The sequence below is a fragment of the Trabulsiella guamensis ATCC 49490 genome, assembly GCF_000734965.1.
In the GTDB taxonomy this organism is placed as follows: domain Bacteria; phylum Pseudomonadota; class Gammaproteobacteria; order Enterobacterales; family Enterobacteriaceae; genus Trabulsiella; species Trabulsiella guamensis.
The window spans coordinates 1-57671 of the sequence record NZ_JMTB01000099.1 but is presented as its reverse complement, the minus strand read 5'-3'; the positions used below and the strand labels follow the sequence as shown (position 1 = coordinate 57671).

52 protein-coding genes (1 of these 52 running past the window's edge) are annotated in these 57671 nt (G+C 57.1%); 37 read left to right on the top strand and 15 right to left on the bottom strand.

Translation table 11 applies throughout. The annotated features are described in order from the left end of the window. Positions 1-626, bottom strand: partial view of an enterobactin transporter EntS gene (entS, locus tag GTGU_RS16425; RefSeq protein WP_038159405.1) — the 5' portion only. The gene continues 607 nt to the left of window position 1, outside the view; only the first 626 of its 1233 coding nucleotides appear in the window; it begins with the start codon at positions 624-626; its stop codon lies beyond the left edge, outside the window. Positions 627-736: 110 nt separating this feature from the next. Here entS and fepD point away from each other — a divergent pair, with 110 nt between their 5' ends. Genes fepD through fepC form a run of 3 tightly spaced genes read left to right on the top strand, consistent with a single transcriptional unit; the run spans position 737 to position 3530 of the window. Then, on the top strand, positions 737-1744 hold the full coding sequence (gene fepD / locus GTGU_RS16420) for a Fe(3+)-siderophore ABC transporter permease (RefSeq protein WP_038159399.1): 1008 nt from the start codon (positions 737-739) through the stop codon (positions 1742-1744). After that, positions 1741-2733 (top strand): iron-enterobactin ABC transporter permease, encoded by a 993-nt coding sequence (gene fepG, locus GTGU_RS16415; RefSeq protein ID WP_038159397.1) that lies wholly within the window; start codon positions 1741-1743, stop codon positions 2731-2733. Before fepD ends, fepG begins: the two co-directional genes overlap by 4 nt. Further along, positions 2730-3530 carry an iron-enterobactin ABC transporter ATP-binding protein gene (gene fepC, locus GTGU_RS16410; RefSeq protein WP_038159395.1) on the top strand — a complete coding sequence of 267 codons (801 nt, stop codon included), beginning with the start codon at positions 2730-2732 and terminating at the stop codon, positions 3528-3530. The genes fepG and fepC overlap by 4 nt, the downstream gene beginning before the upstream one ends. 12 nt (positions 3531-3542) lie before the next feature. Here fepC and entF read toward each other — a convergent pair whose 3' ends face one another. From entF to fes, 3 genes are read right to left on the bottom strand one after another with little or no spacing between them, the layout of a single operon-like run. Further along, complete coding sequence (entF, locus tag GTGU_RS16405; protein WP_038159394.1) at positions 3543-7412, bottom strand: enterobactin non-ribosomal peptide synthetase EntF; 3870 nt, start codon at positions 7410-7412, stop codon at positions 3543-3545. Next, positions 7405-7626: an MbtH family protein gene (locus GTGU_RS16400; RefSeq protein WP_038159392.1), complete on the bottom strand. Its 222-nt coding sequence runs from the start codon at positions 7624-7626 to the stop codon at positions 7405-7407. Before GTGU_RS16400 ends, entF begins: the two co-directional genes overlap by 8 nt. 18 nt (positions 7627-7644) lie before the next feature. Then, positions 7645-8859 (bottom strand): enterochelin esterase, encoded by a 1215-nt coding sequence (fes, locus tag GTGU_RS16395; RefSeq protein ID WP_038159390.1) that lies wholly within the window; start codon positions 8857-8859, stop codon positions 7645-7647. A 135-nt stretch (positions 8860-8994) separates the two neighbouring features. Here fes and GTGU_RS16390 point away from each other — a divergent pair, with 135 nt between their 5' ends. Together GTGU_RS16390 and entD are read left to right on the top strand one after the other, a co-directional pair. After that, positions 8995-11235 (top strand): TonB-dependent siderophore receptor, encoded by a 2241-nt coding sequence (locus GTGU_RS16390; RefSeq protein ID WP_038159386.1) that lies wholly within the window; start codon positions 8995-8997, stop codon positions 11233-11235. Between the two features lie 47 nt (positions 11236-11282). Beyond that, complete coding sequence (gene entD / locus GTGU_RS16385) at positions 11283-11939, top strand: enterobactin synthase subunit EntD (protein ID WP_038159383.1); 657 nt, start codon at positions 11283-11285, stop codon at positions 11937-11939. On the opposite strand, the gene GTGU_RS16380 is transcribed toward entD, so the two are convergent. Beyond that, the gene (locus tag GTGU_RS16380) at positions 11917-12864 is read right to left on the bottom strand and encodes a transketolase family protein (protein ID WP_038159381.1); all 948 of its coding nucleotides are present in this window, start codon (positions 12862-12864) and stop codon (positions 11917-11919) included. The two genes, entD and GTGU_RS16380, sit on opposite strands and share 23 nt — an antisense overlap. Further along, positions 12857-13687, bottom strand: a complete 831-nt coding sequence (locus tag GTGU_RS16375) for a transketolase (protein ID WP_038159378.1) — start codon at positions 13685-13687, stop codon at positions 12857-12859. Before GTGU_RS16375 ends, GTGU_RS16380 begins: the two co-directional genes overlap by 8 nt. 364 nt (positions 13688-14051) lie before the next feature. Here GTGU_RS16375 and GTGU_RS16370 point away from each other — a divergent pair, with 364 nt between their 5' ends. The 8 genes from GTGU_RS16370 to GTGU_RS16335 all read left to right on the top strand — a co-directional run bounded on the left by GTGU_RS16370 (position 14052) and on the right by GTGU_RS16335 (position 22822). Then, positions 14052-15002 carry a sugar-binding transcriptional regulator gene (locus tag GTGU_RS16370; RefSeq protein WP_038159376.1) on the top strand — a complete coding sequence of 317 codons (951 nt, stop codon included), beginning with the start codon at positions 14052-14054 and terminating at the stop codon, positions 15000-15002. Between the two features lie 341 nt (positions 15003-15343). Continuing rightward, positions 15344-16858 (top strand): FGGY family carbohydrate kinase, encoded by a 1515-nt coding sequence (locus tag GTGU_RS16365; protein ID WP_038159373.1) that lies wholly within the window; start codon positions 15344-15346, stop codon positions 16856-16858. Between the two features lie 83 nt (positions 16859-16941). Beyond that, positions 16942-17877 (top strand): D-ribose ABC transporter substrate-binding protein, encoded by a 936-nt coding sequence (locus tag GTGU_RS16360; RefSeq protein WP_038159370.1) that lies wholly within the window; start codon positions 16942-16944, stop codon positions 17875-17877. Between the two features lie 46 nt (positions 17878-17923). After that, a complete protein-coding gene (locus GTGU_RS16355; RefSeq protein WP_038159368.1) occupies positions 17924-18544 on the top strand; it encodes a DUF2291 family protein in 621 nt (206 codons plus the stop codon). 1 nt (position 18545) lies between these two features. Continuing rightward, on the top strand, positions 18546-20090 hold the full coding sequence (locus tag GTGU_RS16350) for a sugar ABC transporter ATP-binding protein (RefSeq protein WP_038159365.1): 1545 nt from the start codon (positions 18546-18548) through the stop codon (positions 20088-20090). Positions 20091-20107: 17 nt separating this feature from the next. Continuing rightward, on the top strand, positions 20108-21175 hold the full coding sequence (locus GTGU_RS16345; RefSeq protein WP_038159363.1) for an ABC transporter permease: 1068 nt from the start codon (positions 20108-20110) through the stop codon (positions 21173-21175). 50 nt (positions 21176-21225) lie between these two features. Further along, the gene (locus tag GTGU_RS16340; RefSeq protein WP_038159361.1) at positions 21226-22023 is read left to right on the top strand and encodes a glucose 1-dehydrogenase; all 798 of its coding nucleotides are present in this window, start codon (positions 21226-21228) and stop codon (positions 22021-22023) included. Positions 22024-22036: 13 nt separating this feature from the next. Further along, positions 22037-22822 (top strand): SDR family oxidoreductase, encoded by a 786-nt coding sequence (locus tag GTGU_RS16335; protein WP_038159358.1) that lies wholly within the window; start codon positions 22037-22039, stop codon positions 22820-22822. A 63-nt stretch (positions 22823-22885) separates the two neighbouring features. Here GTGU_RS16335 and nadS read toward each other — a convergent pair whose 3' ends face one another. Next, entirely contained in the window at positions 22886-23170 is a 285-nt protein-coding gene (gene nadS, locus GTGU_RS16330) for a NadS family protein (RefSeq protein WP_038159353.1), read from the bottom strand. A gap of 132 nt (positions 23171-23302) precedes the next feature. Next, on the bottom strand, positions 23303-25336 hold the full coding sequence (locus GTGU_RS16325) for a choline transporter (protein ID WP_038159350.1): 2034 nt from the start codon (positions 25334-25336) through the stop codon (positions 23303-23305). 128 nt (positions 25337-25464) lie between these two features. Here GTGU_RS16325 and betI point away from each other — a divergent pair, with 128 nt between their 5' ends. The 10 genes from betI (at position 25465) to GTGU_RS16275 (ending at position 35894) form a co-directional block, all read left to right on the top strand. Continuing rightward, on the top strand, positions 25465-26058 hold the full coding sequence (betI, locus tag GTGU_RS16320) for a transcriptional regulator BetI (RefSeq protein WP_038159348.1): 594 nt from the start codon (positions 25465-25467) through the stop codon (positions 26056-26058). Between the two features lie 10 nt (positions 26059-26068). Then, positions 26069-27541 (top strand): betaine-aldehyde dehydrogenase, encoded by a 1473-nt coding sequence (gene betB / locus GTGU_RS16315; RefSeq protein WP_038159347.1) that lies wholly within the window; start codon positions 26069-26071, stop codon positions 27539-27541. A 12-nt stretch (positions 27542-27553) separates the two neighbouring features. Continuing rightward, positions 27554-29218, top strand: a complete 1665-nt coding sequence (gene betA / locus GTGU_RS16310) for a choline dehydrogenase (protein WP_038159344.1) — start codon at positions 27554-27556, stop codon at positions 29216-29218. A gap of 166 nt (positions 29219-29384) precedes the next feature. Further along, entirely contained in the window at positions 29385-30953 is a 1569-nt protein-coding gene (locus GTGU_RS16305) for an ABC transporter substrate-binding protein (protein ID WP_038159342.1), read from the top strand. A gap of 74 nt (positions 30954-31027) precedes the next feature. Beyond that, positions 31028-32050, top strand: coding sequence for an ABC transporter permease (locus tag GTGU_RS16300; RefSeq protein WP_038159339.1), 1023 nt, complete (start codon positions 31028-31030; stop codon positions 32048-32050). After that, entirely contained in the window at positions 32050-32883 is an 834-nt protein-coding gene (locus GTGU_RS16295; RefSeq protein ID WP_038159336.1) for an ABC transporter permease, read from the top strand. The genes GTGU_RS16300 and GTGU_RS16295 overlap by 1 nt, the downstream gene beginning before the upstream one ends. After that, positions 32876-33712: an ABC transporter ATP-binding protein gene (locus GTGU_RS16290; protein WP_038159333.1), complete on the top strand. Its 837-nt coding sequence runs from the start codon at positions 32876-32878 to the stop codon at positions 33710-33712. The genes GTGU_RS16295 and GTGU_RS16290 overlap by 8 nt, the downstream gene beginning before the upstream one ends. Continuing rightward, positions 33699-34403, top strand: a complete 705-nt coding sequence (locus GTGU_RS16285; RefSeq protein WP_038159328.1) for an ABC transporter ATP-binding protein — start codon at positions 33699-33701, stop codon at positions 34401-34403. Before GTGU_RS16290 ends, GTGU_RS16285 begins: the two co-directional genes overlap by 14 nt. 48 nt (positions 34404-34451) lie before the next feature. Further along, positions 34452-35573 (top strand): YbdK family carboxylate-amine ligase, encoded by a 1122-nt coding sequence (locus tag GTGU_RS16280; RefSeq protein WP_038159325.1) that lies wholly within the window; start codon positions 34452-34454, stop codon positions 35571-35573. A 69-nt stretch (positions 35574-35642) separates the two neighbouring features. Next, the gene (locus tag GTGU_RS16275) at positions 35643-35894 is read left to right on the top strand and encodes a DUF1158 domain-containing protein (protein WP_038159323.1); all 252 of its coding nucleotides are present in this window, start codon (positions 35643-35645) and stop codon (positions 35892-35894) included. A gap of 42 nt (positions 35895-35936) precedes the next feature. On the opposite strand, the gene GTGU_RS16270 is transcribed toward GTGU_RS16275, so the two are convergent. Further along, positions 35937-36278, bottom strand: a complete 342-nt coding sequence (locus tag GTGU_RS16270) for a RamA family antibiotic efflux transcriptional regulator (protein WP_038159321.1) — start codon at positions 36276-36278, stop codon at positions 35937-35939. A 31-nt stretch (positions 36279-36309) separates the two neighbouring features. Next, positions 36310-37410, bottom strand: a complete 1101-nt coding sequence (locus GTGU_RS16265; protein ID WP_038159318.1) for an MBL fold metallo-hydrolase — start codon at positions 37408-37410, stop codon at positions 36310-36312. A 193-nt stretch (positions 37411-37603) separates the two neighbouring features. On the opposite strand from GTGU_RS16265, the gene GTGU_RS16260 reads away from it, so the two are divergent. From GTGU_RS16260 to nfsB, 3 genes are all read left to right on the top strand, one after another. Then, positions 37604-38185 (top strand): TetR/AcrR family transcriptional regulator, encoded by a 582-nt coding sequence (locus tag GTGU_RS16260; RefSeq protein ID WP_038159315.1) that lies wholly within the window; start codon positions 37604-37606, stop codon positions 38183-38185. Continuing rightward, positions 38185-38553, top strand: coding sequence for an MmcQ/YjbR family DNA-binding protein (locus GTGU_RS16255; RefSeq protein WP_038159313.1), 369 nt, complete (start codon positions 38185-38187; stop codon positions 38551-38553). The genes GTGU_RS16260 and GTGU_RS16255 overlap by 1 nt, the downstream gene beginning before the upstream one ends. A 94-nt stretch (positions 38554-38647) precedes the next feature. Then, positions 38648-39301 carry an oxygen-insensitive NAD(P)H nitroreductase gene (gene nfsB / locus GTGU_RS16250; protein ID WP_038159310.1) on the top strand — a complete coding sequence of 218 codons (654 nt, stop codon included), beginning with the start codon at positions 38648-38650 and terminating at the stop codon, positions 39299-39301. Positions 39302-39333: 32 nt separating this feature from the next. On the opposite strand, the gene GTGU_RS16245 is transcribed toward nfsB, so the two are convergent. From GTGU_RS16245 to GTGU_RS16225, 5 genes are all read right to left on the bottom strand, one after another. Then, positions 39334-39621: a helix-turn-helix domain-containing protein gene (locus GTGU_RS16245; RefSeq protein ID WP_038159307.1), complete on the bottom strand. Its 288-nt coding sequence runs from the start codon at positions 39619-39621 to the stop codon at positions 39334-39336. Beyond that, positions 39602-39931, bottom strand: a complete 330-nt coding sequence (locus GTGU_RS16240) for a type II toxin-antitoxin system RelE/ParE family toxin (protein WP_038159305.1) — start codon at positions 39929-39931, stop codon at positions 39602-39604. Before GTGU_RS16240 ends, GTGU_RS16245 begins: the two co-directional genes overlap by 20 nt. Before the next feature lie 141 nt (positions 39932-40072). After that, on the bottom strand, positions 40073-41464 hold the full coding sequence (gene pheP, locus GTGU_RS16235; protein WP_038159303.1) for a phenylalanine transporter: 1392 nt from the start codon (positions 41462-41464) through the stop codon (positions 40073-40075). A gap of 121 nt (positions 41465-41585) precedes the next feature. Continuing rightward, positions 41586-43799, bottom strand: a complete 2214-nt coding sequence (locus GTGU_RS16230) for a TonB-dependent receptor (protein ID WP_038159300.1) — start codon at positions 43797-43799, stop codon at positions 41586-41588. Between the two features lie 59 nt (positions 43800-43858). After that, a complete protein-coding gene (locus tag GTGU_RS16225) occupies positions 43859-44941 on the bottom strand; it encodes a YncE family protein (protein WP_038159298.1) in 1083 nt (360 codons plus the stop codon). A 315-nt stretch (positions 44942-45256) separates the two neighbouring features. Here GTGU_RS16225 and dcuR point away from each other — a divergent pair, with 315 nt between their 5' ends. The 11 genes from dcuR to GTGU_RS16170 all read left to right on the top strand — a co-directional run. Further along, on the top strand, positions 45257-45976 hold the full coding sequence (gene dcuR, locus GTGU_RS16220) for a two-component system response regulator DcuR (protein ID WP_038159296.1): 720 nt from the start codon (positions 45257-45259) through the stop codon (positions 45974-45976). 135 nt (positions 45977-46111) lie between these two features. Next, on the top strand, positions 46112-46561 hold the full coding sequence (lysM, locus tag GTGU_RS16215) for a peptidoglycan-binding protein LysM (protein ID WP_038159294.1): 450 nt from the start codon (positions 46112-46114) through the stop codon (positions 46559-46561). Positions 46562-46835: 274 nt separating this feature from the next. Continuing rightward, positions 46836-48101, top strand: a complete 1266-nt coding sequence (gene otnK, locus GTGU_RS16210; protein WP_038159292.1) for a 3-oxo-tetronate kinase — start codon at positions 46836-46838, stop codon at positions 48099-48101. Then, entirely contained in the window at positions 48098-48742 is a 645-nt protein-coding gene (otnC, locus tag GTGU_RS16205; RefSeq protein WP_038159289.1) for a 3-oxo-tetronate 4-phosphate decarboxylase, read from the top strand. The genes otnK and otnC overlap by 4 nt, the downstream gene beginning before the upstream one ends. A 10-nt stretch (positions 48743-48752) precedes the next feature. Beyond that, complete coding sequence (locus GTGU_RS16200; RefSeq protein WP_038159286.1) at positions 48753-49559, top strand: DeoR/GlpR family DNA-binding transcription regulator; 807 nt, start codon at positions 48753-48755, stop codon at positions 49557-49559. Next, positions 49540-50307: a hydroxypyruvate isomerase family protein gene (locus tag GTGU_RS16195; protein ID WP_038159283.1), complete on the top strand. Its 768-nt coding sequence runs from the start codon at positions 49540-49542 to the stop codon at positions 50305-50307. The genes GTGU_RS16200 and GTGU_RS16195 overlap by 20 nt, the downstream gene beginning before the upstream one ends. Before the next feature lie 29 nt (positions 50308-50336). Beyond that, positions 50337-51152 carry a beta-keto acid cleavage family enzyme gene (locus tag GTGU_RS16190; protein WP_038159281.1) on the top strand — a complete coding sequence of 272 codons (816 nt, stop codon included), beginning with the start codon at positions 50337-50339 and terminating at the stop codon, positions 51150-51152. 20 nt (positions 51153-51172) lie between these two features. Continuing rightward, positions 51173-52522 (top strand): bile acid:sodium symporter family protein, encoded by a 1350-nt coding sequence (locus tag GTGU_RS16185; RefSeq protein WP_038159280.1) that lies wholly within the window; start codon positions 51173-51175, stop codon positions 52520-52522. After that, positions 52519-52938 (top strand): GlcG/HbpS family heme-binding protein, encoded by a 420-nt coding sequence (locus tag GTGU_RS16180; protein WP_038159278.1) that lies wholly within the window; start codon positions 52519-52521, stop codon positions 52936-52938. The genes GTGU_RS16185 and GTGU_RS16180 overlap by 4 nt, the downstream gene beginning before the upstream one ends. Further along, positions 52935-53588 carry an aspartate/glutamate racemase family protein gene (locus GTGU_RS16175; protein ID WP_038159277.1) on the top strand — a complete coding sequence of 218 codons (654 nt, stop codon included), beginning with the start codon at positions 52935-52937 and terminating at the stop codon, positions 53586-53588. Before GTGU_RS16180 ends, GTGU_RS16175 begins: the two co-directional genes overlap by 4 nt. A 298-nt stretch (positions 53589-53886) precedes the next feature. Continuing rightward, positions 53887-57671 (top strand): beta strand repeat-containing protein (locus tag GTGU_RS16170; RefSeq protein WP_038159273.1); only part of this gene is annotated, 3785 nt, incomplete at its 3' end.

Below are 57671 nucleotides of genomic sequence, written 5' to 3'. Positions count from 1 at the left end.
GGATGCTCACGCGGTTGTGGTGGTGGCGGCAACAGAGGCAGGCGTAGTAAGGTCAGCGTGGTGATAAAAGTGCCGAGTGCCGCCAGCAGGAAATTCCACGCCACGCCGCCGGATGCCAGCAGCAGACCGCCGATCATCGGCGAAATCACCGAGCCCAGGCGCACTGTCAGCATGGTGATTGCCCCCGCCTGCATCAGGTTTTCCCGCCCGACCAGCGCCGGGGTTGCCGCCAGCAACGCGGTTACGCCTAACGACGCGAAAAAACCGTCCCACACACCGAGCAGGTAAATCGCCAGCAGCGACGGCTCCGGCAGCAGTGCGTTCAGCCACAATCCCAGAAAACCGATGCCGCAGGTGCCACGCGCCAGCAGGATCAGTTTCTTACGTTCATGACGATCCGCCAGCACGCCGCCCGCCATCAGTCCGATAAACATCGCGCTGCCGGTCATCGTCACCGACAACCCCACCTGCCAGGTGGAGTGGGTCATCATCTGGATCTGCACCGGGATTGCCACTCCCAGCAACCCAAGCGACAAAATCGAAATAAAGCGGGCAATAAACACGGCGCGATACGCCGGATGTGTTTTCAGCAGGCTCAGATTGAGCAGCCAGGATTGTCGATTCATAACAGTGCCTTGAATGATTTTCATACCCATTCCGGGGTGGCTCATGTTAACATAATCAAATAATATCGATAACGATAATTACTATCATTATCATACTCATGGATGTATTTATGACATGTGCGAAAACCGCGATGCGCGCCGTTGCCGTGCCCGGTTTGTTGATCCTTTTAGTGTCTGCCGCAGTGCTCAGCCTGCTTATCGGGGCGAAACCGCTGCCCTTTGGTGTGATTACCGATGCGCTGTCAGGTACCTGTCAGACTGCTGACTGCATCATCGTCCTCGACGCACGCCTGCCACGAACTCTCGCCGGGCTGCTGGCAGGCAGTGCGCTGGGGCTGGCCGGAGCACTGATGCAAACCCTGACCCGTAACCCGCTCGCCGATCCGGGTATTCTTGGCGTCAATTCAGGCGCCAGTTTCGCCATCGTACTCGGTGCGGCGCTGCTCGGTTTTTCTTCGCCGCAGGAGCAACTGATGATGGCCTTCAGCGGTGCGCTGGCCGCATCGCTGCTGGTGGCATTTACCGGTAGCCAGGGTGGCGGGCAGCTCAGCCCGGTTCGCCTGACGCTGGCGGGCGTTGCCCTCGGCGCGGTGCTGGAAGGGTTGTCCAGCGGCATCGCCCTGCTCAACCCGGACGTTTACGACCAGTTGCGTTTCTGGCAGGCCGGTTCACTGGATATCCGTACGCTGCACACGCTGAAAGTGGTCGTGCTGCCGGTATTGATTGCCGGTACTGTGGCGCTCAGCCTGAGCCGTTCACTAAACAGTCTGAGCCTCGGTGCCGATACCGCCACCGCGCTGGGCAGCCGCGTCGCGCGCGCGCAACTCATCGGCCTGCTGGCGATTGCCGTGCTGAGCGGCAGCGCCACCGCGCTTGTCGGCCCCATCGCTTTTATCGGCCTGATGATGCCGCACATGGCGCGCTGGCTGGTGGGCGCTGATCACCGCTGGTCGCTCCCCGTCACGCTGCTCGCCACGCCTGCCCTGCTGCTGTGCGCCGATATTCTCGGTCGTCTGCTGGTTCCCGGTGAACTGCGGGTATCAGTGGTCAGCGCCTTTATTGGCGCGCCGGTACTGATCTGGCTGGTACGTCGCCAGCCGAAAGGAGGTGCGAGATGATCGCCCCTCCCCGTCGGTTAATATTGAGTTGTGCGCTGCTGGTTACCGCCAGTCTGACGATGGCACTGTGGAGCTTGCGCAGCGGCGCGGTCACGCTGGAGCTGAATCAGGTGATAGCCGCCCTGACTGGTGATGCGCCGCGCAATGTCGCGCTGATCGTGACCGAATGGCGGTTGCCGCGCGTGTTGATGGCGCTGCTGACAGGCGCCGCGCTCGGCGTCAGCGGCGCCATATTTCAGTCGCTGATGCGCAACCCCCTCGGCAGTCCGGATGTGATGGGCTTTAATACGGGGGCCTGGAGCGGCGTGCTGGTGGCGATGGTGCTGTTCGGCCAACAGTTGACCGCCATCGCGCTGGCAGCGATGGTCGGCGGCGTACTCACCTCACTGGTGGTCTGGGCGCTGGCATGGCGCAACGGCATCGATACCTTCCGCCTGATTATCATCGGCATCGGCATTCGTGCGATGCTCATCGCATTTAATACCTGGCTGCTGTTGCGCGCCTCGCTTGAGACGGCGCTGTCAGCGGGGTTGTGGAACGCCGGATCGCTGAACGGTCTCACCTGGGCGAAAACCTGGCCATCCGCGCCGCTGATCATCCTCGCGCTGCTCTGCGCTGCGTTGCTGGTACGGCGGATGCGCCTGCTGGAAATGGGCGATGACATCGCCTGTGCGCTTGGCGTGCGGGTCGAACGTTCCCGGCTGTTGCTGATGCTGGTTGCGGTGATCTTAACCGCCGCGGCTACCGCGCTGACAGGACCGATTTCCTTTATCGCGCTGGTCGCGCCCCACATCGCCAGACGCTTCAGTGGCACCGCCCGCTGGGGGCTGACGCAATCGGCACTGTGCGGCGCGCTGCTGCTGACGCTGGCGGATTTCTGCGCTCAGCAGTTGTTTTTACCGTACCAGCTTCCGGTGGGCGTAGTGACCGTCAGCCTCGGCGGCATCTATCTCATTGTGTTGTTAATTCAGGAGTCCCGCAAAACATGATCGAGACCACAGCCCGTCTGCGCGGCGACCAGTTAACCCTCGCTTACGGCAAGAAAACCATTGCCGAACAGCTCAGCGTCGCCATTCCCGACGGCCACTTCACGGCAATCATCGGCCCGAACGGCTGCGGGAAATCGACGCTGCTGCGCACCCTGAGCCGCCTGATGACGCCGTCGCACGGTCACGTCTGGCTGGATGGCGAGCACATTCAGCATTACCCCAGCAAAGAAGTGGCGCGGCGTATCGGTCTGCTGGCGCAAAACGCCACCACGCCGGGTGATATCACTGTGCAGGAACTGGTGGCGCGCGGGCGATACCCCCATCAGCCGCTGTTCACCCGCTGGCGTAAAGAAGATGATGACGCGGTGACACGGGCGATGCAGGCCACCGGCATTACTGACCTGGCGCAACAAAGCGTGGATACCCTTTCCGGCGGCCAACGGCAGCGGGCGTGGATCGCTATGGTGCTGGCGCAGGAAACCGCCATCATGCTGCTGGATGAACCTACCACCTGGCTGGATATCAGCCATCAGATCGATCTACTGGAATTACTCAGTGAACTGAATCATGAGAAAGGTTACACGCTGGCGGCGGTGCTGCACGACCTCAACCAGGCCTGCCGCTACGCGACGCATATCATCGCCCTGCGTGACGGGAAAATTGTGGCGGAAGGCGCGCCGAAGACGATCATCACCGCCGGGCTGATTGAGGCTATCTACGGCCTGCGCTGCACTATTATTGACGATCCGGTAGCCGGCACACCGCTGGTGGTGCCTCTGGGTAAACGGGGGCGCTAAGCCCCCTGTGAATTAGCCTAAAATCTCGCGCAACACCGGGCCAATCTTTGCAAACGCCTGCGCAGAGATAATCTCCACGTGGGCGCAATCCTGACGGTATACCTCCAGCGCTTTCACCCACGGCGCCCAGGCGCGTTGCGGATCCATCCCCTCCGGCAGCGTTTTTTCCGCCACAAACAGCGTCGCGGTGCCGTCAAACGGCATGCTGTGGGCGGTAGTCAGCAAACGCACCGCATCGGCATAGTTGCCTTCGATGGCGCTGAACAGCGCGTCAGATCCCTGCCCCTGTTGCGCGGCAATAAACGCCTCGCGCTCGCGGGCGATTTCCGCCAGCACTTCCGGATCGAGACCGTTAGCCTCTTTTTCCGCCCAGTTTTGCGTTTCCGGCGGCCAGGTGTCGAGCAGGCCTAAAAACGCGACGGTTTCCCCGCGCTGACGCAAACGGGCGGCGATACCCTGCGCCAGCGTCCCGCCAAGCGAATAGCCGAACAGGTAATACGGGCCTCGCGGCTGCTGCGCCAGCAGTGTATTCAGATGCTGTTCGCAGACCTCGTCAAGGGTTGCGGCGGTCTCCATCGGGCCTGCCGGGCGCGGCGACTGAATGCCGGTAATGTTCCAGTGCTCACGCAGATAGCGCGCCAGAACGCTGAACTGCCACGCAAAACCGGAAGCCGGATGGAAGCAGAACAGCGTCGGGCCGCGACTTTCCCGCAACGGTAACACCGTCTCAAACCCCAGCCGCTGCGTCTGTGCATTATCCTCTGCGCTCAGCAACGCGCCCAGTGCCGCCACCGTGGACGCCACCATGATCTGCCCGGGCGTCACCTGCCGGGCAAAGGTACGGCTCAGTTGCGCCGCCAGCTGCATCGCCAGCAGCGAATGCCCGCCGAGGGCGAAGAAATCCGCATCAACGTCGTTAACCTCGCAACCCAGTAATGCGCTGAAGGCCTGCGCGACAGTGGATTCAGTACCCGGCAGCGGCGCGCGTCCGGTCGTGGCGGAAACCTGTTGCGGCAACGGTAGCGCTTTGCGATCCAGTTTGCCGTTGGCACTGAGCGGCAGCGCATCCAGTTGCAGCAGCACCACAGGCACCATGTGCGGCGGCAGTTGTTTACGCAGTTGCTCCTGCAACGCGCGAGTATCCAGCGGTAATCCGGAAGCAGAGATCAAATAACCTACCAGTTGGCGCGCATCGCCGCCGGTTGCCGCCGCCTGGTTAAACACGCAGGCATGGGCCACTGCCTGCGCAACGTCCGGCAGGGTTGATAACACTCGGTCGATTTCCCCCAGTTCGATACGCTGACCGCGAATTTTCAGTTGATCATCACTGCGACCGAGATACTCCACCGCGCCGTTATCCAGCCAGCGCGCCACATCACCGGTGCGGTACATGCGCTCGCCGGGAACAAATGGATCAGCGATAAACCGGCTGGCGGTTAAGTCCGGCCTGCCCAGATACCCCTGCGCCAGTTGAATGCCGGTGAGATAGAGATCCCCTGCCACCCCCGGCGGTACCGGACGCATCATCGCATCAAGAATGCGCAGCCCGGTATTCCACACCGGGAAGCCAATCGGCACACTGTTGCCGGTCACTGCGGCCAGTTCTACTCCGCAAGCCGGATACCAGCTGACATCCACCGCCGCTTCCGTCGGGCCGTAGAGGTTATGCAGCGGCACGCCGGTGAGCTGTTCCCATTCCCGACACAACACGGTGGGCAACGCTTCGCCGCTACAGAACACCCGTCTCAGGCTCCGACAACAATCACGGTTTTCCGACGTCAGCGAGGCGACAAACGCCGCCAGCATCGACGGGACAAAATGGGTGGTGGTGATGCCGTAGTGACAGAAAAATTGCTGCATCGCCAGGGGGTCGCGGTGCGCTTCCGGCTCCGCCATTACCAGCCTTGCGCCCGCAATAAACGGCCACCAGAACTCCCATACCGAGACGTCAAAACTGCACGGCGTTTTCTGCGCCACCACGTCATCCGGCGTCAGCGGATAGTGATCCTGCATCCACAGCAGACGGTTCACGATGGCGGTCTGCCCGACCATCACCCCTTTCGGGCGCCCCGTCGAGCCAGAGGTAAAAATGATGTACGCAGTGTGCTCCGGGCGGGACAGCGCCAGGGCCGCGCCGCCCGAGGCTGGCAACAGCTCGTTGTAGCACAACGCGTCGATGCCGGAAAAACGCGACAGTTGATCGGCAGAGGTGATCAACAATGACGGCTGCGCATCGTCCAGCATCATGTGCAGACGGTCGTCCGGGTAGCCGGTATCCAGCGGTAGCCAGGCCGCACCGGCTTCGACGATACCGTGCAGCGCCAGGGTCAGAAAGACGGAACGCGGCAACGCCACCGCCACGCTGTCGCCAGGCTTCACGCCGCGTTCGCGTAATAGTATCGCCAGCGCCACGACCTGCTCGCGCATCTCGCGATAGCTTAACTGCCAGCGGGCATCCACCAACGCTGTGGCATCCGGCGTTTTCACGGCCTGCGCCGCCACCAGTGCGCTGAGCGTGGTTTCCGGCAGCATCATGCCGGTATCGTTAATCGCCGTCAGTCGCTGAACTTCATTGGCTGACAGGAGTTCAACCTCACCGCAGCGCAATGCCGGGTTCGCCGCAAACTGGCTGAGCATCGCCGTCAGACGGTCAACGTGGGTCGTGAGTGTTGCGTGATCATAGCGCTGTTTACTGGCGAGAATTTCAATGGACAAGCCGCCACTGTCATCCGGGAACAGCGCCAGTTCGAGATCGTTGACCGGGCCGGTGGCAAGCGTATGGGTTGTCGCGCGGATTCCCGGTAAATCGAGCTGATAGTCAAACATTTTGACGTTCAGCACCGGGCCAAACAGCGGTTCATCGCCTGCTGCTTTGCCGCTGTCACGAACAATCTGCTCGGCGTCGTAACGCTGATGGCGGCGCATTTTCTTCAGTTGTGCCGCAAGTCGTTGCGCCAGTTGTGGCAGGGTTTCTGCCGCATCAAGCTGAACCGCCATCGGCAGCACGTTGAGCACCGGACCGGTCGCGGTCAGTGCCGCCGAGCCTATGCGACGCATAAAAATAAACCCGGCGGCGTATTCCATGCGCCCGCATAGCCGGCCGAGCCACAGCGTGACCAGCGCCAGTGCCAGATCCGCGCGCTGGCACTCCGCCGCCGCGTTTGCCAGCTGGCTGAACGCCTGGCGATCAGCAGTCAGATGCAACCGCCAGATGGCAGTCGTCTCCGCGCGCCCTGGTAACGGCAGCGGAGAGAGCGACGCCGGAGACGGCAATGCCGCACGCTGTTGTGCCCAGAATTGTTTGTCGCGCTGATACGCCTCGCTGCGCGCATACTGCTGATACTCCTCCACCACTTCCGCAAACGGTGTAAACGGCGAGGCTGGCGTCGGCTCGCCCAGCTGCCAGGCACGGTAAATTGCCGCGATCTGGCGGGTGATCGCCGGAAAACTGAAACCATCTACCAGTAAATGGTGATAGCGCTGATACCAGTACCAGTGATTGTCAGCAATGCGGAACAGGGTGTGCATCACCAGGGGGTTGCCGCTGTCGACGCGCAGGTTCTGATTCAGGTCAGCCTGCATCATTGCCAGCGCTGCGGCATGCGGTTGCGCCTCAGCACGCACATCGATAACCGCCGGGGCGGCAAACGTCAGCGTCTCGTCCAGCCACTGACTAATAACGCCGTCCTGCTCGCGAAACCGCATGCGCAGCGTGTCGGCCTGTATCATTCCGGCGATAATCGCCTGACTGAGCCGCGCAACATCCAGCTCGCCGCGCAGTTCAACGTAATGCGCCACACTCCATGCGTTCGGCAACGTGGAAAGTTGCTCAGCCATCCAGATCCCTGGCTGTGCCGCTACCAGCGGTAAGTACTTACTCATGATCGCGTCCTGGAGTGGAGTAATGGGCGGGGTTTAACATGGTCACACGCGCTGTCAGCCAGGCGTTGCACTGTTCTGCGGATTGCGGTTCGCAGACCGCCAGCCAGCCGACGGGTATCGCGCACTGTTGCGGCCACAGGCAATACTGCTGCTGCGCGTTACGCAGAATGTAAAACTGCCCCTGAGGATCGTCGAAAGGGTTCGTGCCTTGCATAGCAAACTCCTGTAGGTGTCAGCGTCCAGTGGTGAGCATTGGTTGCCAGAGCGCGATCAACCCGGCGGTCAGTCCGCCCCGCCAGCACAGCGCATCATGCCCGCCATCCACCGGTCGCCAGAGCACCTGTTGCGCGGTGGCCTGTAGCTGAGCTAACAGCGCCTGACTGGCGCGAAAGATCACCGGTTCGCGTTCGCCCGCTTCCAGCCAGATGCGTAAACTGTGCGGCGACACCTCGCCGCGTCTGAGTTGTTCGGGTATCGCGCCCGCCTGCTGCCCGTCGCGATGCGGCCACCAGAAAGAACCTGACTGGCTCAGCACGCAGCCAAAACGCTGCGGCCAGTGCAGTCCGGCATACATCGCCGCCAGACCGCCAAAACTCTGCCCCGCCACCACTGTCCGTTCAGGATCATCGCTGAATGGCACCACCGTCCGCACCTGCGACAGTAACTCCTGCTGCACCGCCTGCCAGAAATCAGCGTTACACGGTAGTTCCCGGCCACGGGTGGCGGTGTCGAGCGCGTCAATCAGCACATACACCGCTGGCGGCAGTTCGCCCCGCTGCGTCAGCGCCGCCAGCGCAGGCCACACAGGCTGGCTTTTCGCCCAGAACTGACCGTCGAGCAGTATGGCCAGCGGACGCGTGACGTCGTTATCGTTGCCGGTGGTGAAGACCCACACCCGGCGCGTGTTGTGCAATATCGGGCTGCGCCAGGCGAGTTGTACAGGGGGCGTATACGCAGGCGAAGGCAGATCCCAGCCGGGTTGCACCGGCGCATCCGGCATCTCCAGCACCGAAACGGCATGACCTCGCCCACCCGTCCAGCCCTGCGGATTGCGCGGATCGGCAATTGCCAGTGGCAGCAGTTTCCGCCAGCCGTCACGCAGCGCATTGCGCTCCGGCGTACCGCTGAACACGTCGGGGGAAAAATCGTCGTCACGTTCGGAAGGGATAAAACAGTAAGTGCCGCGCCAGTGAGCGGGCAGCACCGTCTGCCACTGCCAGACATCAGTGCCGGGCAGGCGTGCCAGAGTTTGCGGTGTAGCGGTCTGGTGATGGTCAGTGACGCCGGTGATGTAAATCCACACCCGGCGGATGGCGGAGGTTTGCTCAGTACCGGCTGGATCGCGCCACCAGAACGTGACGCGATAACCGTCACCTTCCGGCTGCCATTGCGGGCCTTTTTTCTCTGCCCACCATCTTTCACTACCTGCCGTTAACATCTCCGCCACATTAACCTCATGTTTATTCTGTATTTTGTGGTATCGCGCAAAATATACTGATAATACTATTGATAACTATTTTCATTTGCAATAGCGTAATGCCGCGCGTTTTTTAATTCAGACCTTTCACATCGGGAATAAAAAATGAATAACAAGATCAAATCCCTGGCCTTGTTGGTCAATCTGGGAATTTACGGGGTTGCATTACCTTTGCACGCAGAAGAGGCCGTCGACGAGAAAACCGCGTCAGCGGAAGAGACGATGGTGGTCACTGCGGCACAACAAAACCTTCAGGCACCGGGTGTGTCTACCATCACCGCCGACGAAATCCGCAAAAATCCGGCGGCACGTGATGTCTCTGAGATCATCCGCACCATGCCGGGCGTGAACCTCACGGGGAACTCCACCAGCGGTCAGCGCGGCAACAACCGGCAAATCGACATCCGCGGGATGGGACCGGAGAATACGCTGATTCTGATTGACGGCAAACCGGTCACCAGCCGCAACGCCGTGCGTCTTGGCTGGCGTGGCGAGCGTGACACCCGTGGCGACACTGGCTGGGTGCCGCCGGAGATGATCGAGCGTATAGAAGTGATCCGTGGCCCGGCCGCTGCTCGTTACGGCAATGGTGCAGCGGGTGGCGTGGTGAATATCATCACCAAAAAGGGCGACAACGAATGGCATGGCTCGTGGAATACCTATTTCAACGCACCAGAGCATAAAGATGAAGGCGCCACTAAACGCACCAACTTCAGCCTGAACGGCCCGTTGGGTGGCGATTTCAGCTTCCGTCTGTACGGCAACCTCGACAAAACCCAGGCTGATGCGTGGGATATCAACCAGGGACACCAGTCAGAACGTACCGGGATTTATGCCGACACTCTGCCCGCCGGGCGTGAAGGGGTGATCAACAAAGATATTAACGGCGTGGTGCGCTGGGACTTTGCGCCGATGAATTCGCTGGAGTTTGAAGCCGGTTACAGCCGCCAGGGCAACCTCTACGCGGGCGATACGCAGAACACCAACAGCAACGATCTGGTGAAAGAGAACTACGGCAAAGAGACCAACCGTCTTTACCGCCAGAATTACTCGCTCACCTGGAATGGCGGCTGGGATAACGGCATCACCACCAGTAACTGGGTGCAGTACGAGCACACTCGCAACTCGCGTAAGGGCGAAGGGCTGGCAGGCGGCACCGAAGGGATTTTCAGCAGCAATAAATTCGTGGATATCGATCTTTCCGACCTGATGCTGCACAGTGAAGTCAATCTTCCGCTGGATCTCCTGGTCAACCAGAACCTGACGCTGGGCAGCGAGTGGAATCAGCAGCGCATGAAAGACATGGCGTCTAACACCCAGGCGTTCCTGGGCGGCAATATTCCGGGTTCGAGCAGTACCGACCGCAGCCCCTATTCGCAGGCAGAAATCTTCTCGCTGTTTGCCGAAGACAACATGGAGCTGACCGATTCCACCATGCTGACCCCGGCACTGCGTTTTGATCATCACAGCATCGTCGGCAACAACTGGAGCCCGTCGCTGAACCTGTCACAAGGGCTTGGCGATGATTTCACGCTAAAAATGGGTATCGCCCGCGCCTACAAAGCGCCGAGTCTCTACCAGACCAACCCGAACTATATTCTGTACAGCAAAGGCCAGGGCTGCTACGCCAGCGGCACCGGCGTGGGTTGCTACATGATGGGTAATGACGATCTTAAAGCGGAAACCAGCATCAACAAAGAAATCGGTCTGGAGTTCAAGCGTGACGGCTGGTTAGCAGGCGTGACCTGGTTCCGTAACGACTATCGCAATAAGATCGAAGCGGGCTATGCGCCAATAAGCCAGACGTCGAAAGGCACGACTCAAACCGATATCTATCAGTGGGAAAACGTGCCGAAAGCGGTAGTGGAAGGGCTGGAAGGCACTCTGAACGTGCCGGTCACCGACACGGTGAACTGGACCAACAACATCACGTACATGTTGCAGAGTAAAAACAAAGAGACCGGCGACCGCCTGTCGATTATTCCGGAGTACACGCTGAACTCGACGCTGAGCTGGCAGGTGCATCAGGATGTTTCTCTGCAATCCACCTTCACGTGGTACGGCAAGCAACAGCCGAAGAAATACAACTACAAGGGTCAGCCGGTCACCGGATCGGAGACCAATGAAGTCAGCCCGTACAGCATCGTCGGCCTGAGCGCGACCTGGGACGTCACCAAAAACGTCAGCCTGACCGGCGGCGTGGACAACGTCTTCGATAAACGCCACTGGCGTGCCGGGAATGCCCAGACTACGGGCGGCAGCACAGGCTATATGTATGGCGCCGGCGCGGAAACCTATAACGAGTCCGGCCGTACGTGGTACATGAGCGTCAACACGCACTTCTGATAACCCTTCGCCCTCTCTCTCCTGGGAGAGGGCATACGGAGACAGCCATGCATGTTCAGCACCACGTGTTTCCCTTTGCCGGTTGCCTCATCCATCAGATCGATTTTGACCCCTCTACGTTTCACCCGGACGATCTACTCTGGCTTCCTCATCACGCACAGCTTCAGCAGGCGAGCCGTAAACGCCAGGCCGAACATCTGGCAGGGCGAATCGCCGCCGCGCACGCCATCAACGCATTAACCGGACACGCCACAGTACCGGGCATCGGGCCGCAGCGCGAACCGCGCTGGCCGCCGGGCATTCAGGGCAGCATCAGCCATTGCGGTCAGCAGGCGCTGGCTGTCGTCAATGAAAATGAAACGGCGCTGGTGGGGATTGATGCGGAGAGTGTGCTTCGTGAAACGCAAGCACAAGAAATCTGGCAGAGTGTAATAAAGGAAAGCGAATGCCAGCGTCTGGCATCGCTGCCCTTTCCGCTGGGCGTGACGCTGGCGTTCAGCGCCAAAGAGAGTCTGTATAAGGCCCTGCACCGTCGCGTCAACCGGCTGTTCGGGTTTGCCAGCGCGGAGGTGATAGCTGTTACGCCACACACCATGACGCTGGCGCTGACGGCGCCTCTGGCGAGTTTCGCCAAAGACACCGTCTTCACCCTTTACTGGCAGCAGGAGGGCAACCGGGTGCTCACCCTGCTTTGTGCAGCATAGCCTCCGCCTGTGCGGCAATGCTCGCGGCATCAAAACCATGGCGCTGACGCAAATAGGCACGATCCGACGCCGCCGCATATTCGCCGTCAGGAATACCCAACCGCTTGAGCGTGGCAGGCAGTGCGGATTCAGCCATCACTTCCGCCACCAGACTCCCCAGACCACCATTGATATTGTGTTCTTCAACCGTAATCACCGCCTGGCAGCCGGACAGCGCTGCGCGTAATGCTTCGGTGTCGCAGGGACGAATGGACGGCACGCTAATCACTTTCGCCTGAACGCCCGCGTCCGCCAGCCGCGTGGCGGCATCGACGATTTCATGTACTGTGGAGCCTGTCGCCACCAGCGCGATATCACGCCCTTCACGCAGTGTTACCACCGCGCCCGGCGTAAAATGATAGCTTTCATCATACAGTTCCGGCAGGGCTTTACCGTCCATGCGGATGTAGACCGGGCCAACGTAGCCCAGCGCATACTCAATAATCTGTCGGCATTCCAGCGGCGACGACGGGGCGAAAATCTGGATGCGGCCAAAACCACGCATCACTGCGAGATCATCTATAGAGTGGTGAGTGCTTGCTAACGGGCCGTAGCTGCCCCCGGCGTTCAGGCCAAACAGCTTGACGTTGGTGTTGTTGTAGCAAATATCGACTTTGATTTGTTCGTTGGCGCGAGAGATTAAAAACGGCGCCGCATTACAGGTCACCGCCACTTTACCGCCCAGCGCCAGCCCGGCGGCAGTGCCGACCATGCTCTGCTCGGCAATCCCGACGTTGACCACCCGACCGGGAAACTTCTGCATGAACGGAGAAATCTTCGCTGTGGAGGTGGAGTCCGCGACCACCGGTACCAGGTCAATCCCCTGCTCTACCGCGTCGATAAACGCCTGCACCATCACATTCGCCAGATGTTCTGCATTACTCATCTTTCAGTTCCTCCAGAGCCAGCTCAATCTCATCACCTTTCGGTACCCTGTGGTGCCACTCAGGGCGCCCCTGGATAAAGGAAATGCCTGCACCTTTGGTGGTATTGGCGATAATCACGTTCGGTTTCCCTTCCTGCTTCAGCCCTTCAAGCGCCGCCACCACGGAGGCCATATCGTTGCCCTGGCATTCGGTCACCTGCATGCCAAAAGCGCGCCATTTGTCTGCCAGCGGATCAGTGTTCATGATGTCGCGTGTGGCACCGGCCAGCTGGAGATTGTTCTTGTCGTTGATGATGACGATGTTATCCAGGCCGTAATGCGCCGCCGCCAGCGCCGCTTCCCAGTTGCTACCCTCGGCAAGCTCACCGTCGCCGGTAATGAGGAAAATGCGGCGACGGCTGTTGTCGCGTTTTGCCGCCAGCGCCAGCCCGACCGCTACCGGCAGACCGTGACCTAATGCGCCGGTATTGAGTTCAATGCCTGGTGTTTTTTGCCGTACCGGGTGGCCAGGAAGATGAGAATCAGCATGCTGATAGGTTGCCAGCCAGTCGACCGGGAAAAAACCCGCCTCGGCCAGTACACAGTAGTAGCACCCCACCGCATGCCCTTTTGACTGGATGTAAATATCCCGCTCGCTATCTTCAGTGCGGTCAGGCGCGACATTCAGAATGCGAAAATAGAGCGCGGTCAGCAGTTCAACCTGCGACAGATCCGCCCCGGTGTGACCGCCTGCCGGGCTGTTGGCATTCAACCTGACGATGTGCCGCCGTACGGCACGTGCTTTGCGCTCCAGCGCTTCAATATCATAGTTATAGGGATTCATTTAATACCTCTGAATTTAATTTCAATATGGAATATTTATTCCAGCAGGGACTAAAAAAACCAGAAATCCCCCGACAACGCACGACAGGACTGACGCCGTTGGAACGTATTCAGGTACATTCTGCCTCCTCCCCACCCGGCACCGCAGTACCCGGCGTATTTTCTGTTGACCCTGAACCACCTTGAATATATATTCACAAATGATTCTTTATTCAATTATGGTATCACTGTTGAGAAATTGTCCATAGCTGTTTTAGAGGATTGGTGAAAATTTGCGTTGCATCACACTTAAGCGTGCTTTTTTGTCGCGTAACGTGATGGGCTCAAACATAATGGCTGCAGTTAACGACTCTCTGGGGATCTACATGGCTAAGCAGGATGAACAACGGCTATTGGTGAAAATCGCTACCCTTTACTATCTGGAAGGACGCAAACAGTCCGATATCGCTCAACTTCTCTCGCTTTCTCAGTCATTTGTCTCCCGGGCGATCACCCGCTGCCAGAAAGAAGGCGTGGTGAAAATCAGTGTAGTTCAGCCGTCCAATATTTTTCTTAACCTGGAAAAAGGGATTGAAGATCGTTTTGGCATCAAACAGGCCGTGGTGGTCGATACCGAAGAGGACGCAACCGATCACACCCTCAAGCGTGCTATTGGCTCCGCGGCGGCGCACTATCTGGAAACCCGTTTGCGGCCAAAAGATCTGGTTGGCGTCTCGTCATGGAGTTCTACCATTCGCGCGATGGTGGATGAAGTCCACACGCAGAATCTCAAAGCGGGCGGCGTGATCCAGTTACTTGGTGGTGTCGGCCCGAACGGCAACGTGCAGGCGACGATTCTGACGCAAACCCTCGCCCAGCAACTGAACTGCAACGCCTGGCTGCTCCCGTCGCAGAGCATTGAAGGGTCAGTGCAGGAGAAAAACCGGCTGATCGCCAGCAAAGATGTGGCCGATGTGATTGCCCGTTTTGATGAAGTTGATATTGCCATCGTCGGTATCGGCATTCTCGAACCGTCGCAACTGCTGAAAACGTCAGGAAACTATTACGGCGAAGAGATGCTGCATGTACTGGCGGAACGCGGCGCGGTGGGTGACATCTGCCTGCACTACTACGACAAGCAAGGTAACGCGGTGTTAACGGATGATGAAGATCCGGTCATCGGCATGGCGCTGGAAACGATTAAAAAATGCCCAAATGTTATCGCCCTGGCGGGTGGCATTGATAAGGTTGGCGCTATCAAAGGGGCGCTCACGGGGGGCTATATTGATGTTTTAATCACCGATTATCCGACCGCCAGAGAGCTGATGAAATCCTGATTTTCACTCCCCGTCTTATTCTCCCGCCTTTGTGTGCTCAAAAAAAGCGCAAAGGCGGAATCCATAAAGCAACGATTTTTCAATAAGTTACAAGACAGTTTTTCTTCATGTTTTTCCTGGTGCTTACCTTTTCTTTGTGATGATAAATGTGATTATCAGCACAAATGATGATTTTGCCTGTGGCTCGCCCGTATGAATCTGGCTAAGGTATTAAATAAATAATCAACACCGAATATATATTCAGTGATTGCAAAAGTGATAACGAAATGTCACACCGAAGCCTGACAGAAACGCGATGCCACCACCAGGGGCAGGCCGGAGTGTGACGCAGGAGAAAAACCATGTTCACAGCCACAAAAGAGATCATTATTGCGCTGGACGAAGGGACAACCAATGCCAAAGCCGTCGCGCTTGATGGCCGCGGCAACGTTGTCGCCCGTTTTTCTCAACCGCTCGCTATCCAGACGCCACGCGAAGGATGGGTCGAGCAATCCGGTGAAATGCTGGTCAGCGCTTCGCTGCAGGTGCTTGCACAAGCGGTCGCGCAGGTCGGAGCGGAGAATGTTGCCGCCCTGGCGATCAGCAATCAGCGGGAAACTGCCATCGGCTGGTATCGCAGCAGTGGAAAACCGCTGAATGCGGCCATTACCTGGCAGTGCACGCGTGGTGCAGGTTTTTGCGAGGCGTTGTGTCGCGACAACCTGGAGCAGCAGATCAAAGCCGTCACTGGTCTGCCCGTCTCACCGATGTTTTCCGCCTCCAAAATGCGCTGGTTGCTGGAATCGGTGCCTGACGGGCAGCAGCTGGCGGAGGACGGCGAGATCTGTCTCGGTACCATCGACAGCTGGTTGCTGTGGAATCTGACCGGCGGCGCGCAGTTCAGTTGTGATTTCTCCAACGCCTCGCGCACCCAGTTGCTCAATCTGCAAACCGGACAGTGGGATGACGAGATGCTGAAAGTATTCCGCATTCCGCGTAACGCCCTGCCGGAAATTAAACCTTCCAGCGGCCTGTTCGGTTATACCCGTGGCTTACCGGCCATTCCTGACGGCATCCCGGTGATGTCGATGGTGGGTGACTCTCACGCAGCGTTGTTCGGCCACGCGCTGGGTGAATTGGGCTGCGTTAAAGCCACTTATGGCACGGGATCGTCGGTCATGGCGCCCGTCAGCACCGCCCAGTGCAATATCGACGCTTTAGCCACCACTATCGCCTGGCACGACGGCGAACGGCTGGTTTACGGGCTGGAAGGTAATATTCCACACACCGGCGATGCCGTGGCGTGGATGGCCGACAGCACCGGGCTGAGCGAGCTGTCAGAGAAAGAACTTACTCATGAACTCAACACCCTGCCCGCCTCGGTGGAATCAACGCTCGGCGTCTATTTCGTTCCGGCGCTGACGGGGCTCGGCGCGCCCTGGTGGGATCCGCAGGCGCGCGGCGTGATTTGCGGGCTCAACCGCGGCGTGAAACGTGCGCACCTGATCCGTGCCGCACTGGAATCGATCACCTATCAGATTGCTGATGTGGTGATGGCGATGCGCCAGCACAGCGACTTTACCCTCACCGCGCTGATGGTTGACGGTGGCCCGACGAAAAATGACTGGTTAATGCAGTATCAGGCCGATTTGCTCGGTTGCCCGGTAATGCGCAGCGATGTACCGGAGCTGTCGGCAATCGGCGCAGCGTTACTGGCGCGAAAAGCGCTGACCCAGGTGTCCGTGCAGGAGATGAAAGCGTTTCTTGCACTGCACAGTGAATTCCACCCGGATGCCGAACGCCATCAGCGATTGCAGACCCGGTGGCAAGGCTGGCGGGATGCCGTGGAACGCACGCTATGGAAGCCAACCCATTAAGCCATCTACAGAAACTGAACAGAATTAAAGCCTTACGTTGTTTCAACCGTACCCGACAATAACTATATAGAGAGAACATTGTCATGAAATTACGTTTATCGCTGTTAACCGTTGCTACCCTGACTGCTTTTTCTCTGTCTGCCCAGGCCGCAGAGAAAGGCACGATTATGATCCTCGTGAACTCACTGGATAACCCGTACTACGCCTCCGAGGCGAAAGGCGCCAGTGAAAAAGCGAAGGAACTGGGGTATTCCACCACCATTCTTTCTCACGGTGAGGACGTTAAAAAACAGAACGAACTGATTGATACCGCTATTGGTAAAAAAGTTCAGGGGATCATCCTCGATAACGCCGATTCCACCGCCAGCGTCGCTGCGGTTAAAAAGGCCAAAGACGCCGGCATTCCGGTAGTCCTGATTAACCGTGAAATTCCGGTCGATGACGTGGCGCTGGTGCAGATCACCCACAACAACTTCCAGGCTGGTTCCGAAGTCGCCAACGTGTTCGTTGAGAAAATGGGCGAAAAAGGCAAATACGCAGAGCTGACCTGTAACCTCGCAGATAACAACTGCGTCACCCGTTCCAAATCGTTCCACCAGGTCATCGACCAGTACCCGGATATGGTCAGCATTGCCCGTCAGGATGCCAAAGGCACGTTGATCGACGGCAAACGCATCATGGACAGTATTCTGCAGGCGCACCCTGACGTGAAAGGCGTGATCTGCGGCAACGGTCCGGTTGCGCTGGGCGCGATTGCGGCGCTGAAAGCGGCGAACCGTAACGACGTGGTGGTGGTCGGTATTGACGGCAGCAACGACGAGCGCGATGCGGTGAAAGCCGGCACGCTCCAGGCCACCGTGATGCTGCAGGCGCAGGCCATCGCAGCGCAAGGGGTGACTGATCTCGATAACTACCTGCAAAACGGGAAAACCCCGGAAAAACAACGCGTGATGTTCCGCGGCGTCCTGATTGAAAAGGACAACGCAGACAAAGTACAGGATTTCAATATCAAGTCCTGAGTTCGGGTTGTCGCGCCCCCGCTTCGGGGGCGCAGAGGAGAGAGTTATGTACAGAAAAGCCTGGCTGGCGCTGGCCATCATTGCGCTCGGAGGCTGTCGGATCGTGTCTGAAAAAGAGCTCGCCGACCTGAAAACGCCGCCGAACCCGCACATGGCTGAAGCGGCAAAAACCTGGCAGGAAAAACTGGTACCGCAAGTGGTGCAACTGGCGCGCCCTGCGGGTGAACTGCTGACCGCCCTGCATGCTGCCAAAGATATTGATACCGCCTGTAAAACCCTGGGCTACCGCGCGCAGGATGAAAACCCGTGTATTTTCTATGTGAAGGTTACCGGACCGGTAGAAAAAATCGATACCGCCTCACGTAGCGGCAAAATGACCATAAAAGATACCAGCGGTAACGACGTGGTGGTGCAAATCGGCCCGACGATCCGCGGTACGCAATTGCGCGACGGCTACAAAGGCCTCAGCTATGGCGATTTTAACGATCAGGTGCTGTACGGCGATTATGGTCGGGCAATTAACGACCAGGCGGTGAAAATGATCCAGGCGACGCCGTTAAAAACTGGCGAGCAGGCGGAAGTGTATGGCGTGTTCTCGGCCTGGGATGTTCCTGACACCCTGCCCGATGTTACACCCGCGAAAATCGTCCGCGCAGGGGGGCAGTAAGATGTCACAGCAAGAGCCCGTTACCTCACCGGTTGCCGAACCCGATGTGATCATCGAAACACGTGCGCTGTCCCGCATTTATCCAGGCGTTATCGCGCTGGATAACGTGGACTATCGGGTCTATCGCAATAAAGTGAACGTCCTGATTGGCGAAAACGGCGCTGGTAAATCCACCATGATGAAAATGCTGGCGGGAGTGGAATCGCCCTCTTCCGGCGAAATGTTGCTGGAGGGGAAACCGGTCTCGTTTAATTCCACCCATCAGGCGGAAAAAAATGGCATCAGCATTATTTTTCAGGAACTGAACCTGTTCCCGAACATGAACGTGATGGATAACATTTTTATCGCTAACGAGTTCTTTCAGCACGGAAAAATCAACGAAAAATACCAGTACGAGCTGACGAAAGCGCTGCTCGATCGCCTTGAGCTGGATGTCGACCCTTATACGCCGCTCGAAGAGTTAGGCATCGGTCACCAGCAACTGGTGGAGATTGCCCGTGCGCTCTCTAAAGATACCCGCGTGTTGATCATGGATGAACCGACCTCGGCGCTCAGCCAGTCGGAAGTTAAAGTGCTGTTTAACGTCATTGAACAGCTCAAACGCCGCGGCGTGACCATTATTTATATTTCCCACCGGCTGGAAGAGCTGATGGAAATTGGCGATCACATCACCATTTTCCGTGACGGGCGTTTCATCAGCGAACGCAAGGTCAGCGAGGCCAGCATTCCGTGGATCATCGAACAGATGGTCGGAGACAAGAAAAAACATTTTGATTATCAGCCCGCGCCGCAGGGCGAAACCGTTCTCAACGTCAGCGGCCTGACGGCGCTGCACCAGAGTGGCGGCTACAAGCTCAATGACGTCAGCTTCAGCCTGAAAAAGGGCGAAGTGATCGGCATTTACGGTCTGCTGGGTGCCGGGCGCACCGAACTGTTTAAAGGACTGGTGGGGCTGATGCCCTGCCAGCAGGGCAGCGTCCACCTGAACGGCCTGTGTCTCGACAAAGCCCCGTTTCAGACCCGCCTGAAGCATGGGCTGGCGCTGGTGCCGGAAGATCGTCAGGGTGAAGGCGTGATCCAGATGATGTCAATTCAGTCCAACATGACGCTCTCCGATTTCAGTCTGCAGGGTTTTCGCCGGGCCTGGAAATGGCTCAACCCCCACAAGGAGCGCGCCAGCGTGAAGGAGATGATCCAGCAACTGGCGATCAAAGTCAGTGATCCGGAACTGCCGATCACCTCGCTCAGTGGGGGCAACCAGCAAAAAGTGGTGCTGGGGAAAGCGCTGATGACGCAGCCGCAGGTGGTGTTTCTCGATGAGCCAACGCGGGGTATCGACGTGGGCGCTAAAACCGATGTCTATCACCTGATCGGCAAAATGGCGCAACAGGGGCTGGCGGTGATGTTCTCTTCATCCGAGCTGGATGAAGTGATGGCGCTGGCAGACCGTATTCTGGTGATGGCCGACGGTCGGATCACCGCCGATTTGCCGCGTCATGAAGTCACCCGGGAAAAATTGATTGCCGCATCAACCCCACAAGATTAATCAGGCTGGAATCGATCATGAATCAGAAATATATGCTTTATATGTACCTGCTGAAGGCCAGAACGTTTATCGCTCTGCTGCTGGTTATCGCCGTCTTCAGCGTGATGGTACCGAATTTCCTGACCACCTCTAACCTGTTGATCATGACCCAGCACGTCGCCATTACTGGCCTGCTGGCGATTGGCATGACGCTCGTGATCCTCACCGGCGGCATTGACCTTTCCGTCGGTGCCGTCGCCGGGATCTGCGGCATGGTCGCCGGGGCGCTGCTGACCAACGGTATGCCCATCTGGGGCGACAACATCATCTTCTTCAATGTCCCGGAAGTGATTCTGTGCGTCGCGGTGTTTGGCATCATTGTCGGCTTTATTAACGGCACCGTCATCACCCGCTTCGGCGTGGCACCGTTTATCTGTACCCTCGGCATGATGTACGTCGCGCGTGGCGTGGCGCTGTTGTTCAATGACGGCAGTACCTACCCGAACCTTAACGGCATGGATGCGCTGGGCAATACCGGCTTCGCGATTCTCGGTTCCGGTACGCTGCTTGGCATCTACATTCCCATCTGGCTGATGGTTGGCTTTCTGCTGCTCGGCTACTGGATCACGACCAAAACTCCACTCGGCCGCTACATCTACGCCATCGGCGGTAACGAATCTGCCGCGCGTCTGGCGGGTGTGCCGGGCGTCAAAGTGAAGATTTTTGTCTACGCCTTCTCCGGCCTCTGCGCAGCGCTGGTCGGGCTGATTGTCGCCTCGCAATTGCAGACCGCCCACCCGATGACCGGCAACATGTTTGAGATGGACGCCATCGGCGCCACCGTGCTCGGCGGCACCGCGCTGGCCGGTGGGCGTGGTCGCGTCTCCGGCTCGATCATCGGTGCTTTTGTCATCGTCTTCCTCGCCGACGGCATGGTGATGATGGGCGTCAGCGATTTCTGGCAGATGGTCATCAAAGGCGTGGTTATCGTCACCGCCGTGGTGGTTGATCAGTTCCAGCAACGCCTGCAGAACAAAGTCATCCTGCTCCGCCGCCATGAAGAGAAACAGGCCGTTTCTCAGGGAACCGCCGCCCCGCAGGGTTAACCGACATTCCACCGGGCACCGTGTGGCCCGGTTTTATTAAGGAGAAACAAATGCAACGAGATTTCAGCAACAAAACGGTTGTGATCACCGGCGCATGTCGGGGGATTGGCGCAGGAATTGCGGAACGTTTCGCCCGTGACGGCGCCCGGCTGGTGATGGTATCGAACGCGGAGCGTGTCCATGAAACCGCAGAACAACTGCGTCAGCGCTACCAGGCCGATATTCTCTCCCTGCAGGTAGACGTCACTGATGAGGCGCAGGTTCGCGCGCTATATGAACAGGCAGCAGCGCGTTTCGGCACCATTGATGTCTCCATCCAGAACGCCGGGGTGATCACCATTGATTATTTCGACCACATGCCGAAAGCCGATTTCGAAAAAGTGCTGGCAGTGAATACAACCGGCGTCTGGCTGTGCTGCCGGGAAGCGGCGAAATACATGGTGAAACAGAACCACGGCTGCCTGATTAACACCTCATCTGGTCAGGGTCGCCAGGGGTTCATCTACACCCCACATTATGCCGCCAGCAAGATGGGCGTGATTGGGATCACCCAAAGCCTCGCCCATGAACTGGCGCCATGGAACATCACCGTTAACGCTTTTTGTCCGGGCATCATCGAAAGCGAAATGTGGGAGTACAACGATCGCGTCTGGGGGCAGATCCTCAGCAGCGACAAAAAACGCTACGGCAAAGGCGAACTGATGGCGGAATGGGTGGAAGGCATTCCATTGAAACGCGCAGGGCAACCCGCAGACGTGGCCGGGTTGGTGGCGTTCCTCGCCTCTGATGATGCACGTTATATCACCGGCCAGACGATTAACGTCGATGGCGGCCTGATCATGTCCTGAGGGAGACAGCACCATGATAGCGAAAGATTTTGCTCAACAACTGTTTTCTCTCAAAGACCGCGTCGCGTTCGTGACGGGTGCAGGTAGCGGCATCGGGCAGACCATCGCCTGGGGTTTTGCCAGCGCTGGTGCGCGAGTGGTCTGTTTTGATTTGCGCGATGACGGCGGTCTTGCCGATACCGTTAAGCATATCGAAGCCATCGGCGGCGAAGCCTGCCTGTTTACCGGCGATGTCCGCAAACTTAGCGATCTGCGCGAGGCGGTGAAACTGGCGAAACAGCAGTACGGGCGTCTTGATGTGGCGCTCAACGCCGCAGGGATCGCCAACGCCAATCCGGCGCTGGAAATGGATACTGAGCAATGGCAACGGGTGATCGATATCAACCTCACCGGTGTGTGGAACTCCTGCAAAGCGGAAGCCGAGCTGATGCTGGAATCCGGTGGCGGGTCGATTATCAACATCGCTTCGATGTCCGGGGTGATCGTCAACCGTGGCCTTGAGCAGGCGCACTACAATTGCTCGAAAGCGGGTGTCATTCACCTGAGCAAAAGTCTGGCGATGGAGTGGGTGGATAAGCACATCCGCGTCAATTCCATTAGCCCGGGCTATACCGCCACGCCGATGAACACGCGCCCGGAGATGGTGCATCAGACCCAGGCGTTTGAAAGCCAGACGCCGATGCAACGCATGGCATCTGTCCAGGAAATGGCTGGCCCCGCCATCTTTCTTGCCAGCGACGCCTCGTCGTTCTGTACTGGCGTGGACCTGCTGGTCGATGGCGGTTTTGCCTGCTGGTAATTACAGGCCGGGAAACATCACGCTGTTTCCCGGCGCTTCGCGATGCAGATGCAAAAAGCGGGATTACTGTGCCGCAAGCGCAGTGAAAAAAGCAGGGTTGTCCCGGATCACATTCAATACTTTTGCCGCCAGTCCGGTGGGATTACGCCGTTTGGACTCCCAGCTTTTTATCGTATCAACACTTGTGCCTAATGCTCTCGCCATTTCACTTTGGGTGACATTAAGCTGCTCTCTTATCGCCCGAACATCCGCCACTTCGTAGCGAGTGACCCTTGCCGGCGCCCTCTTCCCGGCCTGGATTTCGACGGCCTCTTCCAGCGAAGATTTTAGTTCATCAAAGATACTCATCGCATGCCTCACGTTGCGCTTTGGAGTACATAGTACACCTTTCATTCACACCACTTAAAGTGTTTTCTGTGAGAAGCGCTGTCAGCTTTTTGAGCTCCGCTTTTTCTGCGCTGGTCAGGCTGTCCTTTTCATTCAGATATCTGGAAACATCACGCTGTTTCCCGGCGCTTCGCGATGCAGATGGATAAAGTTCAGGTGACGCTCGTACTGGTCCAGAATGTCAGTGATCACCTGTTCTTTGCTGTAGTCCATCAGGTCGTTGCCCTGGCTCCCCTCCAGTAAGAACGTTTCCAGCCGGTAATAGGTCGATTTCCCGCTGCGGGCGCGATACGTAAAGCCCGGCACCGAGTAGAGTTGCGGCCATACCTGGTAGATAAAGTTCTGCTCGTCACCCATATGCACCAGCAGTTCCAGATGCCCCAACAAATCCCCCTCTTCCGGCGGCAGGCTTTTCAGTTCAACGTAAGCACCACGCACCCGCAGTTCCTGCGCCACCTCTTCCATCGCCGGGTAGCACACTGTCTCCATCATCTGTTTGGTGTAGCGCGTACCCGGGTAATTCATCAGGCGCGACAACCGTTTTTTCCAGCTCAGCCGGTCATGTACTCCCAACGGTCGCGGCGCGGTATCGCGGCTGGCGCTGACGCGGCGATAATCTTCCACCTTCAGGGATTTATACAATCCGGCCATCACGAAGAAAATGACAAAACTGAATGGCAGCCCCATGATCACGGTAGCGTTCTGCAATGCGGATATTCCGTTAGTCATCAACATGCCGAGCGTCAGCAAACCAATCACCACAGACCAGAACATACGCAGCCAGTTAGGCGCATCACTGTTGATATCCTTCAGTTTTGAGGTGAAATTCCCGAGCACCAGCGCGCCGGAATCCGCCGAGGTGACGTAAAAAAGCAACCCGGTGATAGTCGCTACCGAAGCGCTAAAGGTAAAGGCCGGGTACTGCGCCAGCAGGCTGTAGAAACCGCGCTCAGGGTGAGCAATCGCTTCCTGCGCAAAACCCGCATCGCCATGAATAATTTCGTACAACGCGCTGTTACCAAACACTGACAGCCACAGCAGCGTGAAGGTGAACGGAATGATCAGCGTTCCCATCACAAACTGACGGATGGTGCGCCCGCGCGAAATACGCGCCAGGAACAGGCCGACAAACGGCGACCACGCCACCCACCAGGCCCAGAAAAAGAGCGTCCAGCTGTTCATCCACTCGACCGGACGATCGAAGGCGAAGCTGTTCAGCGTCATGCCCATAAAGCGATTAACGTAATCACCGACGTTCAGCACCAGCGCGTTGAGCAAGAACTCGGTATCGCCCATGAACAGGATAAACAGAATCAGCCCCAGCGCCAGCACCACATTCAGCTCCGACAGCACACGGATGCCTTTATCAACGCCCGAGGTCACAGAGATAGTGGCAATAATCACTGACAGCACAATCAGCGCCGTTTTCGCCGCCATCGAGTCCGGAATATCAAACAGCACGCTCAGGCCATAGTTGAGTTGCACCACGCCGATGCCGAGGGTGGTAGCAATCCCGAAGATGGTGCCGATCACCGCCGCGATATCAACGGTGTGGCCAATCGGGCCGTTGATCTTTTTTCCGAAGATGGGATAAAGCGCCGAGCGGATGGTCAGCGGCAGGTTATATCGGTAACTGAAGTAACCGAGCGCCATCCCCATCAGCGCGTACATCGACCAGCCAGTCAGCCCGTAGTGGAACAGCGTCCAGACCATCGCCTGACGCGCGGCTTCCATCGTCTGCCCCTGCCCTTCCGGCGGCAGCATGTACTGGGTGACCGGCTCAGCAACGGAGAAGAACATCAGGTCGATGCCGATCCCGGCGGCAAACAGCATCGCCGCCCAGCTTAAAACACTAAACTCCGGTTTCGACTGCTCCGGCCCCAGCTTCACCGAACCAAAGCGTGAACAGGCGATGCATACCACAAAGACGATATATAGCGTTGCCGCCAGCAGATAATACCAGCCGAAGGTTTTCGATACCCAGTTCAGCGTCCTGCCAATCAGTCCCGCCGAGAAATCGCTGAAGAAGATGGTCATCAGGGAAAACAACAAAATCAGTCCGGCAGAGGTGTAGAAAACCACCGGATTGATTTTGTCCTTTTCTCTGGGTTGCGGAAGATCTGTCATCCGATAACCTCACTCTTTTTGTAACTATTTAAAATCAAATCGGTAACAATTAAGACACATTTTATATTGAACGTCCAATCAAAAACCGCTTTAATGTATAACCTGAGCTGATGAATGGAGGGCGAGAAATGCCCAAACTGGGGATGCAACCGATACGACGCCGACAGCTGATCGACGCCACGCTAGAGGCCATTAATGAAGTGGGAATGCACGATGCGACCATCGCGCAGATCGCCCGCCGGGCGGGGGTATCGACCGGGATCATCAGCCATTATTTTCAGGATAAAAACGGCCTGCTGGAAGCCACCATGCGTGACATCACCAGCCAGTTGCGTGATGCGGTATTACGACGTTTACAGGCATTGCCAGGCGCATCGGCAGAACGGCGGTTGCAGGCGATTGTCGAGGGCAACTTTGATGACAGCCAGATAAGCCCTGCGGCAATGAAAGCGTGGCTGGCGTTCTGGGCCAGCAGTCTGCATCAGCCGATGCTCTGGCGATTGCAACAGGTCAGCAGCCGTCGTCTGCTCTCCTGCATCGTTTACGAATTCAGGCGCGAGCTGCCGCGCGACCAGGCGCAGCAGGCCGGACACGGTCTGGCGGCGCTGATTGACGGGCTCTGGCTGCACGCCGCACTCAGCGGCAAGCCGTTCGAGCAGGAACGCGCCCGTACCCTGACCCATCATTTCATCAGCCAGCATTTACCACCGGCTACTGACTAACGGAGGAACCATGTCCCGACTGGCCGAACAACAGCTTTATATTCATGGTGGTTATACAAACGCCACCAGCGGCACCCATTTCGAGACCATTAACCCGGCGAACGGCGAGGTGCTGGCAACGGCCCAGGCCGCCGGACGCGACGACGTTGACCGTGCGGTGAAAAGCGCGCAGCAGGGGCAGAAAATCTGGGCAGCGATGACCGCCATGGAACGCTCACGCATCCTGCGTCGGGCTGTCGATATTCTGCGCGAGCGCAATGACGAACTGGCAAAACTGGAAACTCTCGACACCGGCAAACCCTTCTGCGAAACCTCGACAGTGGATATTGTCACCGGCGCCGACGTGCTGGAGTATTACGCAGGACTCATCCCGGCGCTGGAAGGCCGTCAGATCCCGCTGCGCGATACGTCGTTCGTCTACACCCGCCGCGAGCCGCTGGGCGTTGTTGCGGGCATCGGCGCATGGAACTACCCGATTCAGATTGCGCTGTGGAAATCCGCCCCGGCGCTCGCCGCAGGTAACGCGATGATCTTCAAGCCAAGCGAAGTGACACCATTGACCGCGCTAAAACTGGCGGAAATCTACAGCGAGGCAGGTCTGCCGGACGGCGTATTTAACGTGCTGCCAGGCGTTGGCGCAGAGACCGGACAGTATCTGACTGAACATCCTGGCATCGCCAAAGTGTCGTTTACCGGCGGCGTCGCCAGCGGCAAAAAAGTGATGGCTAACGCGGCGGCCTCGTCGCTGAAAGAGGTCACGATGGAGCTGGGCGGTAAATCGCCGCTAATCATTTTTGACGATGCGGATCTGAATCTCGCTGCAGACATCGCCATGATGGCGAACTTCTTCAGCTCCGGCCAGGTGTGCACCAACGGCACGCGGGTGTTCGTGCCGGCGTCACTGAAAGCGGAGTTTGAATCGCGCATTCTGGCGCGCGTGAAACGTATTCGCCCAGGCGATCTGTTCGACAGTACAACCAATTTCGGTCCGCTGGTGAGCTTCCCGCACCGCGACAACGTGCTGCGCTACATGGACGCGGGCCGTCGTGAAGGCGCCACCCTGCTGTGCGGCGGCGACGCGCTGAGAGGCGACGGCTTTGACAATGGCGCGTGGGTCGCCCCGACGGTCTTCACCGACTGCCGCGACGACATGACCATTGTGCGCGAAGAGATCTTCGGCCCGGTGATGTCCATCCTCACTTACGACAGCGAAGAAGAGGTGATTCGTCGCGCCAACCAGACCGATTATGGCCTGGCGGCTGGTGTCGTCACGGCCGATCTCAACCGCGCCCATCGCGTTATTCATCAACTGGAAGCAGGGATCTGCTGGATCAATACCTGGGGTGAATCCCCGGCGGAAATGCCCGTCGGCGGTTACAAACACTCCGGCATTGGTCGCGAAAACGGCGTAATGACGCTGGAAAGCTATACCCAAGTGAAATCCATCCAGGTCGAGATGGCGAAATTTCAGTCCATTTTTTAACCCGGAGGTGCAATGCAATTTGACTACATCATTATTGGTGCCGGTTCTGCCGGCAACGTACTGGCAACACGACTGACGGAAGACGCGGAGACCACCGTTCTGCTGCTGGAAGCGGGCGGTCCCGATTACCGTTTTGATTTTCGCACCCAGATGCCCGCAGCGCTGGCCTTCCCGTTACAGGGCAAGCGCTATAACTGGGCCTATGAAACTGAGCCTGAACCTTATATGAATCACCGCCGGATGGAGTGCGGGCGCGGCAAAGGACTTGGCGGTTCGTCGCTCATCAACGGCATGTGCTATATCCGTGGCAACGCCATGGATCTCGATAACTGGGCTGAGGCGCCAGGGCTTGAGCACTGGAGCTATCTCCACTGCTTGCCCTACTACCGCAAAGCGGAATCGCGCGATATCGGTGCCAACGACTATCACGGCGGCGACGGTCCGGTGAGCGTCACCACCGCGAAAGAAAATAATAATCCACTGTTCCATGCGATGGTCGAGGCGGGCATACAGGCGGGTTATCCGCGCACCGACGATCTCAACGGTTATCAGCAGGAAGGGTTTGGTCCGATGGACAGAACGGTGACGCCGCAGGGACGGCGCGCCAGTACCGCCCGCGGCTACCTGGATCAGGCAAAAAACAGACCGAATCTGACCATTAAAACCCATGCCCTGACCGACCATATTATTTTTGACGGCAAACGCGCTGTGGGCGTCGAGTGGCTGGAGGGCGACAGCACCGTGCCTGTAAAAGCGACAGCACGCAAAGAAGTCTTACTTTGCGCAGGTGCTATCGCCTCGCCGCAGATCCTGCAACGCTCTGGTGTGGGCAGCGCCGCGCTGCTGAAAGAATTTGCGATCCCGTTGGTTCACGACCTGCCTGGCGTTGGCGAAAACCTGCAGGATCACCTGGAAATGTATTTGCAGTATGAATGCAAAGAGCCGGTGTCGCTCTACCCGGCGTTGCAGTGGTGGAACCAGCCGAAAATCGGCGCGGAATGGCTGTTTAGCGGCACTGGCATCGGGGCCAGCAACCAGTTTGAAGCGGGCGGGTTTATCCGCAGCCGCGAGGAATTTCGCTGGCCGAACATTCAGTATCACTTCCTGCCGGTCGCCATTAACTACAACGGCTCCAATGCGGTAAAAGAGCACGGTTTCCAGTGCCATGTCGGCTCCATGCGCTCGCCAAGCCGCGGCCATGTGCGGCTGAAATCACGCGATCCGCGCGCGCACCCGGCGATCCTGTTTAACTACATGTCCTGCGAACAGGACTGGCAGGAGTTCCGTGACGCGATCCGCATCACCCGTGAGATCATGCATCAGCCCGCGCTGGACAAATACCGTGGCCGGGAAATCAGCCCTGGCATTGACTGCCAGACCGACGAGCAACTTGATGCGTTTGTGCGAAATCACGCCGAAACCGCTTTTCACCCGTGCGGCAGCTGTAAGATGGGCTACGACGACATGGCAGTGGTCGACGGCGAAGGCCGCGTACATGGCCTGGAAGGGCTGCGGGTGGTGGATGCGTCAATCATGCCGCAAATTATCACTGGCAACCTGAACGCCACCACCATCATGATCGGTGAGAAAATCGCCGATGCGATTCGCCAGCGCCCGCCACTGCTTAAAAGCAACGCCGCTTATTACGTGGCCGGTGACGCCCCGGTGCGTCGGTAACCCCTCCCCCTTTCTTAGCCCGTCTTCACGGGCTAATGCTTTTCTGTTCCTGTCTATACTTTTATCGAATAAATTATTCTGAATTATGACTTTACGGAATTCAGGCGGCGTCCTACCGTAGCGAAGCATAATAATCACACAATATTCATTTTTTCAGGGGTTGCTCATGACTAAGAAACTGTTGCCGTTAGTAATACTGGCTGCGCTGTCAGCCTCCGCCTGGGCCGCGACGCCGCCCACGACGTTGGTTGTGGCTCAGGGGCTTGATGACATCGTCAGCCTTGACCCGGCCGAAGCCAACGAGTTGTCGAGTATTCAGACCGTCCCGAGTCTTTATCAGCGGCTGGTGCAGCCGGATCGCGATAACCCGGAAAAAATCACCCCGATCCTCGCCGAAAGCTGGCAGGCTGATCCCGCCGCCAGAACCCTGACCGTGAAGCTGAAAAGCGACGCGAAATTCGCTTCCGGCAACCCGTTACGGCCGGAAGACGTGATTTTTTCGTATACCCGCGCGGTAAAGCTGAACAAGTCTCCGGCGTTCATTCTTAACGTTCTCGGCTGGGAAGCGAACAACATCGACAGCCAGTTGACGAAAATTGACGACCATACGCTGCAACTGCACTGGACGGCAGACGTCAGTCCGGCGGTGGCGCTGAATATTCTCTCCACGCCGATTGCCTCTATCGTTGATGAAAAGCTGGTTGCCGCCAATGTGAAGGGCGACGACTTCGGCAACACCTGGTTGAAAATGCATTCCGCTGGCAGCGGCGCGTTTAAAATGCGCGTCTACCAGCCGCATCAGGCCATCGTGCTGGATGCTAACACCAGCTCGCCTGGCGGTGCGCCGAAACTGAAAAACATCATCATCAAAAACGTGCCGGACCCGGCCTCCCGCCGTCTGCTGATCCAGCAGGGCGACGCTGACGTGGCGCGTGATCTCGGTGCTGATCAAATCGCCGCGCTGCAGGGCAAAGCGGGAATCAAGGTACTGAGTATTCCTTCTGCTGAACAAAACTACGTGGCGTTTAACACCGCCAATAGCGCCAACCCGCTGCTGAAAAACCCGGCGTTCTGGGAAGCGGCGCGCTGGCTGGTGGATTACGACGGCATCACCAAAAATCTGCTGAAGGGGCAGTATTTCGTCCATCAGAGCTTCCTGCCGGTAGGGCTGCCGGGGGCGATTGAAGATAACCCGTTCAAATTCGATCCGGCCAAAGCGAAAGCGATTCTGGAAAAAGCGGGCATTAAAGACGCGCACTTCACGCTGGACGTGGAAAACAAACCACCGTTTATCACCATCGCGCAGTCAATGCAGGCGAGCTTTGCGCAGGGTGGCGTGAAAGTAGACTTGCTGCCTGCCGCCGGTAGTCAGGTGTACGCCCGCGTGCGAGCGAAACAGCATCAGGCCGCAGTTCGTCTGTGGATCCCCGACTACTTCGACGCCCACTCCAACGCCAGCGCCTTTGCCTGGAATGACGGAAAATCCAGCACCGTGGCAGGTCTGAACGGCTGGGATATTCCGGATCTCAACAAACAAACGCTGGCAGCCGTCGCGGAGCCTGATCCGGCAAAACGTCTTGACCTGTACAAGAATATGCAGGAAGAACTACAGCGCAGTTCTCCGTACGTGTTCATTGACCAGGGTAAAACCCAGATCGTGGTGCGTGACAACGTGAAAGGGTATCAGCAGGGTCTGAATGCCGACATGGTGTGGTACGATAAAGTGACCAAATAATTCGCCCGCAGTGCCGGGTGGCGCTACGCCTTACCCGGCCTGCAACACTGTGCGAGCCCGATAAAGAGCGTTTCATGTCTGACTTGTCTCCCCGCGTGTGGCGGCTGCTCCAGCCGTTGTTCACGCTTGCCCTGACCCTGCTCGGCCTGCTGCTGGTGACGTTTGCCCTGTCGGCGCTGTCGCCGGTAGACCGGGTATTGCAAATCGTCGGCGATCACGCCAGCCAGTCCACGTATGATCAGGTGCGCCACCAGTTAGGACTCGACCAGCCGCTGCCGGTGCAGTTCTGGCACTACCTGGTGAACCTCGCCCGTGGCGATCTCGGTACCGCCAGCGCCACCGGGCAACCAGTATTACAGGATCTGCTGGCGGCGTTTCCGGCGACGTTAGAACTGGCGACGCTGGCGCTGATCGCAGGTGCGGTGCTCGGCGTGATTGCCGGGGTGCTGTGCGCCCGCTTTGCCGGTTCGCCGTGGGATCTGGCGGTTCGCACCGTGACGCTGCTTGGCAACTCGGTGCCGATTTTCTGGCTCGGCCTGCTGATGCTGGCGCTGTTCTACGCCAGACTGCAGTGGAGCGCCGGACCAGGGCGGCTCGATGACATTTACCAGTTTACGGTGGAACCTAAAACGGGCTTTGCGCTCATCGACACCTGGCTGTCCGGGGATCGCGAGGCCTTCAAAAACGCCATCAGCCATCTGGTGTTGCCCGTAGCACTGCTCGGTTACTATTCACTTGCCAGCATTACCCGCCTCACCCGCTCCGCCTGCCTGAGCGAAATGAACAAAGAGTATATCCTGCTGGCGCGCGCCAAAGGCGCTGGTGAGATGACCATTCTGCTGCGTCATGTATTGCCCAACATTCGCGGGACGCTGCTGACGGTGATCGCACTAGCGTATACCAGCATGCTGGAGGGCGCGGTGCTTACCGAAACCGTCTTTTCCTGGCCCGGAATCGGCCGCTACCTGACCACCGCCCTGTTCGCGGGCGACACCACCGCCATCATGGGTGGCACGCTGCTCATTGGCGCCAGCTTCGTACTGATTAACCATCTCACCGATTTCCTGGTACGACTGACTGATCCGAGGGTGCGCTGATGCCGGTATCACTGTTTCTCCTCCGTCTGCGTCGCTCGCCCGCAGCATTGTGTGGCCTGACGCTGGCACTCTTCCTGATATTGATTGCGCTGTTTGCCCCGTGGCTGGCACCGCAGGATCCGAACTGGCAGGACGCCGCCGCGCGGCTGCAGGCGCCGAATGCGCAACACTGGCTGGGCACTGACAGTTACGGGCGCGATCTGCTGTCGCGTCTGCTATACGGCACCCGCCCGGCGCTCGGTCTGGTGGCACTGGTGACGGTCATCACCCTGCCCGTCGGTCTGCTGGTCGGGATTCTCTCCGGGTATTATGGCGGCTGGCTGGAGCGCGTACTGATGCGCTTTACCGACGTGGTGATGTCGATGCCGCGTCTGATCCTGGCGTTTGCCTTTGTCGCCATGCTCGGCCCGGGTCTGGTCAACGGCGCGCTGGCGCTGGCATTGACCACCTGGCCTGCTTACGCTCGTCAGGCACGCAGTGAAATTCAGCGCCTGCGCCACAGTGACTATCTCGCCGCCGCCGAAATGATGGGCATTCGCGGGTTGCGGTTGTTGACAGGCCATATTCTGCCGCTGTGCCTGCCATCCGCCATCGTGCGGCTGGCGCTGGATCTGGCGGGGATTATTCTCGCCGCTGCCGGTCTTGGTTTCCTCGGCCTCGGCGCGCGCCCGCCAATGTCTGAATGGGGCGCGATGATCGCCGATGGTATGCAGGTGATTTTCGATCAATGGTGGGTGGCTGCCATTCCGGGGGCGGCAATTCTGCTCGCCAGTCTTGCCTTCAATCTGCTGGGCGATGGCCTGCGCGACATTCTGGAGCCGCAACATGACTGATTCACGACTCTGCGTACAAAACCTGAATATCGACTACCCCGGCGCCCGGGTGGTGAATGACGTCAGCTTTACGCTCGGTACCGAACGTCTGGCGCTGGTGGGTGAATCCGGTTCCGGAAAATCCATGACCGCCCGCGCGCTGATGGGGCTGGTGCGTCAACCCGGCGTCGTCAGCGCTGACACGCTCAATGTACTCGACCATGATCTCCTGACGTTGCGCCCTCACGGCTGGCAGCAACTGCGTGGCAACGATATCGCCATGGTGTTGCAGGATCCGCGTTACGCGCTGAATCCGGTGAAAACCGTTCATGCGCAAATCAGCGAGGCGCTGACGCTGCACCAGCGACTGAGTCGCGCACAGCGTGAGGAAAAAATTCAGCAGGCCGTTACTGCCGTCGGGCTAGAGCCGCGCGTGCTAAAGCGATATCCGGGCGAGCTCTCCGGCGGTATGGGTCAGCGGGTGATGATTGCTATTGCGCTGGTCAATGATCCACAGATACTGATCGCCGACGAACCCACCTCTGCTCTCGACGCCCGCCTGCGCAATCAAATTCTTGAGCTGCTGGTGGAGCAATGTGAACAGCGGAACATGGCAATGCTGCTGATAAGCCACGACCTGCCGCTGGTGGCGGCACACTGCCACCGCGTACTGGTGATGTATCAGGGAAACAAGGTGGATGAAATGGCCGCCTCGCAACTGCCTCATGCCTCGCACCCATACACCCGCACGCTGTGGACCTGCCGTCCGAGCGCCGACACCTGGGGAACGATGCTGCCGACGCTCGATCGCAGCCAAAATTTTACGGAGCAATTGCATGAGCATCGTTAACGTTGAGGCGCTACAGGTGCGCTTCGCCGATAAAATCGCCGTGCGCGATGCAACGCTTCATGTTGCGGTGGGAGAAACGTTTAGTCTTATCGGTGAATCCGGTTGCGGTAAGTCCACCCTGCTGCGCGTGCTGGCGGGGCTACAACGGGAATGGCAGGGGCAGGTCTCGCTGTTTGACACGTCCATCCGCCCCGGCACCCGCTTTCAGGGCAAGTTGCGCCGCAACGTACAAATGGTGTTTCAGGATCCATACGCCTCGCTGCACCCTAATCATACACTGTATCGTACGCTGGCGGAGCCGCTGAAAATCCATGGTGAAACCGACATTAACACCCGCGTCACTACGGCGTTAACCGACGTCGGGTTACCTGCCGACGCCGTGCTGCGCTACCCGCATCAGCTTTCCGGCGGACAGCGGCAGCGCGTGGCCATTGCCCGTGCCTTACTGTTGCGACCCAAATTGCTCCTGTTGGATGAGCCAACATCGGCGCTGGATATGTCAGTACAGGCGGAAATCCTTAACCTGTTGAATCGCCTGAAAGCGCAGCACGGCATGACCTACCTGCTGGTGAGCCACGATGCGGACGTGATTGCGCACATGTCCGATCGCGCCGCTTTTATGGCCGACGGTGCTATCCAGCGCGTTTTTGACCGCGCTGCGCTGGCGCGGGGTGAGCACCGGATGGGGTAATAGCGGCATTCTTTCCTATACTGACAAGAAAATGTCAGGGAGCCTGCTATGCCTTTATCCGATTTTCACGTCTCCGACCCCTTCACGCTGGGCATTGAACTGGAACTGCAGGTGGTGACGCCGCCAGGTTACGATCTCAGTCAGGATTCATCCACACTCATCGATGCCGCGAAAGCGGACGTTAAAGCCGGCGAAGTGAAACACGACATCACCGAAAGCATGCTGGAGATCGCCACCGGTGTCTGTCAGGACATCCATCAGGCCAGCGCGCAATTTTCGGCTATCCAGCAAGTTTTGCTGCGGGCCGCTGAGGCCCATCACCTGCAAATTTGCGGCGGCGGCGCGCATCCTTTTCAGTCGTGGCAGCGTCAGGAGGTGTGCCAGAATCCGCGCTATCAACGCACCCTGGAGCACTTTGGTTATCTGGTGCGGCAGGCCACGGTGTTTGGTCAGCATGTGCACATCGGCTGCCAGAGCGGCGATGACGCCATTTATCTGCTGCACGGCCTGTCACGCTTTGTGCCACATTTCATTGCCATCAACGCCACCTCGCCCTGGCAGCAGGGCAGCGACACGCAATTCGCCTCTTCACGGCTGAATGTCTTTTCCGCCTTCCCGGACATGGGTGCCATGCCCTGGGTCAGCAACTGGCAGCAGTTCGAAGGACTCTTCCGCCGCCTGAGCTATACCAGCATGATTGATGGTATTAAGGATCTGCACTGGGATATTCGCCCCAGCCCTGATTTTGGCACGGTCGAGGTGCGGGTGATGGATACGCCACTGACGCTGTCACAGGCGGTGAATATGGCGGGACTCATTCAGGCCGTCTCCTACTGGCTGCTGGCGGAGCGCCCGTTTAAGCATCAGGAGCAGGATTATCTGTTATACAAATTCAACCGTTTTCAGGCCTGTCGCTACGGTCTGCAGGGGCTGATCACTGACGTGCATACCGGCGAGCAGCAGACCATCGGCGACGATATCGCTCGTCTGCTGGACAAAATTGCCCCTTACGCCGACAAACTCGGCGCCAGCAGCGCGCTGGAAGAGATAGTTCTGCAGGTGAAACAGGGAGAAGGCGAAGCGCAGGCGATGCGGCAGTTCATTGCCGATGGCGGATCGTTGATCCAGTTGGTGCAGAAGCACTGTGAAATCTGGGCGACGAGCGAGTAAGCGTACTTTTTTTTGGCGAAAAACGAAAATTGCCGGACAATGGCTTTTTTAACTGCTGATTAACACGTCATGAAACATCCGCTGGAATCGCTGATGGCGGCGGCCGGTATTTTACTGCTGGCCCTGCTCTCTTGCTTACTGCTGCCTGCCCCGTCGCTGGGGCTGACGCTGGCGCACTCGCTGATAGAAACCTTCCATTTTACGGATCTCAATCAGCTCTACACGATCCTGTTCTGCCTGTGGTTTTTGTTGTTGGGCACCATTGAATATGCCGTGATCCGCTTCGTCTGGCGTCGTTGGTTTTCCCTGGCTGAACGCTAAAAAATAGCCCCGGCGAACCGGGGCTTGTGCAGGTGAATGATGTCAAAGCACCTGGGTATGGTGTTGTTTACGCCAGGCGCCCGGCGGCTGTTTGAACGTACGGGTAAAGATACGGGTAAATGTCTGTTGTGAATCAAAACCATACTTAAGACAGATGTCATATACCCGTTGATCGGTATCCCGCAGGTCGCGCGCCGCCAGTAGCAGTTTACGATCGCGAATATAGCGTCCCAGACTCTTCCCTGTGTGCTGCAAAAACAGTCGCTGAAGATGCCATTTGGAGTATCCCGCATGGCGTGCGATGTCATCAATGCGCAACGGTTGATGCAGATTGTCATCGATCCACTCGACAATAGTCTCGATAACCTGAGCGGAAATCGTCATACCTCCCTCCCCTCTTTTTTTCGCTCTGGTGTTATTCCCACCAGGCTCTGAATTGTTGGCTGCGATCATTAACGCGCACTGGCTCTCCGATCACGGGCGTCAACAGGCGGTAGCCCTTATCGCGGCTGGCAAGCGCCAGCTGTTTGTACGGATCGTCCCAGGTATGTTTCGCCAGCACAAACCGCCCGGCATGCCCTGGCAGTACCGCCTGTGCGTTAAGATCAACCGCGGCCTGCGCGGTCTCTTCCGGCATCATGTGGATGTATTTCCAGTCCTGGTCATACTGACCGTTCTCCATGATGGCCACATCAACGGTGCCAAACTGCTCGCCAATGGCTTTGAAATGCGGGCCATAGCCGCTGTCACCGCTGTAGTAAATGTTGTGCTGCGGGGTCACAAACATGAAGCTGCCCCACAGGGTCTGGTTGCGCTTCAGACCGCGCCCGGAGAAATGCCGCGCGGGCAAAACGTGCACGGTGAGTTCATCGGTGACGCTGAATTGCTGCTGCCAGTCCGCCTCGGTGATCTTCTGGCTGTCCACTCCCCAGTACAGCAGGTGCGACCCCACGCCCAGGGGAGTGATCACACGATGAACCTTCGGCATTAGCGCGGTTATCGTCGCATGATCGAGATGATCGTAATGGTCATGGGAGATAATCAGCAGATCTATCTCCGGCATGTCCTGCGCCTTCCATGGATAGTCGCCCGCAAACGCTTTGTTGAGGAAACTGAACGGTGCTGCGTAGTTGCTGAAAACCGGATCAATCAGGATGCGCTGCCCTGCCAGTTGCAGATACCAGGACGAGTGCCCCAGCCAGACCATCACCTCCTGCTCACGTGGCAGGCTGGCGAGATCGGTATTCACCAGCGGCAGCGGCTGAGAGGGGCGCGCATTCTCACGCTTTGTGGTCAGGAATCCCCACCACGCCGCCAGCATGCTTTTATCGCCGGTATAGCCGGGCGTCGGAAGCTGATTATGAAACTGTCCGTCCCGATAGTTAGGCGAACTTTCCACCGTCGTCAGTTGCGCGCCCTGAGGCGCCTGCCCAAAACCGGCATTCAGTACGAACGGCAAACTGGCTGCTGAAGCAATTATCATGAGTACAACCACGCTGAAAATGAGTCGTTTCATATCCCGACCAGGAAGATCCGTTCTGATCCGTCAGAAGGCGAGTGTATTAGGCTTGATTATGAGTGAGTAAGCACTCATTATAGGAATGAATAGAAAGTCGTCAAGACGATTTTCAAATTTTGACATTCCCCGTTGAAGTGCTGCACCTCGCATGTTTCAATCGTGTTTTTCGTCGTCAGAGAGGTAAAGTGTAGTGGCTCGTCCAAAGAGTGAAGATAAAAAACAAGCGTTACTGGAAGCCGCCACGGCTGCCTTCGCGCAGTCAGGTTATGCGGCATCAACCGCCGCCATCGCCCGCAGCGCCGGGGTTGCTGAAGGAACGCTGTTTCGCTACTTCGCCACGAAAGACGATCTGCTTAATGTGCTTTATCTGCATATCAAATCATCGCTTATCCAGTCGATGATCTCTGAGCTTGATCCCAACGCCACCACCCCGAAAGCGCATATGCGCAATATCTGGAACAGCTATATCGACTGGGGGGTGCGTAATCCCGTCTGCCACAAGGCGATCCGCCGCATGGCGCTGAGTGAAAAAATCACTGAAGAGACCCGCGCCCAGGTGAGCGAAATGTTCCCTGAACTGCACCAGTTGTGCGAACGATCGCTGCGAAAAGTCTTTCTTTCCGACAAGTATCAGGATTTTGGCGATGCCCTCTTCCTGGCGCTTGCGGAAACCACTATCGAATTTGCGGGTCATGAACCGCAACGCGCGCAGGAGCTGATCGCCCTTGGTTTTGAAACCATGTGGCTGGCGTTGGCAGAGGAAACCGCCTGATGAATGAAACGCTATTGCATGCCAGCGCGCACCGTATCGCGCTGGAACTTCCCTTCACCGAGCAATGCTGGCCGTTCGGGCCGGATTGCGACGTGTTTAAGGTCGGCGACCGGATGTTTATGCTGACCATGACAGTGCGTGGCCGCGCGTTGGTCAATCTGAAGGCTGATCCACAGAAATCGCTGCTGCATCAGGAGATCTACCGCAGCATCGAGCCGGGTTATCACATGAATAAAAAACACTGGATCACTGTCGTCCCTGGCGACGATATCAGCTATGACCTGCTCGTGGAGTTGATCGCCGACTCCTGGAATCTGGTGGTGGATAAGCTGCCGAAACGGGTTCAAAAACGACTTCGCCCCGTCTGAGGCATAACCTGTCGTGATAAGGGCATTTTTAACCCTTATCAACGCCGCGTCTTCACGGTAATCTGCTCCCGGCAAACATCACTGAGGAGTATGTATGGATATTGTATCTGTCGCCCTGAAGCGCCACTCCGCCAAGGCCTTCGATCCCGCTAAAAAACTGACCGCTGAGCAGGCTGAGAAACTGAAAACCCTGCTGCAGTACAGCCCGTCAAGTACCAACTCACAGCCGTGGCACTTCATCCTTGCCAGCAGTGACGAAGGTAAAGCGCGTGTCGCTAAAGCCGCGACCGGCACTTACGTCTTCAACGAACGTAAAATTCTCGATGCGTCGCACGTCGTGGTTTTCTGCGCGAAAACAACGCTCGATGATGCCTGGCTGCAAAAAGTGGTGGACCAGGAAGATCAGGACGGTCGCTTTGCCACCCCGGAAGCGAAAGCAGGCAACCAGAAAGGCCGTCGCTTCTTTGCCGACTTGCATCGTGTGGATCTGAAAGACGACGCGCACTGGATGGCGAAACAGGTTTATCTCAACGTCGGCAACTTCCTGCTCGGTGTTGCGGCGCTGGGTCTCGACGCCGTGCCGGTGGAAGGGTTTGACGCTGCCATTCTGGATGAAGAATTCGGCCTGAAAGCGAAAGGCTATACCAGCGTGGTGATCGTGCCGGTCGGTCATCACAGCGCGGAAGACTTTAACGCCGCCCTGCCGAAATCCCGCCTGCCGCTCAGCACTACGCTGACTGAGGTTTAAGTACGTCCCGCGCGCCGCCTTCGGCGCGCAGATCAATACAGCAGTATTTGCGGGTGTTTAACGCCGCAGGCCAGCGCATAACGCGTCAGCGTATCCAGACTGGCTCGCGTGACGTTCGCTTCCATCCGCGACACGGTGGGTGCGCTGACGCCCATGCGCTGTGCCACCTGCGAGCGGGTTAACCCCGCGTACTGACGCCACTCTGATAGCATTTCACGTAGCCGGGTTTCCCGGGCCTGAGCATCAAAGGCAATTTTGACGTCTGCCTGTGCGAGCAACTCCACCCGCAGCGTTTCCCACTCAATGATTTTCTTGCTCATCCTGCATCTCCTTGAGCCGCCTGAGCGCCAGCGTCAGTTCTGCCACTGGCGTTTTCTGGCTCTTTTTCACAAAGACACGCAGGAGATAAATCATCCTGTCGCGCTGAAAAACATAGAGTCCCCGGCTTTGTATGACACCCATCGTGCGGATCTCAAAAAGTCCATCACGCAGCGCTTTGCTGTATGGTTCCCTCAGTACAGTGGGATCCGATTGCAGCTTATCCAGCATGCGGATCATTTTTGCCTGAACCGATGCGGGTAAACTCAATAACTCAGCCCTGACGTGTTCATGCACAAGCAGCCTGAACATCTCGTATTTTCTTCCCTGACAGTTTAGCATATAAGGCAACTTAGATTAAAAGCTAAATTACCAACCGAATGCGTACAGTAAGTCAGGGAAGCCAACGCGTCAGAAAGTTATCTCAAATCGGGAAGCCGCCTTCAGAAATTTTTACCCTTTCCGCCGCAACAGCTTAAACGCGATAAACAAGAAGATGACCCACGCGGGCAGCAGGAGTGCGGACAGGCGCATGCCGTCCATGGTGCACATCAGGCCGAGGATCATCAGCAAAAACGCGATGCAGAGGTAGTTGCTGGCAGGCGACAGCAGGGCTTTAAACTTCGGCACCCGGCCTTTGCGGCGCTGCGCGGCGCGGAATTTCAGGTGCGCCATGCAGATCATCACCCAGTTCAGCAGCAGTGTCGCCACCACCAGCGCCATCAGCAGACCGAAGGCTTGCTGCGGCAGCAGGTAGTTGATCAGCACCACCAGCGAGGTGATGGCCCCGGAGAGCAGCAGCGAGTTTACCGGCACGCCGCGACGGCTGATGCGGGTAAGAAACTTCGGCGCATTGCCCTGAATGGAAAGGCCGAACAGCATACGGCTGTTGGAATAAACACCGCTGTTATAGACCGACAACGATGCCACCAGAATCACAAAATTCAGCGCAGAAGCCACCACGTTGCTGTCAAGATTATGGAATATCATTACAAACGGGCTGCTGTCGGATTTGATCTCCGCCCACGGATAAAGCGCCAGTAATACCACCAGCGAGCCGATGTAAAACAGCAGGATGCGGTACACCACCTGGTTAACCGCTTTCGGAATGGTGGTTTCCGGGTCGCGGGCTTCTGCGGCAGTAATGCCAATCAGCTCAAGGCCGCCGAAGGAGAACATAATCACCGCCAGCGACAAAATCAGTCCGTGCCAGCCAGTGGCGAGGAAACCGCCAGACTGCCAGAGGTTGTCAAAACTCGCGTGTTCTCCGCCGTGTCCGGAGAAGATCATCCACAGCCCGAAGCCAATCATGCCGACGATCGCCAGCACTTTGATTAGCGCAAACCAGAATTCGGTTTCGCCATACAGGCGGACATTAACCAGATTCACAGCGTTAATGATGATGAAGAACGCGGCGGCCCAGATCCAGGTCGGTACCTCAGGAAGCCAGTACTGCATGTAAATACCGGCGGCGGTCAGCTCTGCCATGCCCACCAGCACGAACATCACCCAGTAATTCCAGCCAGAGAGGAACCCGGCAAACGGCCCCCAGTATTTATAGGCAAAGTGAGCGAAGGAGCCGGAGACCGGTTCTTCGACCACCATTTCGCCAAGCTGGCGCATGATCAGAAATGCGATGATCCCGGCGATGGCGTATCCGAGCAGTACGGCAGGACCTGCCATCTGAATTGCCGGGCCAATGCCCAGAAACAGCCCGGTGCCAATAGCGCCACCGAGGGCGATAAGCTGGATATGACGGTTTTGTAATCCACGGTGAAGCGTCGGCGCGTGCGACGACCCGGCATCCGTTTGCGACCTGTCGGATGCTAATGACGCGTTGTTCACGTCTTTCCCCTGTATCTTTTTTAGAAGGGGCACCTTTTATCACTTAGGAAAAAATGTCGCAAGTTCAGGGATGAAATGAGTGGCGCGGCAATGACTTGCCGCGCCAGGTTGATGCCGGTGATCAGAAGTCGTAAGACATGGACACTTTCAGGGTACGCGGTTCACCCTGGAAAACATAGGTGCCGTTATCTTCGACACTGGCCCAGTATTTCTCATTGGTGACGTTATCCACGCCGACACGCCAGACCATTTCGTTCTGATCGGCGTTAAGACGCATTTTGTAACGTACACCGAGATCCAGCGTGGTGTAGCTGTCGAGCTTTTTACTGTTCGCCGCATCGGCATACTGCGAACCGGTGTGGTTCACTTTCGCCGTGGCGGTCAGCCCTTCAACTGGCTTTATATCATACTCCGCACCCAGCACCGCATAGAAGCGCGCCACGCCAATGGCGTCATGGCCATCGTTGGTGCCGCCGACGGTTTTGGTCAGCTCAGGATCAAGCCAGGTCGTGCTGCCGTTCAGACGCAGCCCCAGCAACGGCTCGCCGAAGACATTCAGTTCAACGCCCCGGTTACGCTGCTCGCCATCCAGGGTATAAACATTGTCGCTGTTCAGGAGCGCCGATGGTTTTTTGATTTCAAACAGCGCCAAAGAACCGCCGATGCTGCCGTAATCCAGCTTCACACCCACTTCTTTCTGCTTCGAATGGGCTATACCCATGCTCTGCCCGTAATTTGCGGCCCCTTGCGGCGCGTTGTCGCCCGGCTGCAGCGCTTCGGTGTAGTTAGCGTAGAGCGACACGGTATCCCATGGCTTGTACACCACGCCGTACGTCGGCATCCAGCGGCTCTGGGTGTAACGGCTGGTGGTATCTTCAAGGCCGGTGGCGTTGCTGTAGTTTCGCACCACCACTTTCTGATGACGCGCCCCCGCAGTGAACAGCACGGAATCATCGAAGAAGCCCAGTGTATCGCTCAACAGCCAGCCCTGCGTACGGTTACGCGAGGTAGTCAATGGATCATAATAGTTGCCGCCAAAGTACGCGTTGTCCGGCATAGCGACGTCGTTATTGTCATAAATATTGGTGGTCGGATTGTTGGCCGACATGCGCCACGCGGTTTTATCGCTTTTGATCTGCGCCGCATAGCCGACGTTCACTTTATGCGAAACCGGGCCGGTGTCGAAATTGCCGCGCAGGCCGGTCATGCCGCTGTAAGCGTCGATAATACGGTTAGTGTCGAGACGCCCGACCGTCGCGTCGCCGCTGGCATTGATCAGTTTCGGCGCGCTGTAGACGCCAGTTTCGTGCCCGTGCTGGGCACCGAACGCGGCGTAAGTGGTCCAGTTTTCCGTCAGATCAAATTCCGCTTTTGCCATGCCGAATTCGTTCTCGATATCACTGTAGCCCCACTTCTGGCTGTAGTTTTTCCGCGTGTCCGGAACGTCAGGAACAAAGTCGACGCCGCTGATGTTGACGCCCATCGTGCCGCCATGGAACGTTTTTTTCTGATAGCCAACATCCAGCGAGGTACGCAGACGATCACCTCGATAGTCCAGTCCCAGCGACGCCAGCGTGGTGCGGCGTTTATCCGCATCCACCGCCGTTTCGCCTTCGCGGTGCAGCAGGTTCATTCGCACGCCAAACTGGTTGTTGTCGCCAAAGCGACGCCCCAGATCCAGCGAACCACCCACCTGCGAGTCTGAGGTGTAATCCACCCCGACCCGTGTCGTTGGCGTATCTTCGGCGTGTTTCGGCTCAAGGTTGATCATCCCGCCCACGCCGCTACCCGCCGCGCCATTCAATAACGCGTTCGCGCCTTTAAAGATTTCGACGCGCTCCAGCATTTGGGTATCCACCACCTGACGCGGCACCACGCCCGGCAGGCCCCCCATGGTCATGTCGTCGCCATCGAGCTGAAAGCCGCGGATGCGATACGTTTCGGCAAAGTTGCCGTAACCCTGTACGGCCTGCACGCTGGCGTCGTTGCTGACCACATCGGCAATGGTTTTAGCCTGCTGATCCTGCACCAGTTTCGAGGTGTAGCCGATGACGTTGAACGGCACGTCCATCGCTTTCTGCTCGCCGAGGATCCCCAGTCGCCCGCCGTGGGCAATTTGCCCGTCGAGGAAGGCCGGCACCAGCGCGTCGCCGCCGGGTTTAAAATCGCTCCCCTCCGTCCCCTCGACAACCATGGTTTCTTCCGCCGTTTTCTTCTTTGTGGCGTCAGAGGGTGTCGTGACGGTTGCCGCGCTGGCGGTGTGACTCAGCGCGCCAATGGCTAACGCCAGAAACGTTTTGCGTAACGGTAAAGTCAGTGAATTGGTGTTGTGCATAATGTGCTCTTTATAGAGGCTAAGTGAAACATGGCCCGACTCAACGCCGGGCCGGAAAATTAATGGGTTAAATCGATACGAACAACGCTGTCCGGACCTTTTGTGGAGTGGTCCTTATTGAACGGTTGTTTTACGGTGACAAACAGGGTTTGCCCGTCCGCCGACAGCGTCAGGCTGTTCGGATTCGGCGGCAGATCCCAGCTTTTTTTCACGGTGTAGCGCGTGGCATCCAGACTCAGCACTTTCCCGGAATCACGCTGAGACACATAAATCTCATGGCGTTTCGCGTTGAACAGCACGGAAAGCGAGTCGCCGATATCAAGCTGCTTAATCACCTTGCCGGTGTGAATATCGAGCACCAGCGTGGTTTTGGCTTTCGAGTTATCGGTCACGAACAGACGACCGGTGTCAGCGTCTTCCGCCAGATTGAGCAGCAGCGCGGGTTTATCGCCCAGCGGTTTCCAGCGCTGTTCAATACGGTTGTTGCGCGGGTTGATCACCAGAATTTCGCCGCCGCCATTCGCCGCGTACAACCGCCCGGTTTGATCCGAATAGTGCAGGCCAGTCATCCACTTGCCGGTATTTTTGATGCGGGTTTTGAGCTTAAGGGTTTTCGCGTCAACCACCCAGATGACCGCCGGATCAGCCACCGCGCCGACATACAGCGTGTCGCCGTGCAGCAGGATCTGACGTGCACCATACGGCAGACCTTTTTCGTTGCGTTCGCTGAACAGCAGGCGGGCTTTCACTTTGCCATCCGCTGTATTAATGGCGCTGATACCGCCATCCAGCGAGTTGGTGACATACACCGTTTTCCCGTCCGGCGTTATCTGCATGGCGAAATTTTTCAGATCAGTATGCGTGGCGCCGAGGGTTTTCAGCGTGGCTGGATCCAGTTTGTAGACCATACCGCCCTGCACATCTTTAAAGCCTTCAGCACTGGCGACGTACAGCGCATCGCCGGTCGGGCTCAACGCCATCTCATACAGCCCTTCCGCCAGGGAACGCTTAACGATGTCTGTCACAGGAGCAGAAACGGCCGCAGGCGGCGTGGCCGCATGTGTGGAGGGAGAAGGCTGCGTGGCGCAGCCGCTCAGCGCAACGGCAAATGCCAGCGCCAGGGTGGAAAGTTGCAACTTCATCAGGGAATCCTTCACCAAAAATAAGCAGTGGAGCGACGCTTCCGGATTTATACGTTCCGGTTATCGGTCATCACGTCGCCGTGCGCCTCAGTGTCTCCCTGTGAATCACATTTCACTTGATTGCAGGTATCTCCATGCCTCGCCTGCGAATAACAAAGAGAATGAGAACTATACGCATTATCTTTCTCTAATCAAGCGTAATCGTTTACTATGCATAAAAAAGCGACCCGGATCCGACTTTGCGATCAGTTCACTATCAGGGATAATCGCCCCTTTTTTAACGGGCTCCCCTGGAGAGCGTAAAAGGAATGTTGTGTGTTAAATGTTTTAATCGTCGAAGACGACGCGATGGTGGCAGAGCTTAACCGCTGCTATGTAGCGCAGATTTCCGGTTTTCAGTGCGTCGGTACTGCCTTCACGCTACACGAGGCCAGGGCGATGATTAACGATCCGGCCTGCGCTATCGACCTGATCCTGCTCGATGTCTGGCTACGGCAGGAAAACGGGCTGGATCTGCTACCGGTGCTGCGCGCGTCAGGCCGTACGGCAGATGTGATTATGATTTCGTCTGCCTCTGATGCGGCGACCGTTCAGAAATCCCTGCATTACGGCGTGGTGGATTACCTCATCAAACCGTTCCAGTTTCCGCGTTTTGAAGAGGCGCTGACCGCGTGGAAAACAAAGAAAATGCAGTTACAGGGGCAAAAACAGTATGCGCAGGCGGATATTGATCGTCTGTTGCACGGCGACACGCCAGAAGCTGACATGGTCCATCGTTTACCCAAAGGGCTCACTTCGCCAACGCTGCGTACGCTGTGCCAGTGGATAGACGCCCACGCCGATCTCGAATTTTCTACGGATGATCTGTCGAACGCCGTGGGGATCTCGCGCGTCTCCTGCCGCAAATATTTGATCTGGCTAGAGCAAATCAACGTTCTGTTCACCCGCATACATTACGGCGCCGCCGGACGGCCGGTTTATCGTTACCGGTTACTGACGGAGCAGCACGCCTTGTTGAAACAACTGTGCCAGTGATATATCGCTTCATAATCAAAACTATAGAGAATTTATCTCACAGTAAGCGCGTGCCACCACATTTTGCCGATTGATTTTCGACTACGCTTATTGCTGTTTCTGCCTGAAACATTCATCACACACACAGGAGGTTGTATGGGATTGTTCAGTTTTGTTAAAGACGCAGGAGAAAAGATCTGGGACGCGGTATCGGGTAACGATAAAGCCACTCAGGCTGAAAAGTTAAAAGAGCATATCAACAAGCTGGGTTTGCCTGATTCGGACAAGGTTGATGTGGTGGTTAACGATAACGGGACGGCAACCGTCAGCGGCGATATTCTCTCTCAGGAAGCCAAAGAGAAGATCCTGGTCGCCATTGGCAACGTCGCAGGTATTAGTGGTATTGATGATAAAACCGCAGTCGCCCAGGCGGGTACAGAAAGCAATTACTACACCGTAAAATCCGGTGATACCCTCAGCGCTATCGCTAAAAAAGAATACGGTAACGCCAACGATTACCAGCGTATTTTTGAAGCCAACAAGCCGATGTTAAAACACCCGGATAAAATCTACCCCGGGCAGGTGCTGATTATTCCCAAGAAATAATCAGCGAACCGCTTCGCCTCATTAAGAAATACCCCGGTCTGTGCGCCGGGTTATTTCTTGTCATGACAAATTTTCCCACCCTTTAACGAATCTTCACATCACCCTGTGAGCGCTGTTTTTATTCCATATCTCAATTTTTAATTTTAAAACAATAAATTAGCTTAATTCTATGGCTTTTAGCGATGATACTGTTTGTGAGAATCATCATGTGAATGTGAAGTTTTCTGCTGAATAATAAGTTCAATTCTCAGACAACGTGAGTGGAGCAGGATCCATGGCTGTCATGACCGGCGTTATCGCCGATGATTTTACCGGAGCAACCGACATTGCGAGTTTTATGGCGGAACAGGGATGGCGCGTGGCGTTGCTGCCAGGCATGCCGGACATGACGCAGCGCTGGAATGATGAAGCTGACGCTATCGTCATCTCGCTGAAAAGCCGTTCACTACCCGCGGATGAAGCGGTACGCCAGTCGCTGCAATGTTATCAGTGGCTGAAACAGCAGGCCGACGCAAAACAAATCTACTTCAAATACTGTTCCACCTTCGATTCCACGCCGGCGGGCAATATTGGCCCGGTGAGCGATGCCCTGCTGGAGGCCACCGGGGCGCCGTTTATCGTTCACTGCCCGGCGCTGCCACAAAATGGCCGCACAGTGATCCACGGACATCTGTTTGTCAACGGCGTGCTGCTGAATGAATCCGGAATGGAAAAACACCCGCTGAATCCGATGACCGATGCCAGTCTTGAACGTTTGCTGGCACCGCAAACCCCGTACGCCACTGGTGTCATCAACCTCGCCACCGTGCAGGCGGGCGTGCAGGCGGTGACCGACGCGCTGCTTCAGCACCAGCAGGCGGGCAACAAACATATTATTGTCGATACGCTGACCGAAGCCGATCTGCTTACCCTCGCAGAAGCGTTGCAGTCATACCCGCTGCTGGCAGGCGGCTCGGGGCTTGGTGGCGCGCTGGCGGCCACGGCGCGTCCATCACATCCGCTCGCGCAAACACGCGGTTTCGCGCCGACGATTCAGGCGGTGATCCTCTCCGGCAGCTGTTCATCAATGACTAACCGTCAGGTGAACGCCTACAAAACGCAGGCCGCCAGCCTGCCGCTGGATGTCGCCCGCTGTATGGCGGATGACGCCCGGTATATCGATGACATCGCCGGATGGGTGCTGGCGCACCGTCATGACGCTTATGCGCCACTGATTTACGCCACCCAGCCGCCGGACGTGCTGCGCACTATTCAGCAACAGTACGGCGAACAAGCGGCAAGCCAGGCGGTCGAACGAACCTTTGCCCGGCTGACCACCACGCTTCGTGACGCAGGCATCAATACGTTTATTGTCGCTGGTGGCGAAACTTCCGGCACCGTCGTGGAAGCGTTACAGGTGAAACGCCTGACCACAGGGAAAGCAATCGCCCCCGGCGTTCCCTGGGTTTTTGCCCCGGAGCAACAGCTGTCGCTGGCGCTGAAATCCGGCAATTTCGGGCAGGCGGATTTCTTTTTCAAAGCGCAGGAGTATGCATCATGAGCCATCTGACCGAACAGCAGCTTCGCGAGCAAATGGTTCACTATGGCCACTCCCTGTTCAACCGTGGCTACAGCAGCGGCGGTGGCGGCAACCTCAGTGTGAAGTTGCCGGATGGCGGCTATCTGGTCACGCCGACCAACTCCTGTCTTGGTGAACTGCAGCCAGACACGCTCAGTCGGCTGGATGAAAACGGCGTTCACATCGGTGGCGATCGCCCCTCGAAAGAGGTACCGATGCATCTGGCCTGGTACCGTCATCGCCCTGAGTGCGGCGCTGTTGTGCATCTGCATTCGCCATGGCTCACCGCCCTCGCCTGCCTGCCGTGTACGACGCCGGAAAACTGTCTGCCGCCGCTGACACCCTATTACGTCATGCGTATTGGCCGGTTGCCGTTGCTGCCTTATTTCCGTCCTGGTCACGAAGGCATTGCCACGGCACTGAGTGAAATCGCCGCCAGTCATATCGCCGCGCTGCTGGCGAATCACGGCCCGGTGGTCAGCGGTCGCACGCTGCGTGAAGCGGTGTTTAACACCGAAGAGCTGGAAGACAGCGCGCGCATCTGGCTGACGCTGAAACCGCTCGGCTATGTTCCGCTGACGCCCGCTGCGGTCGCTGAGCTGGAACAGGCCCGGATAAGGTAAGGAGTGAGCGATGATCCCCGAACAACGCCGCGATTTCATCTATCGCTATGTACATGAGAAAAACGTCGCCTCGTTTAACGAACTGGCGGAACTGATGAGCGTGTCGCACATGACGGTACGGCGGGACATTCAGTTGCTGGAAGAAGAAGGCAAAGTGGTGGCGATCAACGGTGGCGTGAAACTCAACAACCTGTTGAAATCCGAGCTGCCGTGGCGGGAAAAAGCCGAGCTGCATCATGATGTTAAACGCAAGATGGGCGCACTGGCGGCAATGCTTATCGAGCCAGGCCAGACGCTTTACCTGGATGCGGGCACCACACTGTTCGAAGTGGCGAAAGCGGTGGCCGCCAGCCACTGTTTTAACCTGACGGTGGTGACGAATGACTTTTCCATCAGCCACTACCTGATGGACATGCCGCACATCACGCTGTACCACACCGGGGGGCTGGTCGATCAACGCAACCGCTCCTGCATCGGCAAAAGCGCAGCCAGTTTTCTGCACACCATTAACATCGATGTGGCGTTTCTGAGTTCATCGTCATGGGATCTGGCGCGCGGCATGTCAACGCCCAGCGAAGGCAAAGCGTCAGTGAAAGAGGCGGTGCTGACCGTTTCCCGCCGTCGCGTGCTGGTGTGCGACAGCAGCAAGTACGGCAAATACGGCATGTTCCATATCTGCGCCCTGAATCAGCTGACAGACATCGTCTCCGATGTGCATCTGCCTGCCGACGCACAGCAGGAGATCCAGCAACAGGGGATCAAACTCCACCTCGTGGAGAGTGACGAGGGGGCGCATTATGCTGAAGCTGGCCGCTAACCTCGACTGGATTTTTAAAGATCTGCCGGTTTCCGCGCGCTTTCACGCCGCCCGGCAGGCCGGTTTCCATGGCGTCGAAGGGCTGTTTCTCTGGCAACATCCGCTGGCGGAACTCCGCCTGGCGCAGCAGGAGACGGAACTGCCGGTGGTGCTGCTCAACGCCCCGGCAGGCAACTGGTCAGCGGGAGAACGCGGGCTCGCTTCCCTGCCCTTGCGTGACGACGAATACCGCGCCAGCCTGAGCCTCGCGCGTGAGTACGCCAACGCGCTGGGGTGCAGACAGGTACATGTCATGGCGGGCAACCGCTCGGCGGCGCTGTCTGCCGAACAGCAGCAGGCATTGCTGATAAGCCGGTTGCAGTATGCCTGCGATGTTATGGCACTGGCGGGCATTACCGTACTGATTGAGCCGTTAAATCCGCAAGATATGCCGAATTATTTTATTGATAACTTTCCGCTGGCCGAAAAAATAATTGCTCAAGTCGCCAGGGAAAATATTGGCTTGCAGTTTGATATTTACCATTGCCAGAAAACGCATGGTGATGTGGCCCGGAATATTGCACATTACTGGCCACTAATTCGCCATTTTCAGATTGCCTCCGTACCGGGTCGAAATGAACCGGGCACCGGGGAACTTAATGATGCATGGTTGTTAAATTATATACAGGAACTGAATTATCAGGGGTGGATTGGCTGTGAATATACGCCGTTAAATTCCCCTGCGAAGTGGATCACAACAACATTATAAATATTACTATCTCTGTACCGGAGGATTACATGTCGGATAATGTTATCATTTCGCTGGCGCCTGTCGCAGCGGATTGCCCCACCGTTATACCCGAGGAAGTGGCGAAAGAAATTTTAGCCAGCGTTGAACATGGCGCCGCTATCGTTCATTTACACGTCCGCGATAAACAGGGACATCTGACGCCAGATACGCAGCATTTTCAGGCCACTATCGCCCCGGTGATGGCCCACTCAGACCTGATTATTCAGGCCTCGACCGGCGGCGTGTCGTCGATGTCTATCGCAGAGCGCTGCGCGCCGCTGGCCTGCCCCGGCGTGGAAATGGCGTCGCTCAACGTGGGTTCCGTTAACCTCGGCGATAATGTTTATTTTAATCCCACGCCGGACGTGGAATATTGCTCCAGAGAAATTGTGAAGCGCAATATCATTCCTGAATTCGAAGTCTTTGAAATTGGAATGATTAATAACATTCTCGCGTTACAGCAAAACATCCCGTTTAAAACCCCGATGCTGTTTAATATTGTACTGGGTCACCGGGGTAGTACTCCGGCTACGGTTGATGCATTAATTGCGATGCGCAGCATGATCCCGCGCGATGCATTATGGGGAATTACCCATTACGGCCGACAGAATTTTGACATTATTGCCGCCGCGGTGGGAATGGGCGCCTGTGAAGTCAGAATTGGTTTTGAAGACAGCTATTATTTAAGCGCCAGTGAGAAGGCGTCGAATAATTATCAACAGGTTAAGAAACTCGCCACGCTTATTCGCAGCATGGATAAAACCGTCGCAACACCTGAGGTGGCGCGTCAGATGTTATCGATTCCGCCACGGCAACACGCGTGACGCTGAAAGGAATTTTCGCCATGACTATTCAATCCGTAATACACAAAAGTGGTTTAGGCGTCAGCATCGCGGGGATTGCACTGGCGGTGATCGGCGCCCTCATGCAGTCCCCTGCGCTCTGGCAGCCGGGTCTTGTAATGTTTACCGCCGGGTTCGCCGCAGGTGCAGGCTACTGGCCGACGCTGCGCAGCTACCAGTTTACGCTGTGGATCATTGCCGGTTTCGTCGCCGCGATGACCTGGTCAACCGATCTGATCGTCTGGGGCGGTTTTAATATCACCCACAAATGGATCGTTTTCCTCGTGATTCAGGCCACCATGTTCAGCATGGGCACCAAGCTGACGATTCAGGATTTTATCGATGTCGCCAAAATGCCGTGGGCAGTGTTTATCGGTACCTTCTGCCATTTCGTCATCATGCCGCTGCTGGGGTTGACCATCACCCTGATTTTCCACTTTCCGCCGGAAGTCGCCGTGGGGATCCTGCTGATTGGCTCCTGCCCTAGCGGACTCTCCTCAACAGTAATGGTCTACATCGCGAACGCTAATCTGGCGCTGGCGGTGTCGATTGCCGCGGTCTCCACGCTCGCCGCCACAGTGATGACACCGCTATGGGTCAACCTGTTGGCCGGTTCGATGATCGACATTCAGCTCACCGCAATGGTCATGGACGTGGTGAAAATCGTGTTGATCCCGATTGGTGCCGCCATTCTGCATGACTACCTGAAAACCTACGCCAGCCAGAATGGCCGCCGCGTGGTGCAGGGGCTGGCTGGCATCAGCGCGCTCTGGCTGCTGTATATGATTGCGGGCGGTTGGGATTCACTGTTCGGCACCGCCAGCGCGCAAGCGCAGATGTACGCCGTGGTGCTGAACTTCGTCGCCGGTGGCATCATCTGGGCGCTGTTCTACAACTGGCTGTATGGCCGCTTCAGCAGCATCAAGAACATCATGCCGACTATCTCGATGATGGGCATCATTTTCTTCACCACCACCGCTGCCGCGGCGGGGCGCGACAACCTGGTACAGGTTGGTTTCCTGCTCTGCTTCGCCATGCTGATGCATAACCTGGGTGGCTTCTGCATCGGCTATCTGATGAGCCGCTTCATCTTCCGTATGGACGTACAGTCTGCCCGTACCGTGGCCTTCGAAGTGGGCCTGCAGAACGGCGGAATGGCCTCCGGCCTCGCCGCAGCGATGGGCAAACTGGCAACGGTTGGCCTGGCCTCGGCGGTCATGACGCCGCTCGGCAACGTCAGCGGATCGCTGCTCGCCAACTACTGGCGTAAAAAAGATGCCCGTGCCGCGAAAGCCGCTGCTGAGGCACCGCTGACCGCATCCGATTCTCTCCCGAAAGGAAAATTATCATGACCACATTGACGTTACAGCAGGCGCGCCAGGCGCAGGAGTATGCCCTGACGCTCGCCAACACCCGGTACAGCCAGCGACCGCTCAGCGTGGCGGTCTGCGATGCCAGCGGTGAACTGCTCTGTTTCGCCCGCATGGATAACGCAAAACTGCTGACAGTTGAGCTGACCCAGCGTAAGGCGCGTACCAGCAGCCGTCTGGGTTGCACTACCCTGGCGTTTCTCCAGCGTCTGCAAAAAGAGCAACTGGATATCAGCTATTTTGCCGATGCACGTTTTACCGCGCTGCCCGGCGGCGTACCGGTGATGCGCGACGGCAAATGCCTCGGCGCGGTAGCGGTCGGCGGGTTGTCAGCACAGGAAGATCATGAGGCAGCTGCGGCCGTCGCCGCCCTGCTCACTGAGGAGATTGCACAATGAAAAAGATTGCCATGCTGCACACCAGCGCCGCCACGCTCGCCATGATGCAACAGCTGATTGCCGACATCATGCCGCAGGCGGAAGTCATGCACCTTGTCGAAGAGTCGATGATCAAGCAGGTAATGAAAGCGGGCGGCGTAACCCCGGCCATCAGCGCGCGCATCGCGGGCTACATCCAGATTGCGGAAAAAGCGGATTGCGAGATTTTCATGACCGCTTGCTCGTCCATCGGCACTGCCGTTGAGCAGTGCCAGTTTATGACGTCGCTACAACTGACCCGCATCGACTGCGCGATGGTAGAAAACGCCATTCAGCAAGGCCAGCGCATCGCGGTACTGGCGACGGTAGCAACCACGCTGAAACCGACGCTCAGTTACGTTCAGCGTAAGGTGCAGGAGAGCGGTAAACCGCGTGAAATCGTGCCGGTGCTGATGGAAGATGCGTTTCACGCCCTGCTGGCGGGAGATATGGCCACCCATGACCGCATTGTGAGTGAAGGGCTGAAAAATGCCTTTGCCTCCGCAGATGTGATCATGCTGGCGCAGGCGTCAATGGCGCGCGTATTACAACAACTGCCCACCCCGCCAGTACCGGTGCTGACTTCCCCCGAAAGCGGCATTCGCTGGCTGAAGGCGTTAGCAGAAGCGTAAACGACGCCGTAATAAAAAAGAAAATAAGCCTGCCGTTGTGCAGGCTTATTTATATTTACGGCATGAATGAAAATATAAACAAAATAACGAAGAGATATTTATTCAGTCTTACTAAAAGAAATTGTTAATTAATATAAATCCACGTAACACACTGTAATTAATTCAGTTATTCGCCCTCTCAAAATGGACTCGCTCCCGACCCATATCTTTTTCTGACCTTTCCCAAAATAATATTTTCATGCTGGATTAAACACCCTTTGTCGCCAGCAAAATAATCCGATACGGAAAGGAGCTTTTAATGGAAAAGAGACGTAGCATTCTGTCGTTATGTATCGCCATGGCCTTAAGCGGCAACAGCTGGGCGGCAGATACGAACGATATTAACAGCAACGAACAGCAGACCATCAACTGCAGCGATGACAGCAGCAAACTCAGCGCTGCCGACAAAGAAAAATTCAGTGCGCAGTGCCCGAAAGACGACGGCAACCTGCTTGAGTGGGTCGCCGCGGGGTTCGCTGCCGTGGGTGCGGCAGTCGGCATTGCCGTCTATAACGACGACGATGGCGGCAGCCACACCTCTGCCGATACCGGCCCGACCCCACCCGATCCGGATGATGGCGGCGACGGTGGCGATGACGGCGGCGATGATGGTGGCGATGACGGCGGCGATCCGACCCCGCCAGCACCATCTGTCACCACCTACAACAACAACGTCACGCTGGATACCGGCACACAGACGCTCACCTTTGACACGGTCACGCTTAACGGCGAAAGCTGGAATAACGTGACCTTTCATTACGTGCAGGACGGCGACAATTATGTCTTAACCGCGCCGGATGGCCGCACGCTGGTCATTAACCAGAAATACGTCACCAATGAAAATAACGCGGTGATGGGAGGCGTACAGTCGGCCAGCGGTTATTACTGGAAATACGACAGCGAAGGGAAATTCTGGTTTGCGACGGCAGAAACGAAAATTATTGATCAGGATGGTGCCAGTAATACGCTGGCTGATAACACCACCGCCAGTGGCAATGACGCCATCGGGGTGATCATCTCCGGAGATAACACAGTCAACACCCTTGATGGCGACATTACCGCCGCTGACGGTGCCACCGGCGTGGTGGTGACGGGCGACGACACCCGGACCACCGTCAACGGTGATATCTATGCCTCCGGTGGGGCGACCGGGCTGGCGATTTCCGGCGATACCACCCGCTTCATCAACACCGGCACTATCGACAGCAGCCTGAACGGTACCGGCGTCAGCATTATCGGTGACAGCGCCAGCGTGACGCTCGACGGCACGGTGAATGTCCATGCGGAGAAAAACGCAGACGGGATTTACCAGGGCGCGACGGGGGTCAGCGTGGCGGGGAATAACGGCGCGATGGAAATTACCGGGAACGTTAATGTGTCAGGCGGTATGCAGGCTGATGATATTAACCCGAAAGCCAGCGGCGTATTAACAGGCGCGCAAATTACCGGGAATAATAATACCCTGACCATTGATGGTTCCGTTAATCTGACTCAGGACAACCAACTGGCTAATGTTGACAGCTATTCCTATGGCCTGTCTGTCGAAGGGAACGGCAATAACGTTTTCATCAATAATGGTGTCAATGTTGATTCAACGCGAGTATCGACTGGCTACGAAGACTATTTACCGTATGCGGCCTATGGCATTGCTGTTTCCGGTGATAATACCGTACAGGTTACCGGAAATTCTTCGGTAATAGTCAGTGATGCAGATTCAGCGAATGCCGGACTTGCGGTGGTAACCAATGGCGGGAAATTAATCCTGGACAGCGACTCAGTACTGGATGTCAGTTACGTGACAAACAATTCTAGTGCCATAATGTCCGGGGCAATCATTAATGTCAGCGGTTCAGGTTCATCTGCAGAAAATAAAGGGGTTATCACCACAGGGTTAACGACGTTAATGCGGGCATCGGATAACGGCACTGTCATTAATGAAGGGACTATTACTGCGGGCGATTTCGCCAGTAACACAAACAAGGATGCAACAGCGACAATCCTGTGGGCAGGCGGAGCTGGCACCAGTGCAAAAAATGAGTCCGATGGTGTTATTACCATCTCTTCGCCAGATAAACCAGAATATAATTCAGGTGTTATGGATTACCCCGTTGCCTGGTATGTCAATACTGGTTACGCGCTGATGGCGTCAAACTACGGCAGCGTGGAAAACGATGCCGGAGCCACCATCAATCTCAACGGTGCGGGTCTCTATGGCGTAGCAGCGTCCAAAGGCACCGCCACCAACGCCGGGATCATTAATGTCGATGGCTTTATTCCCACCCTCGATGAAGACGGCAATATTACCGGTAAAACGTTTTACAATACCAGTCAGCTGTACACCATGAGCGCCGGGGTGATTGTCGGCTCCACCGACGCCGGTAGCGGCGATGCCACCGGTCTGAATACCGGTACCATCAATGTCAACAACGAAGGTTTCGGGATGCTGGCGCTGAACGGCGGCACCGTCACCAACCAGGGCACCATCAACCTCACCGCCGACGAGGGCGTGACCGCCTCTGCGGATAACCAGCTGATTGGTATGGGCGTGATCAACGGTGGTACCGCCATCAATGATGAGTCCGGCACTATCAATATCCTTACGGATTATGGTCAGGCATTCTACAACGACGGCACCGGGGCGATTATTAATTACGGCACCATCTGCGTTGGTGAAGACTGCCAGGACGCCGCGACCTATAACCCGACCGACAGCGCCGTCAGTACCGTGTATGCCGATGGCAGCGTGATGGCTCTGGCAGGTGCCACCACCACACTGACCAACAATGCGCTGATTAACGGCAATGTCAGTAACGAAGGCACCGTCACCGGTAAGACCATTTTCATCCGTTCCGCTGATGCGACACTGACTAACCAGACCGATGCCCTCATCAACAGCAACCTGACGATGAGCGCCGGGCAGTTCAGCAACAGCGGAACCCTGAATGGCGTACTGACCCAGCAAGGCGGCATATTCGACAACAGCGGCAGCTACACCGGCCAGCAGATGCAGGTCATCGGCGGCAGCGTGACCAATGAGGCCGGTGGCGAAATCCACTCCGGCGGCAGGCTCACCGGCGGCGCGTCTGTCGTTAACCAGGGAACCTGGTACGTCGATAATGATGCTGACTTATGGACTGATAAGGTGACCTTCAGCAACGCCGCAGGCGGTACGCTGGCACTTGGCAACCGTGTTTATGAGGGTGACAACGGTGCTGTGCTGAATAACCAGGGGGTGATTACCACAGATGGTAGCCAGGGGGACCGTGCCAGCCTGCGCCTCGGTTCCGGTGACAACAACAACATCATCAACAGCGGCACCATCACCCAGACCGGTGGCAGCACCGACCTGGTCGATGCGACAAGTGATTACGCCACCCAGAGCATGTTCTGGAACCAGTCCGGCGGAACAGTGAATTATGACGGCACCTCAACCGCCATCAACATGAACCACGGCAATACCGTTGCCCTCAACGACGGCACCCTCACCGTCACACAGAGCAACGCGGTGGCGATGAACGGCAGCAAGGATGCACAACTGGTCAACAACGGCACCATTAACCTCGGCACGGAAGGGACCACAGCCACCGGTCTTATCGGTATGCAGCTTGATGCCGGTGCCACCGAAGACGCCGTGATTGAAAACAACGGCACCATCAACATTTACGCCAGTAATTCGTATGCCTTCAGCAAACTGGGTCCGGATGGTCATGTGGTCAACAACGGTACCGTGTATATCGATGACAGTGTCACCGGCTCCGGCCTGATTGCCCAGGATACCACCACGGTGGAAGGGCTGAACGGCAACGACGGCAACGCCAGCGAAGTGCATTACGCGGATTACACCCTGCCGGATGCGTCAGCCAGCAACAGCCTGAACGGTTATGTGGTCGGGACCAACGCTGACGGCAGCGCCGGGCAGCTGATGGTCAGCAATGCCAGCATGGATGGGGTGAGTGTCAACACCGGTTTCACCTCCGGTACTGCGGCCACCACCATGACCTTCGACAACGTGGTGCAGGGCAGCAACCTGACCGACGCCGACGC

Coding starts and splice junctions, on each gene's coding strand:
- otnC (WP_038159289.1), top strand. CDS start 48,098: ATGAGCCATCTGACCGAACAGCAGCTTCGCGAGCAAATGGTTCACTAT.
- fepD (WP_038159399.1), top strand. CDS start 737: ATGACATGTGCGAAAACCGCGATGCGCGCCGTTGCCGTGCCCGGTTTG.
- GTGU_RS16340 (WP_038159361.1), top strand. CDS start 21,226: ATGCAACGAGATTTCAGCAACAAAACGGTTGTGATCACCGGCGCATGT.
- nfsB (WP_038159310.1), top strand. CDS start 38,648: ATGGATATTGTATCTGTCGCCCTGAAGCGCCACTCCGCCAAGGCCTTC.
- GTGU_RS16295 (WP_038159336.1), top strand. CDS start 32,050: ATGCCGGTATCACTGTTTCTCCTCCGTCTGCGTCGCTCGCCCGCAGCA.
- GTGU_RS16190 (WP_038159281.1), top strand. CDS start 50,337: ATGTCGGATAATGTTATCATTTCGCTGGCGCCTGTCGCAGCGGATTGC.
- GTGU_RS16290 (WP_038159333.1), top strand. CDS start 32,876: ATGACTGATTCACGACTCTGCGTACAAAACCTGAATATCGACTACCCC.
- GTGU_RS16195 (WP_038159283.1), top strand. CDS start 49,540: ATGCTGAAGCTGGCCGCTAACCTCGACTGGATTTTTAAAGATCTGCCG.
- GTGU_RS16305 (WP_038159342.1), top strand. CDS start 29,385: ATGACTAAGAAACTGTTGCCGTTAGTAATACTGGCTGCGCTGTCAGCC.
- GTGU_RS16230 (WP_038159300.1), bottom strand. CDS start 43,799: ATGCACAACACCAATTCACTGACTTTACCGTTACGCAAAACGTTTCTG.
- GTGU_RS16300 (WP_038159339.1), top strand. CDS start 31,028: ATGTCTGACTTGTCTCCCCGCGTGTGGCGGCTGCTCCAGCCGTTGTTC.
- GTGU_RS16380 (WP_038159381.1), bottom strand. CDS start 12,864: ATGAGTAATGCAGAACATCTGGCGAATGTGATGGTGCAGGCGTTTATC.
- GTGU_RS16225 (WP_038159298.1), bottom strand. CDS start 44,941: ATGAAGTTGCAACTTTCCACCCTGGCGCTGGCATTTGCCGTTGCGCTG.
- GTGU_RS16175 (WP_038159277.1), top strand. CDS start 52,935: ATGAAAAAGATTGCCATGCTGCACACCAGCGCCGCCACGCTCGCCATG.
- GTGU_RS16280 (WP_038159325.1), top strand. CDS start 34,452: ATGCCTTTATCCGATTTTCACGTCTCCGACCCCTTCACGCTGGGCATT.
- betA (WP_038159344.1), top strand. CDS start 27,554: ATGCAATTTGACTACATCATTATTGGTGCCGGTTCTGCCGGCAACGTA.
- GTGU_RS16180 (WP_038159278.1), top strand. CDS start 52,519: ATGACCACATTGACGTTACAGCAGGCGCGCCAGGCGCAGGAGTATGCC.
- GTGU_RS16345 (WP_038159363.1), top strand. CDS start 20,108: ATGAATCAGAAATATATGCTTTATATGTACCTGCTGAAGGCCAGAACG.
- betB (WP_038159347.1), top strand. CDS start 26,069: ATGTCCCGACTGGCCGAACAACAGCTTTATATTCATGGTGGTTATACA.
- GTGU_RS16390 (WP_038159386.1), top strand. CDS start 8,995: ATGAATAACAAGATCAAATCCCTGGCCTTGTTGGTCAATCTGGGAATT.
- GTGU_RS16355 (WP_038159368.1), top strand. CDS start 17,924: ATGTACAGAAAAGCCTGGCTGGCGCTGGCCATCATTGCGCTCGGAGGC.
- GTGU_RS16255 (WP_038159313.1), top strand. CDS start 38,185: ATGAATGAAACGCTATTGCATGCCAGCGCGCACCGTATCGCGCTGGAA.
- GTGU_RS16200 (WP_038159286.1), top strand. CDS start 48,753: ATGATCCCCGAACAACGCCGCGATTTCATCTATCGCTATGTACATGAG.
- GTGU_RS16370 (WP_038159376.1), top strand. CDS start 14,052: ATGGCTAAGCAGGATGAACAACGGCTATTGGTGAAAATCGCTACCCTT.
- lysM (WP_038159294.1), top strand. CDS start 46,112: ATGGGATTGTTCAGTTTTGTTAAAGACGCAGGAGAAAAGATCTGGGAC.
- GTGU_RS16275 (WP_038159323.1), top strand. CDS start 35,643: ATGAAACATCCGCTGGAATCGCTGATGGCGGCGGCCGGTATTTTACTG.
- GTGU_RS16265 (WP_038159318.1), bottom strand. CDS start 37,410: ATGAAACGACTCATTTTCAGCGTGGTTGTACTCATGATAATTGCTTCA.
- GTGU_RS16325 (WP_038159350.1), bottom strand. CDS start 25,336: ATGACAGATCTTCCGCAACCCAGAGAAAAGGACAAAATCAATCCGGTG.
- entF (WP_038159394.1), bottom strand. CDS start 7,412: ATGAGTAAGTACTTACCGCTGGTAGCGGCACAGCCAGGGATCTGGATG.
- entD (WP_038159383.1), top strand. CDS start 11,283: ATGCATGTTCAGCACCACGTGTTTCCCTTTGCCGGTTGCCTCATCCAT.
- GTGU_RS16240 (WP_038159305.1), bottom strand. CDS start 39,931: ATGTTCAGGCTGCTTGTGCATGAACACGTCAGGGCTGAGTTATTGAGT.
- GTGU_RS16245 (WP_038159307.1), bottom strand. CDS start 39,621: ATGAGCAAGAAAATCATTGAGTGGGAAACGCTGCGGGTGGAGTTGCTC.
- GTGU_RS16400 (WP_038159392.1), bottom strand. CDS start 7,626: ATGCAAGGCACGAACCCTTTCGACGATCCTCAGGGGCAGTTTTACATT.
- fepG (WP_038159397.1), top strand. CDS start 1,741: ATGATCGCCCCTCCCCGTCGGTTAATATTGAGTTGTGCGCTGCTGGTT.
- GTGU_RS16365 (WP_038159373.1), top strand. CDS start 15,344: ATGTTCACAGCCACAAAAGAGATCATTATTGCGCTGGACGAAGGGACA.
- GTGU_RS16185 (WP_038159280.1), top strand. CDS start 51,173: ATGACTATTCAATCCGTAATACACAAAAGTGGTTTAGGCGTCAGCATC.
- otnK (WP_038159292.1), top strand. CDS start 46,836: ATGGCTGTCATGACCGGCGTTATCGCCGATGATTTTACCGGAGCAACC.
- fepC (WP_038159395.1), top strand. CDS start 2,730: ATGATCGAGACCACAGCCCGTCTGCGCGGCGACCAGTTAACCCTCGCT.
- GTGU_RS16375 (WP_038159378.1), bottom strand. CDS start 13,687: ATGAATCCCTATAACTATGATATTGAAGCGCTGGAGCGCAAAGCACGT.
- GTGU_RS16335 (WP_038159358.1), top strand. CDS start 22,037: ATGATAGCGAAAGATTTTGCTCAACAACTGTTTTCTCTCAAAGACCGC.
- nadS (WP_038159353.1), bottom strand. CDS start 23,170: ATGAGTATCTTTGATGAACTAAAATCTTCGCTGGAAGAGGCCGTCGAA.
- GTGU_RS16285 (WP_038159328.1), top strand. CDS start 33,699: ATGAGCATCGTTAACGTTGAGGCGCTACAGGTGCGCTTCGCCGATAAA.
- betI (WP_038159348.1), top strand. CDS start 25,465: ATGCCCAAACTGGGGATGCAACCGATACGACGCCGACAGCTGATCGAC.
- GTGU_RS16360 (WP_038159370.1), top strand. CDS start 16,942: ATGAAATTACGTTTATCGCTGTTAACCGTTGCTACCCTGACTGCTTTT.
- GTGU_RS16350 (WP_038159365.1), top strand. CDS start 18,546: ATGTCACAGCAAGAGCCCGTTACCTCACCGGTTGCCGAACCCGATGTG.
- GTGU_RS16270 (WP_038159321.1), bottom strand. CDS start 36,278: ATGACGATTTCCGCTCAGGTTATCGAGACTATTGTCGAGTGGATCGAT.